The 56,935-nt window shown below is 68.7% G+C and carries 55 protein-coding genes (2 of these 55 only partly in view); 20 read left to right on the top strand and 35 right to left on the bottom strand.

Annotated elements, in window-relative coordinates:
- Both Q9R39_RS01875 and Q9R39_RS01880 read left to right on the top strand, forming a co-directional pair.
- Window positions 1–678 carry the 3' portion of a hypothetical protein gene (locus Q9R39_RS01875; protein WP_396275635.1) on the top strand. 24 nt of this gene lie to the left of the window's left edge, so the window shows 678 of its 702 coding nt (coding positions 25–702); the start codon falls outside the window, past its left edge; the stop codon is at window positions 676–678.
- Window positions 675–1,922, top strand: coding sequence for an alpha/beta-hydrolase family protein (locus Q9R39_RS01880; RefSeq protein ID WP_058252152.1), 1,248 nt, complete (start codon window positions 675–677; stop codon window positions 1,920–1,922). Before Q9R39_RS01875 ends, Q9R39_RS01880 begins: the two co-directional genes overlap by 4 nt.
- A gap of 46 nt (window positions 1,923–1,968) precedes the next feature.
- On the opposite strand, the gene gatA is transcribed toward Q9R39_RS01880, so the two are convergent.
- Both gatA and gatC read right to left on the bottom strand, forming a co-directional pair.
- The gene (gene gatA, locus Q9R39_RS01885) at window positions 1,969–3,489 is read right to left on the bottom strand and encodes an Asp-tRNA(Asn)/Glu-tRNA(Gln) amidotransferase subunit GatA (protein ID WP_058252153.1); all 1,521 of its coding nucleotides are present in this window, start codon (window positions 3,487–3,489) and stop codon (window positions 1,969–1,971) included.
- On the bottom strand, window positions 3,486–3,797 hold the full coding sequence (gene gatC, locus Q9R39_RS01890) for an Asp-tRNA(Asn)/Glu-tRNA(Gln) amidotransferase subunit GatC (protein WP_058252154.1): 312 nt from the start codon (window positions 3,795–3,797) through the stop codon (window positions 3,486–3,488). The genes gatA and gatC overlap by 4 nt, the downstream gene beginning before the upstream one ends.
- A gap of 179 nt (window positions 3,798–3,976) precedes the next feature.
- On the opposite strand from gatC, the gene Q9R39_RS01895 reads away from it, so the two are divergent.
- Complete coding sequence (locus tag Q9R39_RS01895) at window positions 3,977–4,645, top strand: hypothetical protein (RefSeq protein WP_058252155.1); 669 nt, start codon at window positions 3,977–3,979, stop codon at window positions 4,643–4,645.
- A 34-nt stretch (window positions 4,646–4,679) separates the two neighbouring features.
- Window positions 4,680–5,195, top strand: a complete 516-nt coding sequence (locus Q9R39_RS01900; RefSeq protein WP_058252156.1) for an O-acetyl-ADP-ribose deacetylase — start codon at window positions 4,680–4,682, stop codon at window positions 5,193–5,195.
- Between the two features lie 7 nt (window positions 5,196–5,202).
- Here Q9R39_RS01900 and ligA read toward each other — a convergent pair whose 3' ends face one another.
- The 10 genes from ligA to Q9R39_RS01950 form a co-directional block, all read right to left on the bottom strand.
- Window positions 5,203–7,293, bottom strand: coding sequence for an NAD-dependent DNA ligase LigA (gene ligA / locus Q9R39_RS01905; protein WP_058252157.1), 2,091 nt, complete (start codon window positions 7,291–7,293; stop codon window positions 5,203–5,205).
- Between the two features lie 137 nt (window positions 7,294–7,430).
- Window positions 7,431–7,817: an MmcQ/YjbR family DNA-binding protein gene (locus tag Q9R39_RS01910; RefSeq protein WP_058252158.1), complete on the bottom strand. Its 387-nt coding sequence runs from the start codon at window positions 7,815–7,817 to the stop codon at window positions 7,431–7,433.
- Between the two features lie 42 nt (window positions 7,818–7,859).
- Window positions 7,860–8,876, bottom strand: a complete 1,017-nt coding sequence (locus Q9R39_RS01915; RefSeq protein ID WP_058252198.1) for a vitamin-B12 independent methionine synthase — start codon at window positions 8,874–8,876, stop codon at window positions 7,860–7,862.
- A complete protein-coding gene (gene mnmA / locus Q9R39_RS01920; RefSeq protein ID WP_058252159.1) occupies window positions 8,873–9,991 on the bottom strand; it encodes a tRNA 2-thiouridine(34) synthase MnmA in 1,119 nt (372 codons plus the stop codon). Before mnmA ends, Q9R39_RS01915 begins: the two co-directional genes overlap by 4 nt.
- On the bottom strand, window positions 9,991–11,211 hold the full coding sequence (locus tag Q9R39_RS01925) for a cysteine desulfurase family protein (RefSeq protein ID WP_311277016.1): 1,221 nt from the start codon (window positions 11,209–11,211) through the stop codon (window positions 9,991–9,993). Before Q9R39_RS01925 ends, mnmA begins: the two co-directional genes overlap by 1 nt.
- Window positions 11,212–11,280: 69 nt before the next feature.
- On the bottom strand, window positions 11,281–11,760 hold the full coding sequence (locus tag Q9R39_RS01930) for a DUF4334 domain-containing protein (RefSeq protein WP_311277017.1): 480 nt from the start codon (window positions 11,758–11,760) through the stop codon (window positions 11,281–11,283).
- Window positions 11,761–11,823: 63 nt separating this feature from the next.
- Window positions 11,824–12,768, bottom strand: a complete 945-nt coding sequence (locus tag Q9R39_RS01935; protein WP_311277018.1) for a lysophospholipid acyltransferase family protein — start codon at window positions 12,766–12,768, stop codon at window positions 11,824–11,826.
- Window positions 12,765–13,751 (bottom strand): GNAT family N-acetyltransferase, encoded by a 987-nt coding sequence (locus Q9R39_RS01940; RefSeq protein ID WP_159371951.1) that lies wholly within the window; start codon window positions 13,749–13,751, stop codon window positions 12,765–12,767. Before Q9R39_RS01940 ends, Q9R39_RS01935 begins: the two co-directional genes overlap by 4 nt.
- Before the next feature lie 100 nt (window positions 13,752–13,851).
- Window positions 13,852–14,808 carry an electron transfer flavoprotein subunit alpha/FixB family protein gene (locus Q9R39_RS01945; protein ID WP_058252164.1) on the bottom strand — a complete coding sequence of 319 codons (957 nt, stop codon included), beginning with the start codon at window positions 14,806–14,808 and terminating at the stop codon, window positions 13,852–13,854.
- 53 nt (window positions 14,809–14,861) lie between these two features.
- Window positions 14,862–15,647: an electron transfer flavoprotein subunit beta/FixA family protein gene (locus tag Q9R39_RS01950; RefSeq protein ID WP_004019278.1), complete on the bottom strand. Its 786-nt coding sequence runs from the start codon at window positions 15,645–15,647 to the stop codon at window positions 14,862–14,864.
- Window positions 15,648–15,833: 186 nt separating this feature from the next.
- On the opposite strand from Q9R39_RS01950, the gene Q9R39_RS01955 reads away from it, so the two are divergent.
- Genes Q9R39_RS01955 through Q9R39_RS01965 form a run of 3 tightly spaced genes read left to right on the top strand, consistent with a single transcriptional unit; the run spans window position 15,834 to window position 19,467 of the window.
- Window positions 15,834–16,652: a bifunctional 2-polyprenyl-6-hydroxyphenol methylase/3-demethylubiquinol 3-O-methyltransferase UbiG gene (locus Q9R39_RS01955; protein WP_058252165.1), complete on the top strand. Its 819-nt coding sequence runs from the start codon at window positions 15,834–15,836 to the stop codon at window positions 16,650–16,652.
- A 2-nt stretch (window positions 16,653–16,654) separates the two neighbouring features.
- Window positions 16,655–18,217 (top strand): glycoside hydrolase family 57 protein, encoded by a 1,563-nt coding sequence (locus tag Q9R39_RS01960; protein WP_311277019.1) that lies wholly within the window; start codon window positions 16,655–16,657, stop codon window positions 18,215–18,217.
- Window positions 18,214–19,467 carry a glycosyltransferase family 4 protein gene (locus Q9R39_RS01965; RefSeq protein WP_311277020.1) on the top strand — a complete coding sequence of 418 codons (1,254 nt, stop codon included), beginning with the start codon at window positions 18,214–18,216 and terminating at the stop codon, window positions 19,465–19,467. Before Q9R39_RS01960 ends, Q9R39_RS01965 begins: the two co-directional genes overlap by 4 nt.
- 91 nt (window positions 19,468–19,558) lie before the next feature.
- On the opposite strand, the gene Q9R39_RS01970 is transcribed toward Q9R39_RS01965, so the two are convergent.
- The gene (locus Q9R39_RS01970) at window positions 19,559–20,305 is read right to left on the bottom strand and encodes an acyltransferase (protein WP_058252168.1); all 747 of its coding nucleotides are present in this window, start codon (window positions 20,303–20,305) and stop codon (window positions 19,559–19,561) included.
- Between the two features lie 127 nt (window positions 20,306–20,432).
- Here Q9R39_RS01970 and Q9R39_RS01975 point away from each other — a divergent pair, with 127 nt between their 5' ends.
- A complete protein-coding gene (locus tag Q9R39_RS01975; protein ID WP_311277021.1) occupies window positions 20,433–21,770 on the top strand; it encodes a PQQ-binding-like beta-propeller repeat protein in 1,338 nt (445 codons plus the stop codon).
- Between the two features lie 70 nt (window positions 21,771–21,840).
- On the opposite strand, the gene Q9R39_RS01980 is transcribed toward Q9R39_RS01975, so the two are convergent.
- The 3 genes from Q9R39_RS01980 to Q9R39_RS01990 form a co-directional block, all read right to left on the bottom strand.
- A complete protein-coding gene (locus Q9R39_RS01980) occupies window positions 21,841–23,040 on the bottom strand; it encodes a THUMP-like domain-containing protein (protein ID WP_311277022.1) in 1,200 nt (399 codons plus the stop codon).
- Window positions 23,041–23,059: 19 nt separating this feature from the next.
- Window positions 23,060–24,034 (bottom strand): class I SAM-dependent methyltransferase, encoded by a 975-nt coding sequence (locus Q9R39_RS01985; RefSeq protein WP_068970704.1) that lies wholly within the window; start codon window positions 24,032–24,034, stop codon window positions 23,060–23,062.
- 62 nt (window positions 24,035–24,096) lie between these two features.
- Window positions 24,097–24,885, bottom strand: coding sequence for an enoyl-CoA hydratase/isomerase family protein (locus tag Q9R39_RS01990; RefSeq protein WP_058252172.1), 789 nt, complete (start codon window positions 24,883–24,885; stop codon window positions 24,097–24,099).
- 127 nt (window positions 24,886–25,012) lie between these two features.
- Here Q9R39_RS01990 and ligD point away from each other — a divergent pair, with 127 nt between their 5' ends.
- A complete protein-coding gene (gene ligD / locus Q9R39_RS01995; protein WP_311277023.1) occupies window positions 25,013–25,993 on the top strand; it encodes a non-homologous end-joining DNA ligase in 981 nt (326 codons plus the stop codon).
- Here ligD and Q9R39_RS02000 read toward each other — a convergent pair.
- Window positions 25,974–26,378, bottom strand: a complete 405-nt coding sequence (locus Q9R39_RS02000) for a MarR family winged helix-turn-helix transcriptional regulator (protein WP_068970715.1) — start codon at window positions 26,376–26,378, stop codon at window positions 25,974–25,976. The genes ligD and Q9R39_RS02000 overlap by 20 nt on opposite strands.
- 101 nt (window positions 26,379–26,479) lie before the next feature.
- Between Q9R39_RS02000 and Q9R39_RS02005 the strand changes: the two genes are divergently transcribed.
- The gene (locus Q9R39_RS02005) at window positions 26,480–27,079 is read left to right on the top strand and encodes a maleylpyruvate isomerase family mycothiol-dependent enzyme (protein ID WP_068970705.1); all 600 of its coding nucleotides are present in this window, start codon (window positions 26,480–26,482) and stop codon (window positions 27,077–27,079) included.
- Between the two features lie 12 nt (window positions 27,080–27,091).
- On the opposite strand, the gene Q9R39_RS02010 is transcribed toward Q9R39_RS02005, so the two are convergent.
- Both Q9R39_RS02010 and Q9R39_RS02015 read right to left on the bottom strand, forming a co-directional pair.
- Entirely contained in the window at window positions 27,092–27,919 is an 828-nt protein-coding gene (locus Q9R39_RS02010) for an NUDIX domain-containing protein (RefSeq protein ID WP_068970706.1), read from the bottom strand.
- Window positions 27,920–28,756: an ABC transporter ATP-binding protein gene (locus Q9R39_RS02015; protein WP_311277024.1), complete on the bottom strand. Its 837-nt coding sequence runs from the start codon at window positions 28,754–28,756 to the stop codon at window positions 27,920–27,922. It lies immediately after the preceding gene.
- Window positions 28,757–28,855: 99 nt separating this feature from the next.
- On the opposite strand from Q9R39_RS02015, the gene Q9R39_RS02020 reads away from it, so the two are divergent.
- On the top strand, window positions 28,856–29,857 hold the full coding sequence (locus tag Q9R39_RS02020; RefSeq protein WP_311277025.1) for an LLM class flavin-dependent oxidoreductase: 1,002 nt from the start codon (window positions 28,856–28,858) through the stop codon (window positions 29,855–29,857).
- 21 nt (window positions 29,858–29,878) lie between these two features.
- On the opposite strand, the gene Q9R39_RS02025 is transcribed toward Q9R39_RS02020, so the two are convergent.
- From Q9R39_RS02025 to ctaD, 4 genes are read right to left on the bottom strand one after another with little or no spacing between them, the layout of a single operon-like run.
- Window positions 29,879–30,328, bottom strand: a complete 450-nt coding sequence (locus Q9R39_RS02025; protein WP_311277026.1) for a cupin domain-containing protein — start codon at window positions 30,326–30,328, stop codon at window positions 29,879–29,881.
- Window positions 30,325–31,101, bottom strand: coding sequence for a peptidyl-tRNA hydrolase (locus Q9R39_RS02030; protein WP_311277027.1), 777 nt, complete (start codon window positions 31,099–31,101; stop codon window positions 30,325–30,327). The genes Q9R39_RS02025 and Q9R39_RS02030 overlap by 4 nt, the downstream gene beginning before the upstream one ends.
- Window positions 31,102–31,115: 14 nt before the next feature.
- Window positions 31,116–32,357, bottom strand: coding sequence for a phosphoserine phosphatase SerB (gene serB / locus Q9R39_RS02035; RefSeq protein WP_068970709.1), 1,242 nt, complete (start codon window positions 32,355–32,357; stop codon window positions 31,116–31,118).
- A gap of 4 nt (window positions 32,358–32,361) precedes the next feature.
- Entirely contained in the window at window positions 32,362–34,146 is a 1,785-nt protein-coding gene (gene ctaD / locus Q9R39_RS02040) for a cytochrome c oxidase subunit I (RefSeq protein WP_065632663.1), read from the bottom strand.
- A gap of 291 nt (window positions 34,147–34,437) precedes the next feature.
- Between ctaD and Q9R39_RS02045 the strand changes: the two genes are divergently transcribed.
- Entirely contained in the window at window positions 34,438–35,487 is a 1,050-nt protein-coding gene (locus Q9R39_RS02045; protein WP_311277028.1) for an ABC transporter substrate-binding protein, read from the top strand.
- Window positions 35,488–35,641: 154 nt separating this feature from the next.
- Window positions 35,642–36,130, top strand: a complete 489-nt coding sequence (locus Q9R39_RS02050) for a carbonic anhydrase (protein ID WP_058252575.1) — start codon at window positions 35,642–35,644, stop codon at window positions 36,128–36,130.
- Between the two features lie 19 nt (window positions 36,131–36,149).
- On the opposite strand, the gene Q9R39_RS02055 is transcribed toward Q9R39_RS02050, so the two are convergent.
- On the bottom strand, window positions 36,150–36,311 hold the full coding sequence (locus Q9R39_RS02055) for a hypothetical protein (protein WP_165629809.1): 162 nt from the start codon (window positions 36,309–36,311) through the stop codon (window positions 36,150–36,152).
- A gap of 139 nt (window positions 36,312–36,450) precedes the next feature.
- Between Q9R39_RS02055 and Q9R39_RS02060 the strand changes: the two genes are divergently transcribed.
- Together Q9R39_RS02060 and Q9R39_RS02065 are read left to right on the top strand one after the other, a co-directional pair.
- Complete coding sequence (locus tag Q9R39_RS02060) at window positions 36,451–39,453, top strand: SNF2-related protein (RefSeq protein ID WP_311277029.1); 3,003 nt, start codon at window positions 36,451–36,453, stop codon at window positions 39,451–39,453.
- Complete coding sequence (locus Q9R39_RS02065; protein WP_311277030.1) at window positions 39,450–40,259, top strand: hypothetical protein; 810 nt, start codon at window positions 39,450–39,452, stop codon at window positions 40,257–40,259. The genes Q9R39_RS02060 and Q9R39_RS02065 overlap by 4 nt, the downstream gene beginning before the upstream one ends.
- A gap of 49 nt (window positions 40,260–40,308) precedes the next feature.
- Here Q9R39_RS02065 and nrdF read toward each other — a convergent pair whose 3' ends face one another.
- The 6 genes from nrdF to Q9R39_RS02095 form a co-directional block, all read right to left on the bottom strand.
- Complete coding sequence (gene nrdF / locus Q9R39_RS02070; RefSeq protein WP_065632743.1) at window positions 40,309–41,283, bottom strand: class 1b ribonucleoside-diphosphate reductase subunit beta; 975 nt, start codon at window positions 41,281–41,283, stop codon at window positions 40,309–40,311.
- A gap of 17 nt (window positions 41,284–41,300) precedes the next feature.
- Window positions 41,301–42,062, bottom strand: a complete 762-nt coding sequence (locus Q9R39_RS02075) for an NUMOD3 domain-containing DNA-binding protein (RefSeq protein WP_226513681.1) — start codon at window positions 42,060–42,062, stop codon at window positions 41,301–41,303.
- Between the two features lie 30 nt (window positions 42,063–42,092).
- On the bottom strand, window positions 42,093–44,285 hold the full coding sequence (gene nrdE / locus Q9R39_RS02080) for a class 1b ribonucleoside-diphosphate reductase subunit alpha (protein ID WP_226513682.1): 2,193 nt from the start codon (window positions 44,283–44,285) through the stop codon (window positions 42,093–42,095).
- A 100-nt stretch (window positions 44,286–44,385) separates the two neighbouring features.
- Window positions 44,386–44,850: a class Ib ribonucleoside-diphosphate reductase assembly flavoprotein NrdI gene (gene nrdI / locus Q9R39_RS02085; protein ID WP_055475910.1), complete on the bottom strand. Its 465-nt coding sequence runs from the start codon at window positions 44,848–44,850 to the stop codon at window positions 44,386–44,388.
- Window positions 44,851–45,038: 188 nt separating this feature from the next.
- Window positions 45,039–45,272, bottom strand: a complete 234-nt coding sequence (locus Q9R39_RS02090) for a redoxin NrdH (RefSeq protein WP_004019249.1) — start codon at window positions 45,270–45,272, stop codon at window positions 45,039–45,041.
- Between the two features lie 420 nt (window positions 45,273–45,692).
- Window positions 45,693–46,250, bottom strand: a complete 558-nt coding sequence (locus Q9R39_RS02095) for an NAD(P)H-dependent oxidoreductase (RefSeq protein ID WP_055475908.1) — start codon at window positions 46,248–46,250, stop codon at window positions 45,693–45,695.
- Between the two features lie 118 nt (window positions 46,251–46,368).
- On the opposite strand from Q9R39_RS02095, the gene Q9R39_RS02100 reads away from it, so the two are divergent.
- Window positions 46,369–46,995, top strand: a complete 627-nt coding sequence (locus Q9R39_RS02100) for a TetR/AcrR family transcriptional regulator (RefSeq protein WP_065632656.1) — start codon at window positions 46,369–46,371, stop codon at window positions 46,993–46,995.
- 110 nt (window positions 46,996–47,105) lie between these two features.
- Window positions 47,106–48,263, top strand: a complete 1,158-nt coding sequence (hpxO, locus tag Q9R39_RS02105) for an FAD-dependent urate hydroxylase HpxO (protein WP_058252545.1) — start codon at window positions 47,106–47,108, stop codon at window positions 48,261–48,263.
- A gap of 23 nt (window positions 48,264–48,286) precedes the next feature.
- On the opposite strand, the gene eccB is transcribed toward hpxO, so the two are convergent.
- Complete coding sequence (eccB, locus tag Q9R39_RS02110; protein ID WP_058252544.1) at window positions 48,287–49,783, bottom strand: type VII secretion protein EccB; 1,497 nt, start codon at window positions 49,781–49,783, stop codon at window positions 48,287–48,289.
- A 224-nt stretch (window positions 49,784–50,007) separates the two neighbouring features.
- On the opposite strand from eccB, the gene eccE reads away from it, so the two are divergent.
- The gene (gene eccE / locus Q9R39_RS02115) at window positions 50,008–51,723 is read left to right on the top strand and encodes a type VII secretion protein EccE (protein ID WP_265966070.1); all 1,716 of its coding nucleotides are present in this window, start codon (window positions 50,008–50,010) and stop codon (window positions 51,721–51,723) included.
- A gap of 10 nt (window positions 51,724–51,733) precedes the next feature.
- Here eccE and manA read toward each other — a convergent pair whose 3' ends face one another.
- From manA to Q9R39_RS02130, 3 genes are all read right to left on the bottom strand, one after another.
- Window positions 51,734–53,020, bottom strand: a complete 1,287-nt coding sequence (manA, locus tag Q9R39_RS02120) for a mannose-6-phosphate isomerase, class I (protein WP_265966068.1) — start codon at window positions 53,018–53,020, stop codon at window positions 51,734–51,736.
- A complete protein-coding gene (locus tag Q9R39_RS02125; RefSeq protein ID WP_065632653.1) occupies window positions 53,017–54,174 on the bottom strand; it encodes a hypothetical protein in 1,158 nt (385 codons plus the stop codon). Before Q9R39_RS02125 ends, manA begins: the two co-directional genes overlap by 4 nt.
- 98 nt (window positions 54,175–54,272) lie before the next feature.
- A complete protein-coding gene (locus Q9R39_RS02130) occupies window positions 54,273–54,782 on the bottom strand; it encodes a DUF3499 domain-containing protein (RefSeq protein WP_203235865.1) in 510 nt (169 codons plus the stop codon).
- 142 nt (window positions 54,783–54,924) lie between these two features.
- On the opposite strand from Q9R39_RS02130, the gene Q9R39_RS02135 reads away from it, so the two are divergent.
- Entirely contained in the window at window positions 54,925–55,446 is a 522-nt protein-coding gene (locus Q9R39_RS02135) for a metallopeptidase family protein (protein WP_058252540.1), read from the top strand.
- Between the two features lie 64 nt (window positions 55,447–55,510).
- Here Q9R39_RS02135 and Q9R39_RS02140 read toward each other — a convergent pair whose 3' ends face one another.
- On the bottom strand, window positions 55,511–55,768 hold the full coding sequence (locus Q9R39_RS02140) for a WhiB family transcriptional regulator (protein WP_171011557.1): 258 nt from the start codon (window positions 55,766–55,768) through the stop codon (window positions 55,511–55,513).
- Between the two features lie 689 nt (window positions 55,769–56,457).
- Between Q9R39_RS02140 and cofD the strand changes: the two genes are divergently transcribed.
- A protein-coding gene (gene cofD, locus Q9R39_RS02145; RefSeq protein WP_159371176.1) for a 2-phospho-L-lactate transferase crosses the window boundary here: on the top strand, window positions 56,458–56,935 show its 5' end (the start). Its footprint extends 560 nt past the window's final position; only the first 478 of its 1,038 coding nucleotides appear in the window; it begins with the start codon at window positions 56,458–56,460; its stop codon lies beyond the right edge, outside the window.

Genomic DNA, 56,935 nt, shown 5'->3' on the forward strand with positions numbered 1-56,935 from the left:
AAGCCTGGGTCGGACAACGACTTACACCAACACCGCGACCTTCCCGCCCACACTCGCCGGCAACGGTGGCGGTGGTGGGCGGCGATGCTCACCCTGGCCGTGGTCGTCACCGGCCAGTGGATCTCGACCGCACACGCCGTCGCGGGCCCCCTCCTCGCGGCAACGAGCACGACGGTGACGGCACCGGCGGAGGATGCCGGCAATCCCTACGCGGCCGTGGTCGTCGCCCTCGTGGGACCGCACCCGGCCACCGCGCTGGCGTCCCTTCCGCAGGCCTTCGTCGTGGCGCAGGGCTACTCACCGCGGATCGTCGACGGATACCCGGTCGACCCGGATGGGGACTGCTCGTCGCCGGTCCCCTTGCCAGAGCACTTCACCCCGCTGTGCCGCACCCATGATCTCGGCTACGACCTGTTGCGGGCGGCGCAGCGGAACGGCACCCCACTCGGAGCCTGGGCCCGGATCGCGCTGGACCGCATGCTGATCGACCGGATGTACGCCTCCTGCCGGACAGCTGCCTGCACGACTGCCACGCACGGCGCTCGAATCGGGTTGGCGTGGAACACGTGGCGCCAGTACGGCGGCCCCCCGGCCCGGGGCGAGTCGTTGTCGGCCTTGGTCCACACGACCGTCGAGCGTGCCCTGGTCGATCCCGACGAGCGCGAGGTGCGGCGATGACGAAGCACCGAGACGCCCGTTGCCTGCGTGACGGCCCGTTCCGATCGTGGCCGCATCCCGCGATCAGTGTCGCGGTGACCCTCGGTTACCTCATCGCGGTCTATCCGGGCACCCTGCCCCGGGACGCGACGACGACCGCGATCGTGACCGCGGCATTGAGCGCGCTGGGTGCGATCATCGGGATGATCGCCGCCCGGCGCAGTCGGCGACAGCCGGACGACCAGGCACGGCGCGTCGTGTTCGGCTCCTGCCTGGTGATCCTCGGATGCGCGGTCGGCGTGGCGGTCTGGTGGCAGAACCTCATCCGTGCGGCGGTCGACGTCGCACCCCTCGGGCCCGGATGGGTGGCGGCGGCCACGATCCCGCCCGCCGTCCTCGTCCTGGCGATCGTCGCCGTCCCGCGTAGCTGCGCTCTGCTCGCGGCCGGCGCAGTCGCCCTCACGGCGGGACTGCTGGCACCCGCCGACGCCGGCGCCGACGAACAGCCGGTGCCGGCGTCGTCGACGACGGTGGCGACGCATTCGGACGTCCTGGCCCGCGGGGAGCTGAACACCGATGGATTCGACCGCGCCGCTGCACAACTCGTGCGGACGTGGACGCGTTCGGGCGGACTGTCGACACGGGCGGTCGTGGTCGCGGTGCCGACCGGATCGGGATGGATCGACCCGGCAGCTGTCGACGGTTTCGAGAGCCGGTTCGCCGGCGACGTCCGGGTTCTCGCACTCCCCTACGACGACGTGCCGTCGTGGCAGGCCTTCGTGTCCGACCGCTCCCGATCGGCGGACTCGGCGATCGCGGTGGTGTCAGCACTGGCGGCCGTCCTCGACGGTGTTCCCGACCGCGAACGTCCGCGGGTGATCCTCTACGGGCAGAGTCTCGGTGCCGTGGGCGCCGACGCCGCCCGGGTATGGCTGGAGAACGAGCGCCCCGCTCTGCTCGACGAGACCGTGCTGGTCGCGCCGCCGGCGGGCACCGTCGCCCCGGATTCCCGCACCTCGCGAACGGTTCTCGCCAATTCCAGCGACCCCGTCGTGCGCTGGTCACCCGCCGGACTGTGGAGGCCGCACCGCGCGACCGAGGACACCCACATCCGCGGTCCGCGGGTCCCGTCGGCGCCGTGGCTACCCGTGGTCAGTTTCGTACAGACAAGCATCGACCTTCTCGGCGCACTCGACGGTGCGGCCGGGGTCGGCCACCGGTACGGGTCCGAACAGTCCGGACCGCCGCAGCCGATGCGGAATTGACAGCCCCGCGACGGCGTGCACCGAGGACGGCACGCCGCCCCGGTCGTCAGACGATCGGCCCCCGAGCCGCTTCGTACGACGCTCCCACGCGGTACAGCCGGTCGTCGGCCAGGGCGGGCGCCATGATCTGCAGCCCGACGGGCATGCCGTCGTCGACCGACAGCCCCGACGGCACCGACATCGACCCGATGCCGGCGAGGTTCACCGGCAGCGTGCACAGGTCGAACAGGTACATCGCGAGTGGGTCGTCGACCTTCTCCCCGATCGGGAACGCGGTGGTCGGCGTGGTCGGCGAGATGAGCACGTCGACCTTCTCGAAGGCGGTGGCGAAGTCACGCGCGATCAGGGTGCGCACCTTCTGCGCCTGACCGTAGTAGGCGTCGTAGTAGCCCGAGGACAACGCGTAGGTCCCGATCATGATGCGGCGCTTGACCTCTGGACCGAATCCCTGCTCCCGGGACAGAGCCATGACCTCATCGGCCGAATGCGAGCCGTCGTCGCCGACCCGCAGTCCGTAGCGCATCGCGTCGAACCGCGCGAGGTTCGACGACACCTCCGACGGGAGGATGAGGTAGTAGGCGCCCAGCGCGTAGGTGAAGTGCGGACAGCTGACCTCGACCACCTCGGCGCCGCGCTCCTCGAGGAGCTTGACGGCCTGGTGGAAAGAGTCGAGCACGCCGGACTGGTAGCCCTCGCCCTGCAGTTCGGTGACGACACCGATCCGGACGCCGGCGAGATCCCGCTCGGCCCCTTCGCGGGCGGCCGAGACGACGTCGGGCACCGGCACATCGATCGAGGTCGAGTCCCGCGGGTCGTGCCCGGCGATGATCTCGTGCAGCATCGCGGTGTCGAGGACGGTACGGCCACACGGGCCGCCCTGGTCGAGCGACGAGGCGCACGCCACGAGCCCGTAGCGCGAGACCGTGCCGTACGTGGGCTTGACGCCGACCGTCGCGGTGACCGCGGCCGGCTGCCGGATCGAGCCCCCGGTGTCGGTACCGATCGCCAGCGGGGCCTGGTACGAGGCCAGCGCGGCGGCGCTGCCACCCCCCGAACCACCCGGGATCTTGCTGGGATCCCACGGGTTCCGGGTGAGCTGGTAGGCGGAGTTCTCGGTCGAGCTGCCCATCGCGAACTCGTCCATGTTGGTCTTGCCCAGGATCGGGATGCCCGCGGCGCGCAGGCGTGCGGTGACCGTGGCGTCGTAGGGCGGAACCCAACCCTCGAGAATCTTGGAGCCGCACGTGGTGGGTGCGTCGGTGGTGGTGAAGACGTCCTTGAGGGCGATCGGTACACCCGCGAGGGCCGACGGGGCGTCCCCGGCGGCGATCGCGTCGTCGGCGGCCTTCGCGGCGACCAGCGCTTCGGCGCCACTGACGTGGAGGAACGCGCCGAGTTGGTCGTCGATCTCGGCGATGCGGTCGAGGTGGGCCTGGGTGACCTCCACCGAGCTGACCTCGCGGGCACCGATCCGGGTGGCGAGTTCGGCGGCGGACAATCCGGTCAGATCACCGTCGGGACGCGGCGCGGCGACATGGGATCCGGGGGCGCTGGAATCGGGACTCACTGCTCTTCTCCCAGGATCTGCGGAACCGCGAAACGGTCCTGCTCGACGGCCGGTGCACCGGACAGCGCGGCTTCGGTCGTCAGACCCGGGACGACGACATCGGGGCGCAGCACATTCGCCAGTTCGGCCGGGTGGGCCGTGCCGGGCACGTCGTCGGCGGCCACTTCCGACACCGACGCGACGTGGGTCAGGATCGAGTCCAGCTGCTCGGCGTAGACATCGAGTTCGTCCTCGCTCAACGCCAGGCGCGACAGACGCGCCAGATGCGCGACTTCGTTGCGCGATATGGACTTCGGTTCGCCAGCCACCGCAGCGTCCTTCCTTCCATCACTGTTCGTTCGGGTCTCGTCGTCCCCGCCGTGTCGTCGACCGATGTCGTGTCGGCGTCTGGGCGACGTCTCCAGACTATGGGAACCCGCGACGACCGCTTCCCCCAGCCACCGGTTGGCAGCCGTGCACTGCGCGCCGCCCGCGCGTGGGTGCGAGAATGTCGCACGTGTCCTACCTGTTGCGGGTCTATCTCGAAGACCGGCCGGGCAGCCTCGGCGTGCTCGCCGTGCAGCTCGGCTCGGTCGGCGCAGACATCCTGTCCCTCGAGGTCGTCGAGCGCGGCAACGGTTACGCCGTGGACGACCTCGTCGTCGAGGTGGCGCCCGGGGCGCTGCCCGACAGCCTGATCACCGCGGCCGAGAAGGTCAACGGCGTCCGTGTCGACTCGATCCGCCCCTACTCGGGCGTGCTGGACACCCATCGTGAACTCGAGTTGGTCGATCAGGTGGCCACTGCCGGACGTGACCGGTTGCAGATCCTGGTGGACAACGCGCCCCGCGTCCTGCGCGTCTCCTGGGCGATGGTGGTCACACCGGCCAGCGGCGGCGTGCTGCAGCTCTTCGGCTCGTCCGGCGCCCCGGAGACCCCGCTGACCAGGGCGGACTGGCTACCGCTCGAGAGAGCCGTCGAGCTGGACGCCGACGGCGACTGGGTGCCCGGTGCCTGGCAGGACATGGACACCCGTCTCGCGGCGGCTCCCCTGGGATCGGAGTCGAGGGCGATCCTGCTCGGACGCATCGGCGGACCGGACTTCCGGCCGTCGGAGGTCGCCCGACTCGGTTATCTCGCCGGGATCGTCAGTACCGTGCTGCGCGCCGAGAGTTAGCCACAGCCGGTCGATCCGGAGGCATCATGGTCTGATGACGTCCATCACGTTGATACAGGGCGACATCACGACACAGTCGGTCGACGCGATCGTGAATGCCGCGAACTCCACACTGCTGGGCGGCGGCGGTGTCGACGGCGCGATCCACCGGCGGGGCGGCCCGGCGATCCTCGCCGAGTGCAAGGAGCTGCGGGCGGGCACCTACGAACGTGGACTACCTGTCGGCGAGGCCGTGGCCACCACGGCGGGAGACCTCGACGCACGTTGGGTCATCCACACGGTCGGACCGGTGCACTCCTACGACGAGGACCGCTCATCCCTGCTCGTCTCCTGCTACCGCGAGTCACTGCGCGTCGCAACCGAACTCGGTGCCACCACCATCGCCTTCCCGGCGATCTCGACCGGCGTCTACGGCTGGCCGATGGACGACGGCGCCCGCAAGGCGGTCGACACGGTGCGTGCCACGCTGCCGGAGACCTCGATCGAGGAGGTCCGTTTCGTCCTTTTCGACCAGCGTGCCTTCCGCGCGTTCGAGTCCGCTCTGGACTGATCGACGGTCACTCGGGGCTGCCGGTCTCCAGCAACTTCTTGAACGCGTCCTCGTCGAGCACCGGCACGCCGAGCTGTTCGGCCTTGTCGGCCTTGGTGCCCGGCGAATCCCCCACCACCACGTAGTCGGTCTTCTTCGACACCGAACCCGACGCCTTGCCGCCGCGTTGCAGGATCGCCTCCTTGGCCCCGTCACGGGAGAAGTCCACCAGCGAACCCGTCACGACGATCGTCTTGCCCTCGAGGGTCCGCGGGATCGACTCGTCGCGCTCGTCTTCCATGGAAACGCCTGCGGCGCGCCACTTCTCGACGATGTCTCGATGCCAGTCGACGGTGAACCAGTCGTGGATCGACTGGGCGAGGGTCATTCCCAACCCCTCGACGCCGGCGAGCTGGTCGATGTCGGCGGCCTCGATGGCCTCGAGGGAACCGAATTCGGTGGCGAGGGCGCGGGCGGCGGTGGGCCCGACATGGCGGATCGACAGCCCGACCAGCACGCGCCACAGCGCCACGTCCTTGGCTTTGTCGAGGTTCGCCAGCAACCGCTTGCCGTTGGCCGAGAGCGCCCCCGCCTTGGTGGTGAACAGATCCGTGCGGACCAGGTCCTCGGCCGTCAGCGAGAAGAGGTCACCCTCGTTGGTGAGCACCCCCGCCGACAGCAGGGCCGACGCGGCCTCGTAGCCGAGCGCCTCGATGTCGAAAGAACCCCGTCCGGCCAGGTGGAAGAGCCGCTCGCGCAACTGAGCCGGACAACTCTCCTGGTTCGGACAGCGGAGGTCGGCGTCGCTCTCCTTCTCCGGCCGCAGCGGCGTCTCGCAGGCCGGGCACAGTTCGGGCATCTCGAACTCCACCTCGGTGCCGTCGCGGAGATCGACGACCGGCCCGAGGACTTCGGGGATCACGTCCCCCGCCTTGCGGATCGTGACGGTGTCACCGATCAGCACACCCTTGCGCTTGACCTCCGAACCGTTGTGCAGGGTCGCACGCGAGACCGTGGACCCGGCGACGAGCACGGGTTCGAGAACTGCGAAGGGTGTGACCCGGCCCGTGCGTCCGACGTTGACCTGGATGTCGGAGAGCTTGGTGGTGGCCTCCTCGGGCGGGTACTTGTAGGCGATCGCCCACCGCGGCGCCCGCGAGGTGGAACCGAGGCGGCGCTGCACGGTGACGTCGTCGACCTTGACCACGATGCCGTCGATCTCGTGCTCGACGTCGTGACGGTGCTCGCCCCAGTAGGCGATCTTGTCGATGATCTCGTCGGCGCCGGACACCTTGGTGGTGTGGGTCGACACCGGCAGACCCCAGGCCCCGAGCGCCAGGTAGGCGTCGTGCAACGACTCCGGTCGCCAGCCCTCCGTGTGCCCGATCCCGTGACAGATCATCCGCAGCTTGCGACGGGCCGTGACCTGCGGATTCTTCTGCCGCAGCGAGCCGGCGGCCGAGTTGCGCGGATTCGCGAACGGCGGCTTGCCCTCCGCCACGAGCGAGGCGTTGAGCGCCTCGAAGTCCTCCACCCGGAAGAAGACCTCGCCACGCACCTCGAGGACCTCGGGAATCGGGTACTCCGCGGACTCGGTCAGGCGCATCGGGATGTCATCGATGGTGCGCGCGTTCAGTGAGACGTCCTCCCCGGTGCGTCCGTCGCCACGGGTGACACCTCGCTCGAGAACCCCGTTCCGGTAGACCAGCGCCAGGGCCACGCCGTCGATCTTGAGCTCGCAGAGGAAGTCGGCCCGGGCGCCGGCGTCGGCGACCACGCGGTCGACCCAGGCGCGCATCTCGTCGTGGTCGAAGACGTTGTCCAGCGACATCATTCGCTCGAGGTGGTCCACTGCGGAGAACGCCGTGGAGAAGCCGCCCCCGACGAGCTTGGTGGGTGAGTCGGCGGCCGCGAGTTCGGGATGCGCGCCCTCGAGCGCCTGCAGGCGTCGGAGGAGCAGATCGAACTCGCCGTCGGTGATGACCGGCGCGTCCTTCACGTAGTAGCGGAACTGGTGCTCGCGGATCTCCTCGGCGAGAGCGGTCCACTCCTCACGCAGGTCCGCCTCCGGCCCCGACTGCTCGGTGACCGGCTGACCCGACTCCGTTGTATCTGCCACGTTCCGAGGGTATCGGAGTGGTGGGACAGACCCAGCTCGTCAACCGATGCCTCGTTCGCGCGGTACTGCTTCCCTCCCGCTGATCGGATCCGATCAGCGGGACGGAGACGGGGCCGCGGGAGTTTCCGCGTCGACGATCACAACGGACCGAGCTTGGCCACCGACCGCTTCGGTGCGATCTGGCGGTAACTCGTGTCGAGGAGTTCGGCGACCTCGTCCCAGTCGGTCTCGTCGTCGAGGATCAGCCCCACCCAGCCGGCCGGGCCGAGGTAGGCGGGCAGGAAGAACCGCGGATCGTCCAGCAGCGCGGGCCGTTCGGAGTCGTCGGCGAGGACCAGGATCGATTGATCATGGCGCACCTTGCTGCCCTTGACGCCACCGCCGTAGTTGCCGAACATCTTGCCGCAGCGAAAGGTCGGGCGACCGTGCGCGACGACCTCGGTTGCGTCGGGCAGCGCGAGCGCGATCTCCCGTATGCGGCCCAGATAGGGATCCGCGTCGTCGAACATGATCGGGTGCGGCATACCGACGAGAATAGGTCTACGACGTCGGACCCGCAGGGGTTTTCAGAGCGCGGAGGGATCGCTGCCGAGCAGCTGACCGGCCTCCGCGGTGATCGCCAAGGCCGTCTTGGCCCACTTCGCCGACGCGCCGGCCAGACCACAGGTCGGCGTCACGATCACGTTGTCCGACAACACTTTGCGGTCCAGTCCGATGCGGTCGGTCAACGCGGCGAGTTCGGTCGCCACGTGTTCGGCGGCCAGCGGACGATCGGGTGCGGTCGACGGCACACGACCCGCGAGCAGGACGCCGCCGCGGTCGACGAGCATCCCGATCCCGTCGAGATCGGTCGCCGACGGTGTGGTGATGTCGATCGAATACGCAACCCCGGGAAGATGTTCGAGGAGATCCCACCGCGGTGTGCCGCAATCGTGCAAGACCACCGGGACGCCGACGTGGTCGACGAGTTCGGTGAGTGCGCGAGCCACCTCGACCGCCGGTATCGCCCGGATGGGGTCGAAGCGGGTCAGCGGCTTCACCGTGCCGTCGATGACCTGGCCGACCATCGGCTCGTCGAGCTGGACCACCACGCGCGCACCGAGCCGGCGTTCCACCTCGGCGACGTGCTCGCGCACACCCTCCGCCGTCGACTCGACGATGTCGCGGACGGCACCGTGGTCTTTCAGGACTCGTTGCCCGTTCGTCAGCTCGACAGATGCCGAGGTGGTGAACGGACCGGCCACCTGCACCTTGAAGGCGCGGCCGGTACCGATGAAACCCGCTGTCTCCCACAGCTCCTCGACGACGTCGAGGTCCTCGGCAAGCAGGTCCGCGGCGCGTCGGGCCAGACGGGAGTGGCGTTGCGCCAGCCGGTAACCCCATGTCGCGGTGTCCATCGGCAGGTCGACGAGGATCGCCGCCATCCGGCCGATCAGATCCGCACCGATACCTCGCGCGGGCAGTTCGACGAGGTGGGCGAGATCGAGTTCGCCGTTCACCACCGCGGCGGCGGCACGTGCGTCGGTGCCGGGCATCGACCCCACGCCGGTGCCCACTCCGGTGGGCAGTGCCGCTCCGGTCACCGAGACGCGACGACGGTCGGCTGCGACGAGGTGGTGGCGATGCGTCCGCACCCGACGACCTGGTCGCCGCGTCGGGCATCGGGCAGGTACAGCACCGCGGCCTGACCGCGGGCGACGCCGGTGAGCGGCTCCTGCAGCGCGATGTCGATACCGGGTTCACCGTCGATCGTGGTGGCGGTCGCGCGCACCGGCGCGAGCCCGCCGTGGGCTCGGACCTGCACCATCGCGTCGAAGGGCTCGTCCGGAGTGACCCCGGAGGTCCACACCGCACGCGTCGCGGTGATGCCCCAGACCTGCAGATCGGCTGCCGTCCCGACCGTCACCGTTCCCGAATCCGGGTCGATCTCGGTGACATAGCGGGGCTTGCCGTCGGCGGCCGGCGCCTCGACCCCCAGGCCCTTGCGCTGCCCGATGGTGAAGCCGTGGACCCCGTCGTGCTCGGCGAGGCGCTCGCCCGACGTCGCGTCCACGATCGCGCCCGGCCGGACACCGATGCGGGCTCCGAGGAACGCGCGGGTGTCTCCGCTCGGGATGAAGCAGATGTCGTGGGAGTCCGGCTTGTCCGCGACGGCCAGGCCGCGCCGGGCCGCCTCGGCCCGGATCTCGGACTTCGGGGTGTCACCGATCGGGAACATCGCCCGCGACAACTGATCACGCGTCAGCACGGCCAGCACATACGACTGGTCCTTGTCGGCGTCGACCGCTCGTCGTAACTCGCCGTCGGTCAGCTGCGCGTAGTGACCGGTGGCCAGCGCGTCGAAGCCGAGCGCCATCGCCTTGTCGGCGAGGGCCGCGAACTTGATCTTCTCGTTGCATGTAAGGCACGGGTTCGGGGTGCGTCCGGCCGCGTAGGCCTCGACGAACTCGTCGATCACATCGTCCTTGAACCGGTCGGCGAAATCCCAGACGTAGAACGGGATTCCGAGGACATCGGCGGCGCGGCGGGCGTCAGAGGCGTCCTCGCGTGAGCAGCATCCGCGCGAACCGGTGCGCAGCGCACCCGGAGCCGTCGACAACGCCAGATGAACTCCGACCACCTCGTGACCGGCCTCGACCGCCCGGGCCGCGGCGACCGCCGAGTCGACGCCGCCGCTCATCGCTGCCAGTACGCGCATCAGGAGATCCTTCCGCCGGGGACCGAGACCAGGCCGGCCGCCCGCGCCCGGTCGACGACCTCGTCGATGACCGCGGCGACCGCGTCGACGTCGGCCTCGGTGGTGGTGTGGCCGAGGGAGAACCGCAGCGACGACCGGGCGTCGGCCATGTCGAGCCCCATGGCGAGCAGCACATGGCTGGCCTGCGCCACCCCGGCCGTACAAGCTGACCCGGTCGAACACTCGACGCCCTTGGCGTCGAGAAGCATGAGCAGCGAGTCACCCTCACAGCCGGCGAACGACACGTGCACGTTCCCCGGGAGGCGACCATCGCCGTCGGCACCGTTGCGCACCGTTCCGTCGACGCCGAGGAGGATCTCGGTAAGCCGGGTCTGCAGGGCGCGGACGTGCGCGGTGTTCTCGTCGAGGTGCTCGACGCACCACGACAGTGCGGCGGCCATGCCGGCCGCACCGGCGACGTCCTGGGTTCCCGAGCGCACGTCGCGTTCGTGGCCGCCGCCGTGCAGCAGCGGCACACACCCGACATCGCGACCCAGCAGCAGGGCGCCGACACCCTGCGGCCCGCCGAACTTGTGGGCGGTCAGGCTGAGCGCCGAGAGGCCGCTCGCGGCGAAATCGACCGGCAGATGACCGACCGCCTGTATCGCGTCGGAATGCACCGGGACGCCGAATTCGGACCCGACCGCGGCGAGCTCGGCGATCGGCTGGATCGTGCCGACCTCGTTGTTGGCCCACATCAGCGAGATGAGAGCGGTCTCGGCAGCGTGCTCCTCGAGCTCCGCGCGCAGGTCGGCGGGCGAGACGACACCGTCGGCGTCGACCGGGAGCAGTACGAGCTCGGCGCCGGCCTGCTCGGCCAGCCACTGTGCGGGGTCGAGGACGGCGTGATGTTCGATCGCCGAGGTGACGATCCGGCGACGGCGCGGGTCGGCGTTCCGCTGCGACCAGTAGATCCCCTTGACCGCCAGGTTGTCGGCCTCGGTGCCGCCGCCGGTGAAGACGACCTCGGAGGGCCGGGCACCGACCGCCGCGGCGATGGCCTCGCGCGCCTCCTCGAGCCGACGACGGGCGGTGCGACCGGATCCGTGCAGCGACGAGGCGTTACCCGGCTGTGCGAAGACGGCCGTCATCGCCTCGACGGCTTCGGGCAGCATCTGCGTCGAAGCGGCGTGGTCGAGGTAGACAGGCGCCTTCACGGGCGGTCGGCTTGGCACGGGCATCGCTAGCAAGGATAAACGCGCGTAGGTCGCCGACAAATTCCGCGATCGGACGCGGAACGACAGCCCGTCTCAGACCCGCTCGAGGTAGAAGTACAAGTGACGGCCGTCGATGACTCCGCCTTTGCCGTTCATGATCCCCATCACCGTGGTGTCGTCGACGCGCTTGAAGTGGTCGATGACCGGCTGACCGTCGTAGACCATCGACGCGGTGATCTCGCCGCGGAACTCGATCGCCCAGAGGCTGGCCTCGCCCTTGCCGAGTTTGGTGTTGGAGTAGAGGTTGCCGTTCTCGTCGCGGCACACCAGCGGCTGGACGTCGCTGCGTGAGGTGAACGTCTTGCCGAACCAGTTGGCTTTCGCAAGCGCGCCGTTGATGGCGTGGCCGGTGGTGAACTCGCCACCCTTCCATGCGCCGAGCATCTCCTCGGGCCGCAGCGGCGACAGTCCCGCCCACACGGTGTCGAGGTCGGCGTCGTCGACTTGGCCGTCGACGTCCCGGAGTTCGAAGAACTTGGCGCGCGCGGCTTCTCGGGTCTGAGTGGACGTCATCGTCGGCCTCCTGCAAGTACGCGGTTGATCGTCCGCGGAGCTGCGGACGGCTACCGGAGAAACCTATATCAGGGAACGGATGATGTCACTTTCCGCGGCCGGGGACCGCCCCGCCACGACGCGCTCACACCGACGCGCCAACTCGCGGCGATCTACGCCGGGTTCCTCGGGCGGGTGGATGACCATGGTCACGACGAGGCCACGCGCCCGCAGGACCCGCCGCAGCGTGTCGGCCGGGGTGTCGGCGCCGATGAAGCTCGGTGCCGTCGCGGTGGTCCCGTCGCTGCCGACGAAGCGCAATTTCACCGGCACGACCGGCACGTCTGCATCGATCGCGGCCTGGAAGAACGCGGGTCGGAACGCACCGGCCGAGCGGCCGCAGTACGTCGTGCCCTCGGGGAACACGATCACCGACGAGTCGCGGTGCAGCCGCCCGGCCACGTCGCCGACCGTCCCCGGCAGACCGCGGAGGGTGCCGCGGTCGACGGCGATGACGCCGAACCGGCGCGCGAGGGACGACACCACCGGCATCCCGACGACATCGGATTTGGCCACCACGTCGGCAGGGCTGATCAGCGCGAGCGCCAAGACGTCGAGGAACGAGATGTGGTTGGCGACCACGAGTCCGGCGCGGGCCGGGCCACAGCGCCGGTCCTCGACGCGGACGGCGATACCCAGGGCCGCCAGCAGTGCACCCGACGCGGGTCGACGCAGGGGGCGCGGCGGTCGACGACGCAACCGCGCCACTGCGCCGGCGGTCAGCGCCGCCCAGACGATCCACACCACGACCACGACGAGTCGGCACAGACGCCAGGCGACGATCGTCGCGCCGGTGACCGCGTCGAACCGCCCGGCCCGCGGTGCACCGATGCAACCGTCGCCACAGGTGCTGATCGGAAACCACGGGTGCGCGAGCGCACCGGCCGGGCGGGCAGGCGGACACGCGGCGTGTTCCCGTCGGGGACGCTGCGAGCGGGGTGCGACCGGACCGACCAGCAGGATGGTCATCGTGCCGCGCCCCCGGGCTCCGGCGTGGCATCCGCGCGGGCCGAACCCAGCCGTCGGGCACTCGATCGCAGCCGGTCGAGGTATCGCTTGTTGGCCCCTTCGCGGTCGAGCAGGGTCAGGAAATCCGCGACGTCGAAGACGTCGTCGACCGCCGGCTCGCCACAGATGCGGGCGCCGAGGCGGAGGTATCCACGCATCAGTGCCGGCATCGCGACCGTGTCGGACGGCACGATGTCGTCGAGCAGGCGTCCGCCGATGCGCGCCGGCGCCAGCGGGTGAGCGCGGCGCTCGGGGTCCTGGTGGTCGTCGCGCAGACGATCGCGCAGTGCGCGCAGCGACGACCCCGGCAGCCATTCACCCGGCGTGTGCAGGGGCACCGACACACAGCCCATCAGGTATCGCAGGTCGGCGTCGTCCATGTACTGCAGCAGCGCCGCCCACATCAGCGCGGTCACCGACCCGTCGCGGTACTCGGAGTGGACACACGCTCGACCCAATTCGACGGTGGCGGAGACGATGTCGTTCATCTCGCGGAGGTCGAACTCGGTGGCCGAGTACCAGCCGCCGGCGGCGATCGCCCGCGCCGGGGAGAGCAGGCGCGCACACCCGACGACCCCGTCGTCGGCGTGGCGGACGATGAGGTGCTCGCAGAAGGCGTCGAACCGGTCGGCATCCCGTCCGGTGACCGCGTCACCGATGCGGTTGGAGAAGCCGGGTTCGTCGGCGAAGACGCGATACCGCAGTTCCTGGGCGGCGACGATGTCGGCGGGATCGTCGGACACGAGGACCCGGATGGGCCCCGCGGTGAGCAGGGTCGTCGGCACGGCCCGCGAGAACCGAGCGCGCGCGACATGGCTGGTGCGGACTGGCGACTGCATGGCGTTCATGACTCGAATGGAAACGAGACCGGGCATCGGCAGGACCACCGCAGCGTGTCGTGTCGGTGCGGGTTCGATGAACTCGGGCCGCCACCGGATGAACAGGCCTCGCCACGGCCACCTGCGGGTGAACGACCCCCGAACGCACGGTGACCCCCGACGGGGAGTCGGGGGTCACCGGGTTCTGCAGTTGATCAGCTCATGATCACTTGCGCTTCTTGACCTCTTCGGTCAGCTGCGGCGCGACGTTGAACAGATCGCCGACGACGCCGTAGTCGGCGATCTCGAAGATCGGGGCCTCTTCGTCCTTGTTGACGGCCACGATCGTCTTCGAGGTCTGCATGCCGGCGCGGTGCTGGATGGCGCCCGAGATGCCCAGTGCGACGTACAGCTGCGGCGACACGGTCTTACCGGTCTGACCGACCTGGAACTGACCGGGGTAGTAACCGGAGTCGACGGCCGCGCGCGAAGCGCCCACGGCGGCACCGAGCACGTCGGCGAGTTCTTCGACGACGGAGAACTTCTCGGCGCTGCCGACACCGCGACCACCCGAGACGACGATCGACGCCTCGGTCAGTTCGGGACGATCGCCGCCGACGTTCGGCTCGACCTTGGTGATCTTGACCGCGCCCTCGTCCTGAGCCGGGACCTCGACGTCGACACGCTCGCCGGCGCCGGCCTGCGGAGCGGCCTCGACGCCACCGGGGCGGATCGAGAAGACCGGGACCTCACCCTTGGCCTGGGCGTCGACGGTGTAGGCGCCACCGAAGATGGAGTGGATGCCCACGCCGCCTTCCTTGACGTCGACGATGTCGGCGAGGACGCCCGAGCCGAGGCGCACGGCCAAGCGGCCGGCGATCTCCTTGCCGTCGGCGGTGGCCGCGACGAGGATGCCGGCCGGCGAGGCGGTCTCGGCGATCGAGGCCAGCACGTCGACCTGCGGGGTGATGAGGTAGCTACCCGCATCGTCGGACTCGGCGACGTAGATCTTCTCCGCGCCGGCCTCCTTGAGTCCGTCGAGGATGCCGTCGGCCGAGCCGGGCTTGCCGACGACGACCGCCGACGGGGTGCCGAGTGCGCGGGCGGCGGTGATGAGCTCGCTGGTGACCTTCTTCAGGGCGCCTTCGGCGTCCTGTTCCACGAGAACGAGTACTTCTGCCATGGTGGTTTTCTCCTGAATGTCTGGGGGTTCGCCGGTGGTCTGCGTGGAGAAGGTCAGATGATCTTCTGGCCGACCAGGTACTCGGCGACCTTGGTGCCGCCGTCGCCTTCGTCGGTGACGCGCTCGCCCGCGGTCTTCGGCGGCTTCGGGGTGTTCGCCGTCACGACCGAGCCGGCGTTCTCCAGGCCCACATCGCTTGCCTCGACGTCGATCTCGGCGAGGGTCAGGACGGTGACCTCCTTCTTCTTGGCGGCCATGATGCCCTTGAAGGAGGGGAAGCGCGGTTCGTTGATCTTCTCGTTCACGCTGACGATGGCCGGCAGGCTGGCCTCGACGTGGAAGATGCCGTCGTCGGTCTCCCGCTCGCCCTTGAGGGTCTCGCCCTCCAGGGTCAGCTTGCGCAGGTGGGTCAGGTGCGGGAGCTCGAGGTACTCGGCGATCATGGCCGGGATGGCGCCGACGCGACCGTCGGTGGCCTCGTTGCCGGCGATGACCAGCTCGACACCCTCGACCGTGCCGAGCGCCCGGGCCAGCACGTAGGCGGTCTGGACCGCGTCTGAGCCGTGCATGAGGTCGTCCTTGATGTGGATCGCCTTGTCGGCGCCCATGGACAGGGCCTTGCGGATGGCGTCGGTGGCGCGCTCGGGACCCGCCGTCAGGATGGTGACCTCACCGCCGTCGGCCTCCTTGATCTTCAGCGCTTCCTCGACGGCGCGCTCGTTGATCTCGTCCAGGACGGCGTCGGCGGCCTCACGGTCCAGGGTGTAGTCGTCGTCGGACAACTTGCGCTCGGACCATGTGTCGGGAACCTGCTTGATCAGTACGACAATGTTTGTCATGGGTCTACGTCGACCTCCTGCATCGGGTTCGGCAACTTACCGGCGGGTAAGGCCATGGGTCCCCACCACTTTAGCGTCTCCTATGTTTCCACTAAACATCGACTACCTCACACAATGCACGCTACCGTTCGCTCGCTCGGTACGACGGCCCCGGCGGTCCCCGGGGCATGCCCTACTCTCTGTCAGATGACTGACGCAGACCTCGGATCGTCGCGCGGGACGGCAACCACTGGTCTCGAGGCGCTCGACACCGACCAGCAATTGGCGCTGACCGGCGAGCGGACGGTCCCGGGGATTCCCGCCGAGAACTACTGGTTCCGGCGCCACGAGATCGCCTACCGCCACATCGCCGACCGGTGCGCGGGCCACGACGTCCTCGAAGCCGGCTCCGGTGAGGGGTACGGCGCCGCGATGATCGCCGACGCCGGGGCGTCGTCGGTGGTCTGCGTCGACTACGACGCCGCCGCGGTCGAACACACCCGACGCCGCTATCCCCAGCTCGTCGTCCACCAGGGCAACCTCGTCGACCTCCCCCTCGCCGACGCCTCGGTCGACATCGTGGTCAACTTCCAGGTCATCGAACACCTCTGGGATCAGCCGCGATTCGTCGCCGAATGCCACCGCGTGCTGCGTCCGGGCGGGGTCCTGGTCATGTCGACGCCCAACCGCATCACCTTCTCCCCCGGTCGCGACACACCGCTCAACCCGTTCCACACCCGTGAGCTCGACGCGGCCGAACTCACCGAACTGCTTCTCGACGGCGGCTTCGTGATCGACGCGATGTGGGGAGTCGTGCACGGACCGCGACTTCGCGCCCTGGACACCAGATGGGGCGGTTCGCTCATCGACGCCCAGATCGAGCGTGCGCTCGCCGGCGTGCCCTGGCCGGACGAGCTGGCCGCGGATGTCGCCGGCGTGGTCGCCGCAGATTTCGACGTCGTCGATTCCGGCGTGTACGACATCGACGCCTCGCTCGACCTGTTCGCCGTCGCGTTGCGGGGCTGAGGGTGACCACCCGCACCGAACCCGTCGCGGGCCAGTTCACGCTGGTCCTGCACTCGCATCTGCCGTGGCTGGCCAATCACGGACGTTGGCCGGTCGGCGAGGAGTGGCTGTATCAGTCGTGGGCCGCGTCGTACCTGCCGCTGTTCGACATGCTCGAGCGGCTGGCCGCCGACGGTTTCACCGACCAGCTCTCCCTCGGGATCACGCCGGTGCTGGCCGCGCAGCTCGACGATCCGCACTGTGCGTCGTCGATGTACGAGTGGCTCGCCGACTGGCAGCTCCGGGCCACGCAGGCAGCGATGTCCCGCGACGCCGACCGAGCCGCGGCGGGCCGCCGTGACTACCTCGACGCCCAGCGCGCGCTGGACACCTTTGCGTCCCGATGGCGTCACGGCGCGTCGCCACTGATCCGCGGACTGGCCTCGAGCGGCGTCGTCGAGATCCTGGGCGGCCCCCTGGCCCACCCGTTCGCACCGCTGCTCGACCCGCGACTGCGCCGGTTCTCGCTGACCGAGGGGCTCGCGGACGCCCATGCGCGGTGGGGTTTCGATCCGACCGGGATCTGGGCACCCGAGTGCGCCTTCGCGCCGGGGATGGAAATGGAGTACGACCGCGCGGGCGTGCGCCACTTCATGGTCGACGGGCCCGCCTTGCACGGCGACACCGCGCTGGGACGCCCCGTCGGCGACAGCGCCGTCGTCGCCTACGGACGTGACCTGAAGGTGAGCTATCGCGTCTGGTCGCCGAAGTCGGGCTATCCGGGTCATGGCGCCTATCGGGATTTCCACACCTATGACCACGAGACCGGGCTCAAGCGGTTCCGGGTCACCGGCCGGACCGTGTCCGGGCAGGACAAGAAGCCCTACGACCCGGCGCGCGTCGACGCGGTTCTGGGCCGGCACGTCGAGGACTTCGTCGCGCATGTGCGGCAGCGTCTGGTCGACGAGTCCGCGCGGATCGGCCGGCCCGCGCTGGTGGTCGCCGCGTTCGACACCGAATTGTTCGGGCACTGGTGGCATGAGGGCCCGGTCTGGCTGGATCGGGTGCTGCGACGTCTGCCCGAGGTCGGGGTCACCGTCGGGACACTCGCGGGCGCAACGCAGGCCGGGCTCGTCGGCGCGCCCATCGACCTCCCCAGGTCGTCGTGGGGGTCGGGTAAGGACTGGCGGGTGTGGAACGGTCCGGCCGTGCAGCACCTGGTCGACCTGAACGCCGAGGTCACCGAGACGGCGCTCGACGCGGTCGCCAAGCTGCGGCAACACGGGAGTGCACGCAGCCGGGTCGCCGATCAGATCGTGCGCGAGGCGCTGCTGACCGTGTCCTCGGACTGGCCGTTCATGGTGTCGAAGGACACCGCGGCGCAGTACGCTGTGTCGCGAGCTCACACGCATGCGCATGCCACCCGCGAGATCAGCGACGCGGCGATGCGGGGCCGCGACGACGCAGCCGAGACGCTCGCCGCCGCCTGGGCGCGTGCCGACAATCTCTTTCCCGCACTCGATGCGCGCCGGCTGCACACGGCTCTGACCGCCGACCGGGTCGGTGTCGAGGGGGGAATCCGATGAAGGTGTTGTTCGTGTCGTGGGAGTACCCACCGGTGGTGGTGGGCGGACTCGGCCGGCATGTCCATCACCTCGCCACCGAGATGGCCGCCGCCGGGCACGACGTGGTGGTGCTGACCCGGCGTCCGTCGGGGACCGATGCGGTGACTCATCCGACGACGGACACCGTCGTCGAAGGTGTCCGGGTTCTGGCCGTCGCCGAGGACCCGCCGGAGTTCGAGTTCGGGCAGGACATGATGGCCTGGACGCTGGCCATGGGGCATGCCTTCGTGCGGGCGGGACTTCGGATTCTGCACGGCGCCGGGGGGTGGGTGCCGGAGGTCGTGCACGCGCATGATTGGCTGGTCGCCCACCCGGCCATCGCGCTGGCCGAATTCTTCGATGTGCCACTGGTTTCCACGATCCACGCGACGGAGGCGGGGCGGCACAGCGGCTGGGTGAGCGGTCGGACGAACCGGCAGGTGCATTCGGTCGAGTGGTGGCTGGTGTCCGAATCCGACGCTCTCATCACGTGTTCGGCGTCGATGCGCGACGAGGTGAACCGACTGTTCGGCTACGACGCCGCCGACATCACGGTGATCCACAACGGCATCGACATCCGTACGTGGCCGTTCGCCGAACGCGCTCGGACGAGCGGTCCCGCCGAGCTGCTGTTCGCGGGTCGGCTCGAATACGAGAAGGGCGTGCAGGATCTGCTCGCGGCGCTCCCCCGGATCCGCCGCAGCCATCCGGGTACGACGCTGACGATCGCCGGTGACGGCACCCAGCGGGACTGGCTGATCGAGCAGGCGCGCAAGCATCGGGTCGGCAAGGCGGTGCGGTTCGTCGGCCCGGTCGACCACACCGAGCTGGTGACGCTGATGCACCGCTGCGACGCCATCGTGCTACCGAGTCGCTACGAGCCGTTCGGGATCGTGGCGCTGGAGGCGGCGGCGACCGGCGTGCCCTTGATCGTGTCCACGGCCGGGGGTCTGGGTGAGGCGGTTCGCGAGCCGGACACCGGGCTGACGTTCGAGCCCGCGGATGTCGCCGGACTGGCCGCGGCGGTCCGGGCCACGCTGTCCGATCCGGGCGCGGCCGCGCAGCGAGCACTGCGGGCCCGGGCGCGGCTCACCGCGGAGTTCTCCTGGGCCGAGGTCGCCGAGCGCACCGCGAGCGTGCACCTCGCCGCGAAGCGTCGAGTCCGGCACGCGATCGGACGGCCCGACATCCCGGAACGCCCGCTGCCCGAACGGGACCCGGGGCAGGCATAGCCCCTGCTCCCTGAGGAGCCCGGAGCCTGCGGAACGCCTCCACCCCCTGCTCCCTGAGGAGCCCGGAGCCTGCGGAGGGCGTCACGAAGGGTCACTCCCGCTCGGCCGCGGCCTTCTTCCGTTCGATGTCGGCGAGGGCGCGTTCGAGTTCGGCGCGTTCGGCGGCGTTCGAGGCCCAGTCGTCCATCCGGTTCTTGACCACCCGGGCGGGGGCGCCGACCGCGATGGCGTAGTCGGGGATGACGCCCTTGACCACCGCGTGCGAGCCGAGCACGCATCCTCGCCCGACGATGGTGTTGCGCAGCACCGACACCTTGGCCGCGACCCACGTGTCCGGCCCGATGCGCACCGGGCCCTTCACGATGCCCTGGTCTTTGATCGGCAGCGTGATGTCGTCCATCTTGTGGTCGAAGTCGCAGATGTAGCACCAGTCGGCGATGAGGGTGGAACCGCCGATCTCGAGGTCGAGGTAGGAGTTCACCACGTTGTTGCAGCCGAAGACGGTCTTGTCGCCGATGCGGAGGCTGCCCTCGTGGCAGCGGATGGAGTTGCCGTCGCCGATGTGGACCCAGCGACCGATCTCCATGCGCGCGAGTTCCGGCGTCGCGTGGATCTCGACGTTGCGCCCGAGGAACACCATGCCCCGCAGCACGATGTGCGGATTGGCGAGGCGGAACCGCGCCAGGCGGTAGTAGCGCACGAGGTACCACGGTGTGTACGCCCGGTTGCGTCTGATCCAGCGCAGCGAGTCCAGCGTGAGAAAACGCGCCTGGTCGGGGTCGCGGCGTCGGCCCGCGCGCCGGCGGGACCGGTACGACGCATTCCACATGGTGGTCATGACCAGAAACCCTAATCGACGCGATTTTCGCGCACGATAGGCTCACTGCTGGCACGGAGGGTGCCGTTCGATGGCATGCCCGGCGCCTGGACACGACGCAGAACAGGGCACGACGACGAGGAGCAGGATGGCTTTGGCACGACCGCAGGTGTCTCGACGCCGCCGATCCGCGCTGACCCGCCTGCTCGTCGCGCTGACGGCCGTGTGCTCGATGGCGCTCGCCGCCTGCTCGGACGGTCACATCGACGTCCGCTCCGTACCGAGCGTCGGATGGCCCAGCTACGGGGGTGTCCCGGGCAACGCCAACTTCGCGTATGCCGATGTGCCGGAGGACCTCACGCTGAGCTGGACACGGCCGACCGGCGGCCCGGTCACCGCGCCGGTGACGATCTCCGGCAAGGGGAACGTGGGCGTGACGTCGAATGCGGCGCAGGGATGCAACGTGCTCGTGCTCGACAGCCGCTCCGGACGCAAGAACTTCTGCAAGGACATGCGGGCCGGTGTCGAGATCAACGCGATGCTCGTCGATCAGTACGACCAGCCCTATCTCGGCGAGGAGACGACCTTCCTCGCCTTTAATGCCGGCGGCGCCATCCGCTGGCGGGCCGGCGTGATCGGGGTACCGCTGTCGGCGAAGTTCGCGGCCCCGAACGAGGTGCTGGTCGCCACCACACAGGGTCAGATCCTGCTGATCGACACCCAGCGCAACGAACTCCTCGCGCCTGAGGTGAGACTGCGCGACGACGCCGACCCCGCGCAACCGCTCCGCGGCTTCGGCGACTGCGTGAGCAACGGGCCGCAGTGCGCGATCCCCGCCCCCGCTGCCGTCGACACCGAACGAGAACGCTTCTTCCTCAACTTCTTTCCCCAGGGCGCAGCGACGTCGCAGATCCGCGCGATGAAGTACGGCGCCGTTGCCGGGAACCGCGAAGTCCGGACCGCGTGGCAGGCCGACGTCCCCAGCGGCGTCATCGGGACCCCGACGCTCTCGGCCGACGGCGCGACCGTCTATGCGTTTTCGCGCGACGGCAAGATCGTCGCCCTGAACGCCGAGGACGGATCGACGCGGTGGACCTACGACATCGGCGGCCACGGATTCGCGACGATGACCGTCTCCCCGGACGGTCTGATCATCCCGACCGGTTCGCTCGGCGCCCCGCTGACCCTGCTGCGTGATCGGGGCGATGGTGCCGAACAGGTCTGGCAGCGTACCGATCTGGCGACGGTGAGCCTGTCCGCGCTGACCCAGCAGCAGACCGCGTGGACGGTCGCCCGCGATCCCGGCAGGGACTCCCTGTCCCTGGTCGAGGTGTCCACGACCGACGGCGCGACGAAACGGACTCTGCCGCTCCCGAATTCGCGCGGTTTCGCGACCGGCGTCTCGGTGTCCTACTCCGGACAGATCGCGACCGCGACCAATCTCGGCGAGGTGTACTTCTTCGACAGCAAGGCCGATCTCGAGTAGGCGTTCGGAGAGTGCGGGATTCGTACCGGAAACCGATACCGATCCCGCACTCTGCGTGATCGGGTTCGTTTCAGAACCGGACGCCCGGCTCACAGATGAACGCGACACCCTTGCGCCCGATCCGGGTCAGCACCACCGACAACGGCCGGGAGCCCTTGAGCTTGAGCTTCTTCCGCAGCCGGTCGGGGTCGACGTCGAGTCCGCGGACGAGGATCTCGAGGGGGCCGCAGTCGAGTGCCGCGAGCGCCTTCCGGAGCGCCTTCTCGGTCACGCCCGTCTGCTCGATCACCCGGAACCCGCGGGCGCCGTCGGGGACGGAATCGCCCGTGAGATAGGCGATCTGCGGGTCGAGTTGCCAGAGCCCGAACCGGCGGGCGTAGTGCTTGACCAGCCCGGCGCGCACGATCGCCCCGTCCGGGTCGACGATCCACTCCCCCGCCTCACCGGCCGGCACGTCGTCGTCCTCGCGGTCGGTGACCTCGACCCCGGCGAGGGTTCCGTCGGGCCTCGTCCGCAGCACGGTGGCCCGCCGGCCAGGGTTCACACCCGGACCCGTCCACAGGCACGCCTCGCGCACGCCGCCGTCGAGTGAGGTGACCTGGACCTCGCCGTCGAAGCCATAGCGGTTTCGCAGCATCTGATGGTCCAGTCCGGGAGCGCATTTCACGATGAGCGTGCGACCGGGATAGGTCGTCAGCAGCTCGAAGAGCGGTGGGGTCAGCTGATCGAGCCGGAAGATGCGGCCCGCATCCGATCGCCGCGCGGGATCGGCGAGGAGCACGTCTGCGGTCGAGGTCGGGGTGAGCGCGTCCGCGACCAGCAGCGTCGCCTCCGGCACGTTGGAACGCGCCATCGCGAGCCGGACCCGGTCGATGTCGCTGCCGATGACACCCGAGATACCGTTGGCGCGCACCAGCTCCCGTAGCTCCGCCCCGATCGAACAGGTCAGGTCGTGCACCACCGATTCCGGAAACCGCGCCGCGATTTCGGCCGCACGGTGCGCGGCGACCACCGACGCGGTCGCCTGCTGCAGGGCGTCGTCGGTGAGCAGGAGCGCCTCGGCATCGCGCAGCTTCGAGCGGGCGCGCCTACGACACTGCACCGTCTCGATCAGCGCGGCGTCGTGGGGCGCGTATCGGCTGCGTACCTCGGTGATGTCGGCCAGCATCGTCGACGGGGTGAGCTCGAGGCCGGACACCGTGTCGAGCGCCTTCTCGCCGTGCCGCGACCGCAGGAACGCGACGTCGTCGAGATCGAAGGAGTAGCCCATGGCCTGACGGCGGAACCGCCTACTGCGGCTTCGTCCCCGTCACCACGACGTTGTAGAAGAACTTCGGCGGCACGACCTTCCGCAGCACGTTCTCGTCGAGCCAGGTGAGGCGCTTCCATCCGCCGAAGGCAAAGCGGGCCCAGCCCCACCCCAGCTTCTCCGGCGGGACCGCGGCCTCGAAGGTGCGGACCGGCCAGCCGAGCATCGCGGCGGCCAGTTCCTCGGTGGCGGTGGACACCTTCTGCGCGCCGGCAGCGCGGGCGATCCCGGCGAGCTCGTCGGGATCGAAGGTGTGGATGTCGACGACGGCCTCGAGCGCGGCCGCACGCGAGGACTCGTCGAGTTCCTCCTGCGGGCGCCGCCACCCCTGCAGCGGACCGAACTTCGTGACATTGGTCGTGGCGAACCACGTCGCCCGACTCATCCAGCGCGCGTAGAAGTCACCGATCGTCGACGGCTCACCCGCGAAGATGAACCGCCCGCCGGGCTTGAGGACCCGCAGCACCTCGCGCAGCGCCTGCTCGACATCGGGAATGTGGTGCAGCACAGCATGTCCGACGACGAGGTCGAAGGTGTCGTCGTCGTACGGGATCTTCTCCGCGTCGGCGACCCGGCCGTCGACATCGAGACCGAGGTTCTCCGCGTTGCGCAGGGCGACCTTGACCATGCCCGGCGAGAGGTCGGTCACCGACCCCTTCGACGCGACACCCGACTGCATCAGGTTCAGCAGGAAGAAGCCGGTGCCACAACCGAGTTCCATCGCGCGGCCGTACGGCAGGGGCTCGTCGGTGGCCACGGCGTCGAAACGGCCACGCGCGTAGTCGATGCAGCGTTCGTCGAAGCTGATCGACCACTTCTCGTCGTAGGTCTCGGCCTCCCAGTCGTGGTAGAGCACCTGGGCGAGTTTGGTGTCGGTGAGGGCAGCCTTGACCTGTTCCTCGGTGGCGTGCGGATTGGGAGCGGGATCGGTGCCCGGTGTGGCGTCGGTGGTCATGATCGCTTCCTGTGTGCGTGGTGATGGGGTGCTGTGGTCGAGGGGTACGCGGCGACGACGGCTCAGCGGCCGACGAATTCCGCCTTCCCGGGGCCGTTCTCGAGGAACGAAGTCAGACCGATGGCGCGGTCCTCGGTCGCGAACAGCGGGGCGAACAGCTGCTCCTCGATCTTGAGCCCGGTGTCGAGGTCGACGCCGAGGCCCTGGTCGACGGCCTTCTTGATCGCGGCGAGCGCCACCGAGGCGGCGCCGTCGAACTGTCCGGCCCAGGCGAGCGCGGCGTTGTAGACCTCGTCCGGCGCGACGACCTCGTCGACGAGTCCGATCGCCAGCGCCTCCGCGGCGTCGACGAAGCGGCCGGTGAACATCAGGTCCTTGGCCTTCGACGGCCCGATGAGGCGTGCCAGCCGCTGCGTGCCGCCGCCGCCGGGGATGAGACCGAGCAGGACCTCGGGCAGCCCGAGCTTCGCGTTGTCGCCCGCGATCCGTCGGTCGGCACCCAACGCGACTTCGAGGCCACCGCCGAGCGCGTACCCGGTGATGGCCGCGACGGTCGGCTTCGGGATGGCGGCGATCGCGCCGAGATCGCTCTGCAGGCGACCCGCCACCCGGCTCATCTCGGCGTAGCCGACGTCCCGCATCTCCTTGACGTCCGCGCCGGCCGCCAGGATCTTCGGGCCGCCGTACACGACGACGGCCTTGATGTCGGCGCGCACCGTGGCCTCCTCGGCCGCGGCGGCCAGTTCGGCCTGCACCTGCCGGCTCAACGCGTTCATCGGCGGCCGGTGCAGCAGGATGGTGCCGACCCCCGGATGAGCGTCGGAGCACTCGAGGGTCACGAACTCAGGCATGGTCGAAGGCTACCGGTAGGTAAGTCCGGTCGGTGCCCCAGCCCGACGACCCAGGCCGACGACCCGGCACGCACGACGCGGCCGGGAGTCCGCCGCCCACCGGCATCGGAGCCATACAGTGGCGGTCATGGCGAAAACGTCGGGTTCCGCAGGTGATCCCATCGAGCTCGAGGTCGGCGACCGCACCGTCCGGCTGTCGAGTCCCGACCGCGTCTACTTTCCCGAGCGCGGTGAGACCAAGCGCGATCTCGCCGAGTACTACCTGTCCGTCGGCGACGGGATCGTCCGTGCGCTGCGCGACCGTCCGTGCATGCTGCACCGGTTCCCCAAGGGCGTCAGCGGCAACAAGGTCCACCAGAAGCGCGTCCCCGCCGGCGCGCCGGACTGGCTGGAGACCACCGAGATCTACTTCCCGCGGTACGGCCGCACCGCCGACGAACTGTGTGTCACCGAGTTGGCGTCGGTGATCTGGGCGGTGCAGATGTCGACCGTCGAGTTCCACCCCTGGAACTCACGGCGCGACGACCCCGAGTCGCCCGACGAGTGGCGTATCGACCTCGACCCGATGCCCGACTGCACATTCCCCCGGATCCGGCGGGTGGCGCACGTCGTCGAAGAGGTTCTCGACGAACTGGGTATGCGCGGGTTCCCCAAGACCTCGGGCGGTCGCGGGCTGCACATCTACGTCCGCATCGCGCCGGAGTGGGGCTTCCCGCAGGTCCGGCGTGCGGCGCTCGCCTTCGCTCGGGAGGTCGAACGTCGGGCGCCCGACGACGTGACGACGACCTGGTGGCGCAAAGACCGCGACCCGGCGGCGGTCTTAGTCGACTACAACCAGAACACCCGCGACCACACCATGGCGTCGGCCTACTCCGTGCGCGGCAACGAGCGGGCCACCGTGTCGACGCCGATCACCTGGGCCGAGATCGACGACATCGAACCCGACGATTTCACCATCGCCACCGTGCCGGCCCGGTTCGCCGAACTCGGAGACCTGCACGCGGAGATCGACGACGTCGCGCACCGACTCGACACCCTCATCGACTGGGCCGACCGCGACGACATCGGCACCGACGAGGACGCCGAGATCATCGATATGGATCGGTGACGTCGCGTAACGATCGCAATGCCTTTTCCAGGGCGGCGAACTGGGCCTCGCCGAGATGCTCGCGCCATTCCTGCTGCTGCGCCTCGACCTCGCGCGCGGCGACCTCGCACAGGTGAACGCCCCGTTCGCTCAGCGTCACCAGCCGGGCGCGACGGTCGGACGGGTCCGACACCCGGGTCAGGTAGCCCGCCGCCTCGAGCTGGTCGACGATGCCACCCGCGGTCTGCTTGGTGACACCCGCCTGCTCGGCGAGATCGGTCAGCCGCATGGGTTCGGGTGCCAGCCGCTGAAGCACCCGGGACTGCGCCGGAGTGATGTCGTCGGCCCCTTCCTCGGCGATCCGCGCCAACACCCGGCGCTCGGTCGCGCGGTGGGCGATGAACATCAGGACGGCGATCTGCGGGTCGGACACGACGTTGACTTTAGTACGAAAACCTGACTAATATCAGTCAGGGAACCTGACTATCTGTGCGGCGGGAGCGACCGATGGACACCGACCTCATCTGGCAGCGCATCGACGAGCAACGACTCGAACTCGCCGCGCTGATCGAGACCCTCACGCCCGAGCAACTCGCCACCCCGTCGCTGTGCGACGCGTGGACGGTGCGCGACGTCGCGGTCCACCTCACCCACTCCCACACCTCGCCGGCACGAGCGATGATCGCCGCGTGCCGGTACGGATTCCGGTTCAACACGATGATCCGCGAACTCGCGCTGCGCGACGACACCACGGCGGGCGAGGCCGCTTCGAAGTTGCGCGCCATGGTCGGTTCGCGTCGGCATCCGATCGGGACGACTCCCATGGCGCCGCTGCTGGATTCGCTCCTCCACGGGCAGGACATCGCGGTACCGCTCGGACTCGACCGGCCGATGCCGACCGACGCCGCGACGGCGTGCGCCGACTACCTGTGGTCGACGGGTTTCCCGTTCCACGCACGTCGCCGAAACGAGGGACGACGCTACGTGGCCACCGACTGCGACTTCGCGGCCGGGACGGGTGAGGTCGTCGAGGCGCCGATCCGCGACATCGTCATGCTGTTCGGCGGACGGACGAACGCCGCCGGGGCACTGGCGCCCTCAACCTGACAGCGCGTCCGGTCAGAGCGTGATCTCGGGCGGCTGCTGGTCGCCGAGGGTCCGGAAGTACTCGTCGGAGCCGGGGAAACCGAGGCCGGCCAACCCGGCGCCGGGTGTCACGTTCGGCAGGATCGGTTCGATGACACGCTCGGCGTCGAGCAGTTCGTCGATGGTCGAGAACTGCGAGACGTAGTTGAGCTGCGACCATGTGGGCGGCATGAGGAAGTGCTGGCCCGCGGCCCAGGAATCGATCGCGACCCGGGCGTTCACCCACCGGGCGACCTCGGCTTCGGTGGTCTCGGCGTCGGCGTGCTGTCCGTCGGGCATCGCCGCCAGGAAGAACCGGGTGTCGTAGCGCCGCTTCTCGTTCACCGGGGTGATCCAATGCGCGAGCGGACGCAACAGATCGGCACGCAGCGTCAGTCCGCGCGCGGTGAGGAACTGCGCGAACGACAACGACTTCTCGACGAGGCGTTGCCGATCCTCGGCCAGTCCCTCCGGGTCGGCGAATGCGCCGTCGGCATCGGTCGCGAGCAGGACGCCGCACTCTTCGAACGTCTCGCGGACGGCCGCGCACACCAGGGCCTGGGCGATCTCGGCGTCGCTGCCGAATTGCCCGGCCCACCAGGTGGCCTCGGGACCCGTCCACGCCAGGTCGGCTTCGGCGTCCCGCTTGTCGACGCCGCCACCCGGGAACACCGTCATTCCCCCCGCGAAGGCCATCTGCTTGACGCGGCGTTGCAAGAAGACCTCGATGCCGTCCGCGGCGTCGCGGACGAGCACGACGGTTGCCGCATCCCGCAACGGTGCGGACACGATGTCCGGGCCCTGTTCCTGTGTCGACGTCATTCAGTTGCCTCCTGCTGCTCGACGGTGGCCACCCGCGCGGCGCCGGCGCCGCGCGAAGTACCGGCCGTCGACCTTGTCCAGAACGATCTGCTGGCGGAAGGCGGCGGTGAGGTTCTCACTCGTGAGTACCTCCTCGAGCAGCCCCTGGGCCACCACGCCACCCTCGGACAGGATCATCGCATGTGTGAAACCTTCGGGGATCTCCTCGACGTGGTGGGTGATCAGCACGATGGCCGGGGCGTCGGGGTCGGCGGCCAGACGCGCGAGACGATCGACGAGTTCTTCGCGGCCACCCAGGTCGAGCCCGGCGGCCGGTTCGTCGAGCAAGAGCAGTTCGGGGTCGGTCATCAGCGCGCGCGAGATCACGACACGCTTGCGCTCGCCCTCGGACAGCGTGCCGAAGCGACGGTCCGCGAGGTGCTCGGCGCCCATCGATTCCAGCGATTCGACGGCCTGCGCACGGTCCATGGCGTCGTAGCTCTCGCGCCACCGCCCCAGGACCGCATATCCCGCCGAGATGACGACGTCGCTGACGATCTCCTCCGGCGGCACTCGATCGACCAGCGACGGGCTCGAGACCCCGATCCGGGTCGACAGCTCGCGGATCTCGACCCGGCCGAGCTTCTCATTGAGCACGAAGGCGGTGCCCGACGTCGGGTGGATCTCCGCCCCGGCCAGGCGGATCAGCGTCGTCTTGCCCGCGCCGTTGGGTCCGATGATCACCCAGCGTTCGTCCAGTTCCACCTGCCACGACAACGGGCCGACGAGAGTCTTGCCGCCTCGAACGACGGCGACGCCGCGAAAATCGATCAAGAGGTCGGGATCGGATTCGGTCACTCCCCCATCCTGCACCACGAGGGAATGGTCGACCCGTTCGACTCACGGCAGACCGGACGGCGGGAATAGTCCGGGGCGTCGGCCGCATTGAACATCGTCGTGACCCCTTCGAACCTCCCCTTGTCGATCCTGGATCTCGCGCAGATCGGTCGCGACGAGACTGCCGCGCAAAGCCTGTCCGCCAGTGTCGATCTCGCACAAAATGCGGAGAAGTGGGGCTACCGCCGGATCTGGTACGCCGAGCACCACAACATGTCGGCCATCGCGTCGTCGGCGCCGGCGGTGCTCATCGCATACATCGCCGCGCACACCTCGACCATCCGTCTCGGCGCCGGCGGCGTGATGCTGCCGAACCATTCCCCGCTGACCATCGCCGAGCAGTTCGGCACACTCGCCGAACTCCATCCCGGGCGCATAGACCTCGGGCTCGGGCGCGCGCCCGGCAGCGATCAGCAGACCTTCGCGGCCCTGCGCCGCACCCACGCCTCCGCGGAGCGGTTCCCGCACGACGTCCTGGAGCTGCAGGCCTTCCTCGGCGACGAGTCGCGTGTCGAAGGCGTCCGCGCGACCCCGGGGGCGGGCACCCACGTGCCGCTCTACATCCTCGGCTCGTCGCTGTTCGGCGCGCAGCTCGCCGCGGCCCTCGGACTTCCGTACGCCTTCGCCTCCCACTTCGCGCCGCAGGCGCTCACCGAGGCCGTGGCGTTGTACCGCCGCGAGTTCCGGCCGTCGGAGGTCCTCGCCGAGCCCTACGTCATCGCGGGTGTCGGAGCGATCGCCGACGAGGACGCCGACCGTGCGCAGGCGCAGCTGCAGATCGCGAAACGTCAACGCGTGTCGCTGCTCTACGGCCGCGGCCGGACCTTCACCGACGAGGAAGCCGACGCCATCCTCTCGATGCCGCAGGGACGCCAGATCGACGAGATGCTGACGTACTCGGGTGTCGGGACGCCGGACGAGGTGCGCGACTACCTCTCGTGGTTCGCCGGGCACGCCGACGCAGACGAGCTGATCGTCGCGTCGCTGGCGCCCGATCGTGACGTGTGGCTGGGCACCTTCGGCCACCTCGCGCCGGTGAACTCACCGGTCGCCGCCGGCTAGCCGGGATTCGCAGGCCGACCGTCAGGCCAGCCGGAAGTCCTTGAAGTCGAACCCGGGCACGACGATACAGCTGACGAGTGACGGCTCGTCCCCGGCGGGCCGGGCACGCTGCCACACGCCCGGCGGCACGAGCGCCTGGGGTCGGTGACCGGCCTCGATGTCGGGTCCGACGAGAACTGTCGTCGGGTCACCGGGGACATCGGCGTCCCCGCCGAAATCGAGTTCGACCGGCGCTCCTCGATGGTGCAGCCACAGTTCGGCGCCGCGTACCGTGTGCCACGCCGACTCGTCGCCCGGCATGAGGACGAAGTAGATCGCCGTGCCGGCGGCACGGTCGCCGGTATAGCCGTCGGCAAGCGACGCCGACGGCACGACGACGTCGCTCCGCCACGTCTCCCGGAACCAGCCGCCTTCCGGATGGGGTTGCAGATCAAGAGCTTTCACCCATTCCGGCGGTACCGCAGCGCTCACGTGTCCTCCTGGGCCCGGATGACCTCGGCGATGACGGTCACCGAACCGGGCGCGATCTCGGTGAACCCGGCGTCTCGAACGGCCACCGCCCTCCCGGCGGCATCGGCGGAGAGCAGTTCTCGCCACCGCCCGGGCGTGGCCTGACGGACCGCGAGCGGGCAGTCGTCCCGACGCCACTCGATCGCGTCGTCCGCGGCGAGGAGCTTGGCCGCCAGCATCGACGCGTGACCGACCTGCGCGGCCAGTTTGCCGACGGTCATCGGCAGGTCGGGATTGGTCCACAGCACGACGCCCGAGACCGGCGGCTGCTCGGGCAGCTCTCCCTCGACCTCGGTCCCACCGATCTGCAGCTTCGCCACACGCCGGTCGAGGTCACCGACGCGGCCGGGCACGAACGCCCGTGCCGACGCCCCGCCCTCGGTCGCGGTCACACCCCAGACCTCCTGCGCGGCAGCCCATTGCGCGCCACGCGCGCGCCGGGCGATCTTCCGGATCCGTGCGTCGCACCAGGCGTCCATCGCCGCCGCCCACGGACCGTCGCCCGCACTCCGTTCGTCGAGGCACAATAACGCCACCGCTCGCGCCGCCGCGGTCAGCAGTTCGGTGCGGTCGGGCGGATCGTTCTTCTCGATGCGGAGCACCATCGCCATCGCCAGGACGTCGGCGGGGTCAGACGGATCGTCGCCGCCTCCGACGTAGGCGACCAGCCGCCGATGATCGGCCGCGATCGCTTCCGGATCGACCTGCGGAGAGACCGTGCGCTCGGATTCCATGGAGCGGTGCGAGGTCAGCCCAGGGGTACCCGGCGATAGACGCCGTCGGCGGCGTCGGCCGCCTCGATCTCGTCGCGGGAGACGCCCAGGATGAACAGGACCCCGTCGAGAAACGGGTGATTCAGCGTGGCGTCGGCGACCTCGCGCAGTGCCGGCTTCGCGTTGAAGGCGATTCCCAGCCCGGCGACGCTGAGCATGTCGATGTCGTTGGCGCCGTCGCCCACCGCGATCGTCTGCTCCATCGGCACCCCGACCTGATCGGCGAACGACCGCAGCGCGTGCGCCTTGCCCATCCGGTCGACGACCTCGCCGACGACCCGGCCGGTCAGCTTCCCGTCGACGATCTCCAGGGTGTTGGCCCGGACAAAGTCGAGTTCGAGTTCGTGCGCGAGTCCGTCGATGACCTGACGGAAACCGCCGGACACGAGACCGCAGTGGAATCCGAGACGGTGCAGCGTACGGATCGTCGTCCGGGCACCGGGGGTCAGTTCGAGTGACTTGGCGACATCGTCGAGAACACTCGCGTCGAGTCCGGCCAGGGCCTTGACGCGTTCGTGAAGGGACTGCGCGAAATCGAGTTCACCTCGCATCGCCGCCTCGGTCACCGCGGCGACCTCGGCTTCGCGGCCCGCGTGCGCGGCGAGCATCTCGATCACCTCGCCCTGGATGAGGGTCGAGTCGACGTCGAAGACGATCAGGCGCTTGGCGCGCCGAGCGAGTCCGCCGCGCTCCACGGCGATGTCGACCGAATGCTTCGCAGCAACCTCGGCGAGGCCTTTGCGGAGGGCGGCGTCGGCGGCGACACCACCCCGGCCGGCAACGCTGACCATGAGTTCGAGGCCGGTGAGCGGGTAGTCGGCGATTCCGCGGATCGAGTCGATGTTGCCGCCCTGGCTCGCCAGTTTCGCCGCGACGGCGCTGAACGCGGTGGCGGTGACCGGGCTGCCGAGGATCACGACGGCATGCGAGGACGGCGAGCGGCTACCGGGATCGACCCCGATCTCCACCCGGACGTCGAAACCGATGGACGCCATCGCCTGTTCGACGACTTCCTGCAGCGCCTCGGGGTCGCCGGTGGAGGACACCAGCACGCCGAGGGTCAGCTGCCCGCGGATGACCACCTGCTCGACGTCGAGCAGTGCAACGGCCTGACCGGCCAGGGCACCCATGAGAACAGAGGTGACACCTGGCCGGTCGGGACCGGTGACGGTGACCAGGACGGTCGTACCGGAACTGGCTGTCGAGTCCTTGCTCACCGGGTCAGCGCGGGTCGGGATCCGGGGATCCCTCGTGCGTTCCCACGGTGAACGGCTCGCGACGAGCCTCTTCCATCTGACGGTCCTTGCCCGCGGCGTGGCCCGGTCCGACGTGCGCCTCGGCACGCATGCGGTCGATCATGTGCGGGTAGTGCAGCTCGAACGCCGGGCGCTCCGACCGGATGCGGGGCAGCTCGGTGAAGTTGTGGCGCGGCGGCGGGCAGGAGGTGGCCCACTCGAGCGAGTTGCCGAAGCCCCACGGGTCGTCGACGGTCACGACCTCGCCGTAGCGGTAGCTGCGGAAGACGTTCCACAGGAACGGCAGGGTCGACAGGCCGAGGATGAACGCGCCCACGGTCGAGATCATGTTCAGCGTCGTGAAGCCGTCCGACGGGAGGTAGTCGGCGTAGCGACGCGGCATGCCCTCGTTGCCCAGCCAGTGCTGCACCAGGAAGGTCATGTGGAAGCCGATGAACGTCAGCCAGAAGTGGATCTTGCCGAGTCGCTCGTCGAGCATGCGTCCGGTCATCTTCGGGAACCAGAAGTAGATGCCGGCGTAGGTGGCGAACACGATGGTGCCGAAGAGCACATAGTGGAAGTGCGCGACGACGAAGTAGCTGTCGGACAGGTGGAAGTCCAGCGGCGGGCTCGCGAGCAGCACACCGGTCAGACCACCGAAGAGGAACGTCACGATGAAGCCGACCGAGAACAGCATCGGGGATTCGAACGTGATGTGACCGCGCCACATCGTTCCGATCCAGTTGAAGAACTTCACGCCGGTGGGCACCGCGATCAGGAACGTCATGAAGGCGAAGAACGGGAGCAGCACGGCGCCGGTGACGTACATGTGGTGGGCCCACACCGCGGCCGACAGGGCGGCGATGGCGAGCGTGGCGTAGATCAGACCGGAGTAGCCGAAGATCGGCTTCCGCGAGAAGACCGGGAAGACCTCGGACACGATGCCGAAGAACGGCAGGGCGATGACGTACACCTCGGGATGTCCGAAGAACCAGAACAGGTGCTGCCACAGGATGACGCCGCCGTTGGCCGGGTCGTAGATGTGGGCACCGAACTGGCGGTCGACCTCGAGACCCATCAGCGCCGCGGTCAGCAGCGGGAAGATGAGGAGGATCAGCACGCTGGTCACCAGGATGTTCCAGGTGAAGATCGGCATGCGGAACATCGTCATGCCGGGTGCGCGGAGGCAGATGACGGTGGTGACCATGTTGACGCCACCGAGGATGGTGCCGAGACCCGAGACGGCCAGACCCATGATCCACAGGTCGGCGCCGATGCCGGGGCTGTGCACGGCGTCGGTGAGCGGCGTGTACGCGGTCCACCCGAAGTCGGCGGCGCCACCGGGCGTGATGAAGCCGGCGACGGCGATGGTCGAACCGAAGACGAACAGCCAGAAGCCGAGTGCGTTGAGTCGCGGGAAGGCGACGTCGGGCGAACCGATCTGCAGCGGCAACACGAAGTTGGCGAAGCCGATCACGATCGGCGTCGCGTACATCAGCAGCATCACGGTGCCGTGCATCGTGAAGAGCTGGTTGAACTGCTCGGTGGACAGGAACTGCATGCCCGGCATCGCGAGCTCGCCACGCATCAGCAAGGCCATGAGGCCGCCGATGAGGAAGAACGCGAAGCAGGCGGTGATGTACATCATGCCGATCAACTTGTGATCGGTCGTCGTCAGCAGCTTGTAGATGAACGAACCCTTGGGCTGATAGCGCTCCGGGAACGGACGCACTGGAGCCACTTGCGTGGTGGGTTGGTCTACCGCGGTCACAGATCCTCCTCTTGCCCGAACCCGACGCCGAACCCCTTCGGCCGTCGGTCGGCACATGAACAAACCGAGCGCTGGTTACTGATCCTAAACCCTCACCGGTGCCCGGGCCGAGCGGGTCCTACGATCTGTCGTATTCGATGTCGGAGCCACCGGATCGGCAGTGCTCATCGGGGGTTTCTTCGACGACGCGCCAGGCTCTCGGAGCACCCTTCCGATCGCCGGCGTCCGGCGTCCGGGAGTGCGCATCCGAGCCTACGCCGGGCGCCTCGGGACCGGTGCTAGGTTGGGCGGGTGCAACGGAGGGTCACGGTCGCGAACGAGGCCGCCAGAAGTGTCGGCGCCGCCACCGGCGAGACCCGACGCTCACTCGTCCGACGCGTGGGCCTGGCGACCACGATCGGGTTGACAGTGGTCGCGCTGGCCTCCTGTTCGGGCGAGGAACCGCTGACGACTCCGGACGGCTCCCCCATCTCCACCGTGACGACACGGGTGGCGGAGGTGAACATCGTCTCGGCCGACCGTGATTACGCGAAGACCTGCCTCGCACCCACCGCGCCGGATCCGGGTGAGGCCGACGTCGACCGCATCGTCGTGACCGACCCCGCCGTCCTCGACGCGCTGTGCGCCCTCGGGCTCGGCCCCGAGGTCGTCGCGGTGGCTGCCGAACCCGGTTCCGTGCCCGAGTATCTCGGTCCACAACTGACCTCGGTCCCGGCCATCGGACCGACGCCCGACGCCGCGGCGGTCGCCGACGCCGACGCCGGACTCGTCCTCACCACCGCCGACACCGCGGACTCCGCCCGCGCGTTCCCCGGTGTCCGCACCGTCACCGTCCCGGCCGACGGCACCTGGCAAGAGCAGTTCCAGGCCGTCGCCGACGCCGTGAACCGCAGCGGGTCGGGTCGGACGCGTCTCGCCGAGTACACGACCGAGGCGACCAAGACCGGCCGGCGGATGGACGCCTCGCACACCCAGGTGTCGCTGGTGCGCTTCGGCGACGACTCCGAGACCATCGCCGGTATGAACACCTTCGCCGGTCAGGTGCTCGGGGACATCGGCGTCCAGCGGCCCGGCCCGCAGCGCGTGCCCGACTCCTTCGCCCTCACCGACGACGACCTCCGCGACGCCGACGCCGACCTCATCTATGTGAGCTTCGAGGGCGAGGAAGGCCTCGCCCACGGGGAAGAGGTCCTACTCAGCGACGAATGGCTCAGCCTCGGCGCACCCGTGTGGAAACGTGTGCTCGCCGTCGACGACGACGTCTGGTACGAGTCCTCGGGACTCGCCGCCGCCTGGCTGGTCCTCAACGACGTCAAGGGATCACTCGACGGCAACTCCTGACGGTCTCCGATCGGCAGGTGTCGCCGTGCAGATGTCGCATTTCGTGGCGCTCTGCGCAACGACGCACTACATCTGCGGGGTGCCGTTTCGGCCACTTCCGATCACCCACGTCCAAACCCTCGCCGGGGCGACGTCGACACATCAGGATCGGCGCATGAGTGTCACCGACGAATATCTCGCGAACAACGCCGAATACGCCAAGACCTTCACCGGGCCGTTGCCCCTGCCGCCGGCCAAGCACGTCGCGGTGGTGGCCTGTATGGACGCCCGCCTCGACGTCTACCGCATCCTCGGATTGAACGAGGGCGAGGCCCACGTGATCCGCAACGCCGGCGGGGTGGTGACCGACGACGAGATCCGCTCCCTGGCCATCAGTCAGCGACTGCTCGGCACCACCGAGATCATCCTCATCCACCACACCGACTGCGGCATACTGACGTTCACCGACGACGACTTCAAGCGCCAGATCCAGGACGAGATCGGGCAGAAGCCCGCGTGGTCGGCGGAGGCGTTCGCCGATCTCGACGAGGACGTCCGCCAATCGATCACCCGGATCCAGAACAGCCCGTTCGTCACCAAGACCACGTCGTTGCGCGGGTTCGTCTTCGACGTCGCGACCGGACTCCTGCGCGAGGTGTCCTGACCCGGGTAACTCGACCCTCCTACGAGTCGCCGCCCTCGGAGCGCTGAACCGCTTCGGGGGCGTTCTCGCGGGTGGCCATACCACCCTCGCGTCCGTGGTCCTGCGGGCCGGGCGGATCCTTCTCCACTTCCTTCTCGGGAGCGTCTGTCCCGGACGTCTTGTGGTTGTCGGACTGTCCCATCGATACCTCCGTGCTCGTGCCGGCTGCGACGATCGTCGATACCCGGGGAGTCGGGCGGACAAACCACCTCGCTGCCCGGCCGGCCGCGCGACGCCCGGGCGGTGTCGGAGGCCACGGCTAAACTGGCCGACGATCCTCGATGCCACATGATTCGCCGTCCAGCGGTCAGACTCCCCCGGACTCTGCCCCGAAGCCTCATCTCGCCGAGCCCCTGCACGCCCTCTGGCGGCCGGGCGTCGGCATGGCGGTGTGGATCGACGGCGATGTGTCCGATCTCCCGCCACCCCTACGCGACCTCCTCGACGGTCGACGATTCCGCAGCGAGATCCCCGTCGTCGACGCCGGCGATCGACGGCAGTTCGTGCGCGCCGCGACTCTCGGTCTGACGTCGGCGGTCACTTTGCTCGACGCATCGCGGTCGGTCCCGGTGGCGGGTGACGTCCGGTGGTACCGGTACCTGCTCGACGGCGTGCGGTCGTTCGTGCGGTCCGGCACCGTGGCGCCGTCGGTTCTGCAGGTGGCCGGCGAGTGGATGGTGCGCTGGGTCGTCGTCGCGACGCCGACGTGGCGCAGCTGGCATGCCGTCGTCGTGGGAAGCGCGCCGGATGCGCTGCTGCACAACGGGTCCGCACCCGCCCTGGACGACTTCCTCGCCGAACTCGTCGACCACGAATGCCGTTCTGCCATCGCTCGTTCCGCCGTCCGCCTCGGTGAACCACGGCCCGCGTCACCCGTCGTGCGGGCACTGCTCCCCGACGCCGATCCCCGCCCGCCCAGCTCACCGGAACGTCTCGCCGCCGCCGCGGGTGGCTGGTCGCGGTGGAACGCCGGCGCTCCGCGCGACGATCGTTCGCTCATCTTCCGGCTGCACGAACCCGAGTACGACGACCTCGCCGACGCTCAGTGGGCCGACGCATGGGACGACGACCCGGTCGACCCGCCGAGCCGCGCCGAGGTGGCCGAGACCTCGCGGTGGCGACTGCAGGTCTGTCGTCGGAGCATCGACGGACAGGTCGAACCCGTCGCGCCGCACCGCCTCGACGCCCACGAACTCGACGAACTGACGACCGAGTTGGCCACGGCAGTCCGTGAATTTCCCGAACTGGGCCGCGCCGACCCCGATCGGGGCTCCCTCGACTTCCTGCTGCCGACCGCGATCACGGAAGAACTATTCGCCACGGGCGCGGCGGCGCTCGGCGCCGTCGGCATCCCGGTTCTGCTGCCGAGGACGATTGCCGAGGTCCGTCCGAGTCTGACCCTGCGCGCGCTCGCGCCGCCCGGCGGCGGGGCACCGGCGGCGATGGTCGGCCTTCGGGAGATCCGGGAGTTCGAGTGGCGTCTCGCCCTCGGCGACACCCCAGACGCGATCACGCTCACCGATGCCGACCTCGACGAATTGTCCGGCCAGAAAGGCGATCTGGTCCGCGTGCGCGGAGTGTGGATGCGCGCCGAGGGCGCCGCGCTGACCCGGGCAGCCACGTTCGTCGCCACCCAGCGCGCACTGGCCGCGGTCGAACCGCCGAGCGACTTCGGCGAGCTGTTCAACCTCGTCACCGGCGAGTCGGACCGTCTACCTGTACCTGTGTCACGCGTCGAAGGCCTCTCCTGGCTCGACGACGTCGCCGACACCGGCGTCCTTCGACCTGAATCCGTCGCGCCACCGACGGGGTTGACCGCCACCCTGCGTCCCTACCAGCAGCGCGGCCTGGACTGGCTCGCCCATCTGTCGACCCTCGGCGTGGGCGGCGTGCTGGCCGACGACATGGGCCTGGGCAAGACCCTGCAGGTCATCGCACTCGAATGCCACGAGCGTAGCGGTCCGTCCGCGTCGCCTGCCGATGATCCTCGAAAGCCGACGCTCGTCGTCTGCCCGATGTCCCTGGTGGGCAACTGGGCGCGGGAATTCGCCCGGTTCGCGCCCGCGCTCCGCGTGGCGATCCACCACGGGCCCTCTCGCGAGTCCGGGGCGGCGTTCGCGGGCATCCGCGACTCCGTCGACATCGTGGTCACCACCTTCGCGATCGCGGCGCGCGACCACGAGTTGCTGTCCTCGCAACCCTGGCATCGGATCGTGGTCGACGAGGCCCAGCACCTCAAGAACGTGAACACCATTGCGGCCAAGGCGGTTCGGACGGTCCCCGCCGGCCATCGCCTCGCTCTCACCGGCACCCCGGTCGAGAACCGCCTGGAGGATCTCCGCGCCGTCATCGACCTGGTCAACCCTGGACTACTCGGCTCCGCGTCGGTCTTCCGTGCACGCTACGCCGAACCGATCGAACGGGATCGTGACCCGGCCGCCCTCCGACGGTTGTCCGCGATCACCCGGCCGTTCATCCTGCGCCGCGAGAAGACCGATCCGGCGATCGCCGCCGACCTCCCGGAGAAGGCGGACTTCGCCGTCCGGGCCAACCTCACCGTCGAGCAGGCGGCGCTGTACCGCGCGGTGATCGACGAACTGATGACGGCACTGCGCGACAAGCAGCAGCGCACACTACGACGCCGCAACGTACTGGCCGCACTGACCCGCCTCAAGCAGGTGTGCAATCACCCCGCGCACTATCTCGCCGACGGCACCGACCTCGTCCGCGACGGCGAACACCGCTCCGGCAAGGTCGAACTGCTGGCCGACATCGTCTCCACCGTCGCCGAGGAGGGCGACCGCGCATTGGTCTTCACCCAGTTCGCCGCCTTCGGTGACATGCTGTCGTCGTGGTTGTCCGCGGAGTTCGGCAGCGAGATCCCGCTCCTGCACGGCGGTCTGGGTCGCACCGAGCGCGACCGCCTGGTCGCCGACTTCCAGTCCGACGACGGGCCGCCGGTCCTGCTGGCGACGCTGAAAGCCGGCGGCACCGGGCTCAACCTGACCGCGGCCAACAACGTCATCCATGTCGATCGGTGGTGGAACCCGGCTGTCGAGGACCAGGCCACCGACCGCGCCTACCGGATCGGCCAGGACCAGAAGGTGTCGGTGCATCGGTTCGTCTGTGTCGGCACCATCGAGGAGCGCATTGACGACATGATCGCCAAGAAACGTGAGCTGTCCCGGCTGACGGTCGCGGCCGGCGAGAACTGGGTGTCCGACCTCGCCGACGACGAACTCTTCGAACTCATCCGGCTGCGCGACGAGGCGGTCAGCGAATGACGGTGCGCAAGAAGGGCACGCAACGACGCGGTGAGCGCGGCACGATCGCGGTCCGCGGCTATGGCCTCACCTCATGGTCACGCGCCTTCGTCGATGTCGTCGAGGGACGCGGCGCCGACGGCGAATCGGTCGCCGATAGCCGTCGTATCACCAAGGCGCGCAGGTATTTCCGCGATCGGCATCTGCGCGGCCTGCGGATCGACGCCGGCCGGGTGACCGCCTCGGTGGAGGGCACCCAGCTCGAGCCGTTCGACGTCATCCTGACCACCCGCACGGTCGACACACCGACACTTGCGAACCTTCTCCGCGAGTGCAACGCTGTCGATGAACTCATGCTGCTCACCCGCGGCGAACAGCCGCCGGCGCTGGGTGAGCTGCTGGTGCCCACGGAGTCCGCCGACGTCGAGACCGACTGCACGTGCCCCGACGAGGCGCCGCGGTGCATCCATGCTCTCGTCACCTGTTACGAGGTGGCAGCCGAGATCGACCGCACCCCGTTGACCCTGCTGACCGTGATGGGCACCGACCTGCGAGCGCTGCTGGCCGAGATCGACTCTCGCCCACCGGATTCACGGACCTCCGACGACGGCGGGTCAGCAACCTCACTGCAGGTCGACGACTACTACGGCACCGCCTCGACGTTGCCTCCGCTGCCGTCGCCGTCGCGGATGAACCCGCTGACCGCGCTCGACGGCGGCGAACTACGGGCGGCGTTGCGCGCCACCGGCGTCGCGCCCGCCGACATCGCCGAGGCGATCGACGAGCTCGGCGACCTCTACGACCGTCTCACCGCCGGCGGTTCGTAGCGCCAATGCGCATATAGCACGCATTGACGCTACGAAATCCTCGGTGGGACTAGAAGTCCCAGTCCTCGTCCTCGGTGTTGACGGCCTTGCCGATGACGTAGGAACTGCCCGACCCGGAGAAGAAGTCGTGGTTCTCGTCGGCGTTGGGCGACAGTGCCGACAGGATCGCCGGGTTCACGTCGGTCTCGTCGCGCGGGAACATCGCCTCGTAGCCCAGATTCATCAGGGCCTTGTTCGCGTTGTAGCGCAGGAACTTCTTGACGTCCTCGCTCAGCCCGACCTCGTCGTACAGAGCCTCGGTGTAGTCACTCTCGTTGTCGTAGAGCTCGAACAGCAACTCGAAGGTGTAGTCCTTGAGCTCCTGACGACGCTCCGGGGTCTCGACCTCGAGTCCGCGCTGATACTTGTAGCCGATGTAGTACCCGTGCACCGCTTCGTCGCGGATGATTAGGCGGATCAGGTCGGCGGTGTTGGTGAGCTTCGCGCGGCTCGACCAGTACATCGGCAGGTAGAAGCCGGAGTAGAACAGGAACGACTCGAGCAGCGTCGAGGCGACCTTGCGCTTCAGCGGGTCGTCGCCACGGTAGTAGTCCATGACGATCTGCGCCTTGCGCTGCAGCTGCTCGTTCTCCTCCGACCAGCGGAACGCCTCGTCGATCTCCTTGGTGGAGCACAGTGTCGAGAAGATCGAGCTGTAGCTCTTGGCGTGCACCGACTCCATGAAGGCGATGTTGGTGAGCACCGCCTCCTCGTGCGGAGTGGTGGCGTCCGGGATCAGCGACACCGCGCCGACCGTGCCCTGGATGGTGTCGAGCAGGGTGAGACCGGTGAACACCCGCATGGTGAGCTGCTTCTCGTATTCGGTGAGCGTGCCCCACGACGGGATGTCGTTGGACACCGGCACCTTCTCGGGCAACCAGAAGTTGCCGGTGAGGCGATCCCACACCTCGGCATCCTTCTCGTCGGGCACGCGGTTCCAGTTGATCGCCGAGACCCGGCTGACCAGCTTGAGCTTCTCAGACATGGCAGATGTCGCTTTCTTCACTCATCGGGTTTGGCTACATCGTCGATGCAGTACTGACACGTGCTCTTGAACACGCCTTTGTTCGTGTGGTGCCTGGTGTGGGCATTCCGTTTGCTCGAGGGCTTTGGACGCCCCCTCTGAGCGTCGGACATCTTGCGGCGTGTCTCCTCGCTCGCGCGCCGCCCGAAGTTCGGATTTCCCTCGCCTTTTCGTTGCTCCGACAGTCGAGCGCGAGCTTCCTCCGACATGACGCGCCCGTAGCTGGGGTGAGCAGGTCCGAACTTCCCGAAGTTCGGATTTGCTTCTCCGGTGATAGAGCCTCTGCGCTGGACCGACCACTTCTCACGCTGTTCGTCGGAGTGCTTGAGACCATAGAACGGATTGTCATCCGCAAACCGGCTCAGCCCCTTCCGTCCAGTGGAACGAACCCGAGCCGCTTCTCGCATCTCCCCGGTCCAAACCACCCCGGTAGGACCCAATCCGCCCTCTGCCAGGTTCAGCAGCGGTTGGCCGTCGCGCTTGAGGTAGGCGATCCAAGCGATCTCGGCCTCCCCCAACTCGTTGAGTCCTTCGACGAACTGCAACTCGTCCGCCAAAACGTTGTCGCGATCTTGCAATCGGAGCCAGTCATAGAACGGTGTCTTTCTTCCGGCCGCCGCGACTTTGAAGTGTTGCCGCAGCCGCTGCTGCCCAGTTTTTGTGGTGAGCCCGATGTAGCGATAGTCATACGCGGCCCGCAACCGAACCCCGTAGATCACGCCGCCTGTGGCCGGAACCATGTTCGTACGCAACGGTTCACACTCAACAGGTCACAACATGCAGCTGACGCAATTTTCCACCTCGGTCCCCTCGAGCGCGATCTGGCGCAGGCGGATGTAGTAGAGCGTCTTGATGCCCTTGCGCCATGCGTAGATCTGCGCCTTGTTGACGTCGCGCGTGGTGGCGGTGTCCTTGAAGAAGAGCGTCAGGCTGAGGCCCTGGTCGACATGCTGCGTGGCCGCGGCGTAGGTGTCGATGATCTTCTCGTACCCGATCTCGTACGCGTCCTGGTAGTACTCCAGGTTGTCGTTCGTCATGTACGGCGCCGGGTAGTAGACGCGGCCGATCTTGCCTTCCTTGCGGATCTCGATCTTGGCGGCGACCGGGTGGATCGAACTGGTCGAGTGATTGATGTAGCTGATCGAACCGGTCGGCGGGACGGCCTGCAGGTTCTGGTTGTAGATGCCGTCACGCTGGACGGCGGCCTTCAGCTCACGCCAGTCGTCCTGGGTCGGGATGGCGATCCCGGCCTGCCCGAACAGGTCTCGCACCTTCTGGGTCGCCGGTTCCCACACCTTCTCGGTGTACTTGTCGAAGAACTCACCGCTCGCGTACTTCGACTTCTCGAAGCCGGTGAACGCCCGGCCGCGCTCGGCGGCGATCCGGTTCGACGCGCGCAGCGCGTGATAGAGCACCGTGTAGAAGTAGATGTTCGTGAAGTCGATGCCTTCTTCGCTGCCGTAGAAGACCCGCTCACGCGCCAGGTATCCGTGCAGGTTCATCTGCCCCAGGCCGATGGCGTGAGACTGGTTGTTGCCGTGCTCGATCGAGGGCACCGACGTGATCGTGGTCTGGTCGCTCACCGCGGTGAGGCCGCGGATCGCGGTCTCGATGGTCTGGCCGATGTCGGGCGAATCCATCGTCTTGGCGATGTTCAGCGAACCCAGGTTGCACGAGATGTCCTTGCCCACTTCGGCATACGACAGGTCGTCGTTGAAGGTCGACGGCGTCGACACCTGCAGGATCTCCGAGCACAGGTTGGAATGCGTGATCTTGCCGTCGATCGGGTTGGCCCGGTTCACCGTGTCCTCGAACATGATGTACGGGTATCCCGACTCGAACTGCAGCTCGGCGAGGGTCTGGAAGAACTCGCGCGCCTTGATCTTGGTCTTGCGGATGCGACGGTCCTCGACCATCTCGTGGTACTTGTCCGTCACGTTGACGTCGGCGAACGGTACGCCGTAGACACGTTCGACGTCGTACGGACTGAACAGGTACATGTCGTCGTTGGCCTTGGCCAGCTCGAACGTGATGTCCGGGATGACCACACCAAGCGACAGGGTCTTGATACGGATCTTCTCGTCCGCGTTCTCGCGCTTGGTGTCGAGGAAGCGATAGATGTCGGGGTGGTGTGCGTGCAGGTACACCGCGCCCGCGCCCTGCCGGGCACCGAGCTGGTTGGCGTAGGAGAAGGAGTCCTCCAGCAGCTTCATGATCGGGATGACACCCGAACTCTGGTTCTCGATCTTCTTGATCGGCGCACCGTGCTCACGGATGTTGCTGAGCAGCAAGGCAACTCCGCCGCCGCGCTTGGAGAGCTGCAAGGCCGAGTTGATCGACCGGCCGATCGACTCCATGTTGTCCTCGATACGCAGCAGGAAGCACGAGACGGGTTCGCCGCGCTGCTTCTTGCCGGAGTTGAGGAAGGTCGGCGTCGCCGGCTGGAACCGGCCGTCGATGATCTCGTCGGTGAGGTTGCGCGCGAGGGCCGTGTCGCCGTCGGCCAGGGTCAGCGCCACCATGCACACGCGATCCTCGAAACGCTCCAGGTACCGCTTGCCGTCGAACGTCTTGAGCGTGTAGCTCGTGTAGTACTTGAACGCCCCGAGGAAGGTCGGGAAACGGAACTTCTTGCTGTAGGCGTGCCCGAAGAGGCTCTTGACGAACTCGCGGTCGTACTTCGCAAGGACCTCGGGCTCGTAGTAGTTCTCCTCGACGAGGTAGTCGAGCTTCTCGTCGAGATCGTGGAAGAAGACCGTGTTCTGGTTGACGTGCTGCAGGAAGTACTGGTTCGCGGCTTCGCGATCCTTGTCGAACTGGATCTTGCCCTCGGCGTCGTACAGGTTGAGCATCGCATTGAGGGCGTGGTAGTCGAGCTCGCCCGGGTCGTGTCCCGAGGGCCCGGGGTGCACACCCGACTTGCTGGCTGAAGTGGTGTCCGAGACGGCGGCGGTGGGCGACACGACAGATGACTCCTGCGGGTAGTGGTGGCTGTTACCGAGGGCCGGTGCGGCCAGAGTATGGGAGGGGTACGACAAAGCCTGATCGAGCGGAATCCGCAGGTCAGGCGGGCGAGGCGCTGAGCGACACGCTCGCCGCGAACGCCGGACTCTGGGCGAATTCGGCGAGTCCCGCGCGGACGCGGTCGACATCGTCGGAGGTGCCCATCAATTCGAACCGGTAGAGGTAGGGGACGTGGCACTTCCGTGCGATGACATCGCCGGCGTAACAGAACTCCTCGCCGAAGTTCGTGTTACCCGCCGCGATCACCCCCCTGATCGATGACCGATTGTGTTCGTCGTTGAGGAAGCGGATGACCTGCTTGGGAACGTAGCCGCCGGGTTGCCCCGTCGCCTTGCCCCCGCCGTAGGTCGGGCAGACCAGGACATACGGCTCGTCGACACGGAAAACACCGGTCCGATCGAGGACCGGGATGCGCACGGCGCGCATGTCCAGTTTCTCGACGAACCGGTGGGTGTTCTCCGAGACGGAGGAGAAATACACGATCAACGGCGATTCTGCCGCCATGTCTCCTCCAGCCGGTAGTTCTCGTGATCTCGCCGGCCGTGTCCGGCCCGGCACTGTCGGTGTCAACGCCGTGAGCGGCGTGACCATTTCCTCGATGACCTCGCGATGCGATGTGATCCGGCTTCCCCGTCGGATCGCCTCTGCACCGCCGGTCGGGCGGGCGATGTCACCGTGATGGTGACGGCAGATCAGGCAGCGGCGGTGGCGAGTGCCTTGATGCGGTCGGGACGGAAGCCCGACCAGTGCGCGTCACCGGCAACCACGACGGGTGCCTGCAGGTAGCCGAGCGCCATCACGTAGTCACGCGCCTCGGCATCTTCGCTGATGTCGACGATCTCATAGGACAGACCCTGCTTGTCGAGGGCCTTGTAGGTGGCATTGCACTGGACGCAGGCCGGCTTCGTGTAGACGGTGATAGACATTCGGAGGTACTCCTCGGGTCGTAGGAATCGCCAGTGACGTGCGGTTTCCCAGCGTGAAGATGGTGACCTGGATCACCATCGTGGTGGCTTTCTCCGAGGAGTCGAACTGCTTCTCGTCGTCTGCCTGACTGGTAGCTCAAACACTACACCTAGTGGCTGACATTTCTGGTCACCACAAGGGCTTGTGAATAACATTGATGGAAGACATGCAGGTCGGAGCGGTGCACGATCACAAATCCCCCGCGTGTCCTCCGCGTGTCCGGCGTGTCGTTCACAGGCTGTCCCGAGGCGGTCCACAACATGTCCACCGACCATCCACATCCGCCCCCGGTCGCACTCGCGGCCCGACGCCGGCACCCCCGGACACGACGACGCCGCGCCGGGCAAGGGCCGGGCGCGGCGTCGGGACGTTGGTGCGGGTCAGGCGCTGACAGCGACCTCGTCGACGAGCCGGGTGACGGACGCGACGACCTTCTCGACGACCTCCGGAGAATCCAGGCCGGCCTCGGGCAGTGCCGCGAGCTGCAGACCGAGGTCGGCTTCCGCGATCGCGCGACCGCCGGCGATGCCGACCGACTTACGGGTGTCCTCACGGGTCCACGCGCCGCCGTACTGGCCGAGGGCCGCGCTCAGCACCGCGACGGGCTTGCCCGTGAGCGCGCCGGTGCCGTAGGGCCGCGACAACCAGTCGATGGCGTTCTTGAGTGCGGCGGGGATGGTGCCGTTGTACTCGGGGGTCGCGATCAGCACGCCGTCGGCGGCGCCGACGATCTGGCGCAGGTTCGCCACGGCTGGGTCGAGCTGCTCCTCGATGTCGATGTCCTCGCTGTAGAACGGCAGCGAGCCGAGATTGTCGACGACCGTGATGGAGACTCCCGACGGCGCATTGTCCGCGGCCAGGTGGGCGAGCTGGCGGTTGACCGAGGCCGTACGCAGGCTTCCGACCAGCGCGACCAGTTCGACGACTCGTTCCGACATGTGATTCCTCTCGATGGCACAGGAGTCCGTGGAAGTCCACGCGACCTTGTCTACGACATGCTCTAACCGGACCAGGGTCCGATTCATTCCGCATCTGGTCAAGAGTTACGCTCATCACGTGCCAAACGGGCCCGACCACTCCCCACTCCACATCTCGCTCAATTCTTCGGGGACCGAACGTGCCGACGCCGCACGTAACCGGCGTCTGCTGCTGGCTGCCGCCAAGAACCTCATCGATCACCACGGTGCGGCCGCGGTGACGATGGAGGCGGTTGCCCGCGAAGCGGGTGTGGGCAAGGGCACAGTGTTCCGTCGCTTCGGCAGCCGGACCGGGCTCATGCTCGCTCTCCTCGACCACAGCGAGTCCGAGATCCAGCAGGCGTATCTGTCCGGTCCGGAGCCGCTGGGTCCCGGCGCTCCCCCGCTCGACCGACTCCTCGCCTACGGTCGCGCTCGCCTCAAGCTCACCGCCGACCACCTCGACATCCTGCTGGAGGCCGGCGCCGGCGCCGAGGACTTCATGAGTCACCCGGTGGCCCGAACGTCCACCCAGCATGTGCAGATCCTGTTGCGCCAGTTGGGTTTCGACGGCGCGCTGGATTTCCTGGCCCTCACTGTCCAGGCGCCGCTCTCGGCGAGTTCGGTCCGCTACCTGTTGGTGGACGTCGGGCTCGACCTCGAGACGATCACCCATCAGTGGCAGGACATGGTCACCGCGCTCGTCACCGGACACGACCGGTCCTGACCCGTCGGGTCCATCCCGGTCACGACGTCCTCGCGGCGGCGGGTCAGGCGGCGAGGTGTCCGGCGTACTCGCCGCGCGCCGCGGCTCGCGGACACCTAGCCTGGGTTCCTGTGAAAGCTGTGATCATCGGCGCCGGTATGGGCGGGACCTCGGCGGGCATCGCGTTGCGACAGCTCGGGCACGAGGTCGAGATATACGAGCAGGTCACCGAGAACCGCCCCGTCGGCGCGGCGATCTCGGTGTGGTCCAACGGGGTCAAGTGCCTGAACCACCTCGGCCTCGAAGCCGAGACCGCCGCGCTGGGCGGCATCGTCGATTCGATGAGCTACATCGACGCATTCACCGGAGAGACGATGTGCCGCTTCAGCATGGCACCGCTCATCGACGAGGTCGGGCAACGTCCTTACCCGATCGCACGCGCCGAACTCCAGCTCATGCTCATGAACGCCTTCGGCCACGACGAGATCCGGTTCGGCAAGAAGATGGTCGCCGTCCACGACGGTCCGGACGGCGCCACTGTCGAATTCGCCGACGGCACCACTGCCCAGGGTGATGTCGTCATCGCCGCCGACGGTGCGAGATCGCTTGCCCGCGACCATGTGCTCGGTCACGCGGTCGAGCGTCGTTACGCGGGGTACGTGAACTTCAACGGACTCGTCCCGATCGACGAGGAGATCGGACCGGCCACCGAATGGACCACCTACGTGGGCGATTCGCGTCGGGTATCGGTGATGCCGGTGGCGGGCAACCGGTTCTACTTCTTCTTCGACGTGACCATGCCTGAAGGGGTTCCGTTCGAACGTGGAACCGCACGCGAGGTGCTCGCCGAGGAGTTCGCCGGATGGGCGCCCGGCGTCCAGAAGCTCATCGAGACACTGGATCCCGCGACCACCAACCGCGTCGAGATCCTCGACATCGATCCGTTCCACACCTGGGTCCGGGGACATGTAGCACTACTCGGCGACGCCGCACACAACACCACCCCCGACATCGGGCAGGGTGGTTGTTCGGCGATGGAAGATGCGATCGCCCTGCAGTTCGCCTTCCGTGATCACCCCGACGACCTGCACGCGGCCCTCACGACCTATGAGGCGTCACGCACCGAACGGGCCGCCGACCTCGTGCTCCGCGCACGCAAGCGCTGCGACGTCACGCACGGCAAGGACCCGGAGGCGACCGCGGCCTGGTACGAGGAACTGCGATCCGAGGACGGCACCAACGTCATCCGCGGGATCGTCGGCAACATCGTCGGCGGCCCGCTCACGTAGGGCCGCGGCGGGAGCGCCGTCGATCATCCGCCGGTCGAGGGTCGTTCGGTGTGCTCCGCGCCGGCGTCGAGTCGTGCGGTCTCCAGGCCGTCGTGCGCGACGAGGGCGTTCTCGCGCGAGAGGGTCGGCCCGGGCGCCAGCAGCGACACCACCGACCACGGCGCGCGGGACGGTGAATCCCCGAGCCCGAGGATGCCGCCGGCCTCGAAGTCCGGCACGCCGAACCGCACACCCGAATCGTTGACGTAGAACAGCGATTCGGTGCGCGAGCTGTCCGCCTCGTTGCCGGTCACCTGCAGATACTCACCCGAGCCGGGCGGCATGTAGACCGCGTCGAGGTTCGGTCCGGCACCATCGGACGACGTCAGCCGGACCGGCACCGCGTCCGACGCGAGCGGCAGTTCACGCCCCGCGAGCAACGTCGTCTGTGCGCGCGGCTCCCCCGTCCCGCGGGTCCAGGTGCGGCACAGCGTCGGATCGCCGCCCACGTCCAGCAGCGTCGGCGCGACTTCGGGAAAGTCCGAGACGGGTTCCGACTCCACGGTTCTCAGCGCAGCGAGCTGCCCCGGGGCGACGGTCGTCACCGGAGCTGCGTCGGAGTCGGCCAGCCGCATGAGTTCGGCGGTCGGGGCGCTGATCTCCTGCACCCCGTCGCGCAGCACCAGGTGATAGGACGTCGTGTCGTCGACACCGACCGACTTGACGACACTGCCGACACTCGCGCCGTCGACTGCCCCGGGCTGGCCGGCACCCGAGATCTCCGGCACGGCAAGCGGATCGACCAGTGGGAAGGTGTTGAGCAGGCCGGTGGACATCTGCCGGGGCGTGGCCCCCTCGAGACCGAGAGCCCGCATGACGGGCGCGCTCTCGGTGTCGACGGCGGCACGGACCGGACTCCAGACACCGTCCCGGAACAGCTGATACACCAGGAAGGTCTGGTCCCCGCCGTCGACGAGCACGGCGTCGGCGGGGTTCGCCGTCCCGATCGCGTCACCCAGACGCGGCGTCTCGGCGATGACGGTCTGCTCGATCGACTCGACCGGCGCCTCCGACACGGTCGACGAATCGCAGACCGTCCAGGTGGAGGAGTCCGGGTGCGACGACTTCGGCAGTGCCGCCGGCGCACCCGGGATGCCCAACAGGGGTCCGCGCGGGTACGGCTTGAGCTTGTTGTCCCCGACCGAGGTCGGCGACTCCGAGCTACCCGTCACCAGCCGCGCCGAGGCCAGATTGAGGACGGGATGCAGGGTGTCCTCGATCAGGACGTAGGTGCTGCCGCTGTTCTTGCTGACGATGATCGTGGCGTCGCCGACGGACCCCTGCGGCCGGATCAGGCCCCAGATTCCACACCCGCCGAGGACCAGCAAGCCGAGGACGGTCCCGACCACGAGCGCCTGCAACTGTGAACGCATGGGATCGTGCAACATCCGGACGTCGCGTCGTACCAGCGCGTGCTCGAGCCTCTTGATCAGGAAACGGTAGCCGTTGACCTGGGCTTTGGTCGTCAGCTGACGTGCCACGGCTCCCCCTGTCCGCACCCGGGCCGCGGCGTCGGACCTTCTCCGGCGGCGAGCGGGTTGTGATCTACTGCGGCATACCCCCTGCCGCGCGGTAGTAGCCTAGCCGACAAACATGCCCCTGACGTGTGGGGCTCCACCGCTTGTGCACACTCTCGGTGGACGGCACGCGGCAGTCGGCAGCGGTGATCGAGGGGGTCGCAACCGTGGAGCGGAACAGGCGTGGGATGGCACTGCCCACACTCGTCGTGATCGAGGCGGTGCTGGCGCTCGGACTCGTCGTCTGGGTGGTGTCCGGCAGCGTCTGGGGTGCAACCGCACTCGGCGTGGCCGCGGTCGTCTCCGCAGGTCTGGTGCGGGTCGGCGGCCGGCCGTCGGTGTTCGGTCGAATCGTGGCGAATCTGTCGTTCTCCTGGTCGCGGATGCGCCGCGACCACGGCGATCTCGCCCCGGCCCCGTTCGACATACCGCTGCCCGCCCCCAGCACCCACGCCACCGCACGGCGGACATCGGCTCCGACGACCATCGGCGCGAGGTGGGTCGGCGACACCCTGGTCACCGTCGTCCGGGTGGACCCGGGCAGCCCGGCCGTCACCTACCTGACCCCGGGCCACAGCGAACTCGGCGACGAATCGGGCCAGGTGGTGCCCCTCGGCGTCCTGGCCGAGTGCATCAGTCCCTACGACATCCGGCTCAGCTCCATCGAGGTCATCAGTCACGGTGTGCGCGTGTGGGGTTCGGGCATCGCGCCGGACACCTACGACCGCACCCTGGGCCCGCTGTCGGCGACGGCCCAACGGTCGGTGCTGGTCGTCCTCCGGCTCAATCCCCTCGACTGCGCCGACGCCGTCGCCCGCCGCGGGGGCGGCGCGACCGGTGCACTGCGCACCGCGACGGTGACCACCCGCCGCGTCGCCAAGAGGCTCGCCGAACACGGCTTGTCGACGACCATCCTGTCGGCGGCACAGATCACCGCCATCACGGCGCAGCTCATCGAGGGCGCGAGCCTCGACTCGCTCGCCGAGGAACGCGACTCGGTCGGCGTCGCCGGTCTGCGGATGCGCAGCGCCGCCGTCGAACCGGCCGCCCTGACCGACGTGCTGCGCGGCATCTGGGTCAACTCCGCGGTCTCGACGACCGTCACCGTGAAGTTGTGCCCACGAGTCACCGAGGGCAGGCGTCGCGGCGATCGCACGACGGTCGAGGTGTCCGGGATCGTCCGCGTCAACGAGTTCCCCGCCGCGAGGCGCGCACTCGGTGGATGGCCCGCGGGCCTGATCCCCCTCGACGGCCGCCAGTTCGACGCTCTCGCAGCGAGTCTCCCCATCTCGACGCCGACCCGGCTCGACCGGGCCATACCCGCACTCACGGGTTCGGAGGCGGAGGCGTTCCTCGCCTCGGCGCGTATCCCGGCAGGCGGTTGCGGCCAGCTCATCGGCGCCGATCACGCCGGCCGCGCGGTCGCCACCCGGCTCGTCGGACCCGGTATCTCCACGGTCTCGGTCGCCGCGGGCATTCACGTCGTGGTCCAGATCGCTCTCCGCGCAGTCGCGGTCGGTGCCGCGGTGCGCGTGCACACCGACCGCCCGCACCGGTGGACCCCGGTGGTCACCGCCGTGGGCGATCCGAGCGCGCTGTCACTCTCGGGCGACCGCACCCCGGCGCGCCCCGGCCCCGGCCTGGTCATCGTCGACGGTGTGGCGCCACCTTCCCCGCAACCCGACACCACGCGGATGATCGTCGTCGCACCGGGCCTCGGCGAACCCGCCGACGGCGCCACCGTCGCGCTGCGTCAGAATCCGCGTACGCCACAGGACATCGCACTCGACACCGGCGGGCGGCCGATCCTGGTCACCATGGTCGCGACCCCCGACGAATGGAACCTGATCGGCGGCTACCCCGAACCCGCGGGCACCGCTGCGGCTACTCCGGTTCGGCGCTGACGGACTGACATCATTCGGACGCGGACGCCACCGATGAGGTCAGGTCGGGTTGCGCCGAGACCGCGGCCGGCACCAGCGCGCGGTAGAAGACCGCACGAGCCGACGCCGCGCGGACGATGACGTCCGGGTCGTCGTCGGTGATCCACACCGCCCGTCCGGCCGTCACGGTGAGCGGGTTCCCACCCGCCGGTCGGACCTCCACCGCGCCGCTGAGCACGGCGAGGATCTGCGGGCCCGGCATGTCGAAGCAGATCGACGAGGCGTGGTGGAGGCCCGTCCCGTCGAGTTCGACACGCGACAGCCGGAATTCGGGAGCGGGGGTGAGGTACACGCGCTCGGCGCCGACGGTCCGGATCTGCGGGGTCAGGTCCGAGACATCGACCGGGGTGAAGTCGAGGACGCGCAACAACTCGGGAACGTCGATGTGTTTGGGCGTCAGTCCGCCCCGCAGCACATTGTCGGAGTTCGCCATGATCTCCACACCCGTACCGCGGAGGTAGGCGTGCAGGTTACCCGCGGACAGATAGAGACCCTGCCCGGGTTCGAGGTGAATGTTGTTGAGCAGCAACGATGCCAGGACACCGGGATCGTTCGGGTAGGCCTCCCCGAGTTCACACACCGTCCGCAGTTCGGCGACGAACTCCGTCTCACCCGTGCTCAGCACGGTGACCGCGCCGGCGAGTACCGCCGGGACCAGCTGACGGAGCAGCGACTCGGGCAGCGTCAGCCACGTCGTGAAGAGCGCCCGCAGCCCCTCCGAGTCCGGCTGCCCCGCGAGCATCCCCAGATAGGGGTCGAGCTCACTGACCTGCAGTGCGCGGAGCAACCGGATGGTGTCCTCCGGTCGACGGAAGCCGGCCAGTGCGTCGAACGGTGTCGTCGCGACGATCAGTTCGGGCTTGTGCCATGGATCGCGGTAGTTGCGGTCGCGGGCTTCGATCGCGACACCGCGGGCGTTCTCGCGTTCGAATCCTGCCCGGGCCTGTTCGGCGGACGGATGTGCCTGCAGGGACAGCGGTTCCTCGGCGGCGAGCACCTTCAGGAGGAACGGCAGACGCTCGCCGAAGGCCGCCGTGCTCGCCGCGCCGAGCGTGCCGATCGGATCCGCGTCGATCACATCGACGAGATCCTGCTCGATCCCGGCGACATCGACGCACCGAGCCGAACCCGCGGGATGGGACCCGAACCACAGCTCCGCCTCCGGGTGCGCCGATGGCACGGACCTACCCTGCATGGACGCGATCGCGGTCCGCGACCCCCAGGCGTATGGCCGCACCACTCCGTCGATGATCCTCATTGCAACGCGTTCCCAACCAGGCGGAGGTACACCGCCGCCATCTCGACCCGTAGTGCCACGATCAGGAAATCCAGTACATCCCCCGGGCCGTCGGCCACCGGATCCTCACCCGGCGCCGGACGCCGGTCCTCCCACTCGCGGCCGTCCGCGCCCCCGGCGGCCGAAGTCTCTTGCGCACGATCGATTCCGACGAGGAGATCGACCTCTCCGAGACCGGTGATCCGCTGACGCGTGAACCATTCCCGCCGCCCGGTCGAGACGACCTGGACGCGCGGCGCGGGAGCTGCCGGCGGTCCGTCGAAGTCGGGATCGTAGAAGATCGAGTCCGCACTCGGCGCGACATCCGAACGCGACCCGAGCAACTGCACCATTCGCGAGACGTCCGTGAGTTCGGCTGCGGCGCTGACGATCCCGGAGAGTCCGACGAGCCCGGCGACCGCATGCCGGGCGATGGCCGCGCCGGCCGGGCTGTCCGCCGTCCAGACGGTGGGGCGGCCCTGGACGCGCAGCGCCAGCGATTTGGCGCGATTGTGGAAGGCGTCGCGGGCCGGGTGTCCGGTCGAGGCCTCGTCGTCGAGTGCGTCGGCGAGGTCGTCGAGTGCGGGCACGCTCCCGGTGAACCGGACCTGGGTCAGCGCACCGAACACCGCGAGCAGCGCGGCGGCGAACCCCACGAAGCGGAAGCGGGGTTCGATGTCGAACCGCGGCGCGAGGTTGATCCCGTTGCCGCCCAGCGCATCTCGCAGAGGCCCGGCCACGGGTGCGACCACCACGACCTCGGCCCGCCGGCGTAACGCCCGCGCGGCGGCGTCGGCGAGCGCCATGTCCCCGGCATCGTCGCCGGCGACGATCACGACGTCGAGCGGGCCGATCCACCCGGGCAACACCGGACCACTGACCACCGGGACGTCCACCCGGGCCCCGAGCGTGGCCACCGCGAAGTCGGTCGCCCGATGGGAGACGCCGCTGGAACCGTGGACCACGATGACGCTACGGGGACGCAGGTCCGCGAGCGGGGCGAGCACGCCTTCGCGTACCGCTTCGGCGACGGCGCGCACCTGTGCGCCGGCGAGCGCGACCGCTCTCAGCAAACCGTCGACATCGGCCGAGATCAGCTCCTCGGCGTCGTCGAGGTCGGGGGAACCGGTTCGCATGTCACCAGGGTAGCCAGGTCGCGGAGTCGGCGCGCACGTACTCGGCACAGTTGCGGCGATGCCTTCGGGGTCCACGCCCCCCGCGCGGTGGTGACCGGTCAGTCGACCGGGTCCGGCAGTACCCGCAGGTGTCCGCGGCGCCCCGGGCGCGGCCGGGTTTGGTGACGCGGCGTCCCGGCGGTCGGGGCGGGCGCATCGACCGGGCCGGCGCGGTGCCGACCCGTCCGACGGTCGTCCACGGCATCGCGATGGGCCTCGACGAACGCGGTGTCCTCGAAGGCGTCGAGGGCGTCGATCGGACTGCGGTCGACGTACCGCGGGCGTCCACCGCCGGCGACGGCTCCGGCTTCCCGAACCGCCTCGGCGAGCGCGGTCAGCTCTTGATCCTCGGCCGGCGGCGCGGAGAATCCCCGCTCGCTGCGCAGCATCTCCCAACCGCGCGGGACGGTGATCCGGCGGGCGTGATCGTCGCACAGGTCCCACGAGTGCGGCTCCTGCGACGTCGCGAGCGGACCGATCACCGCGGTCGACTCGGCATAGACGAAGGTCAGGGTAGCCACCGCGGATCGGGCGCAGCCGGGTCGGCAGCACAGTCGGGGAAGCTTCACGTGACGAGATTAGCCCTCGTCGCTCGCAACCGCGTCGGCGACACGCTCACCGGGCGGGCGGCCGGCGAAGACCCGGACCGCCGGAGCAGACACGCAGTGACCGGAGGAGACACGGACTCGTCCGACCTCCTACACTCTCGCCATGCGTATCGACCCGAAGCCGACTCCACGTGGCTCCTCCGGCCTGCCGGAGGCGCGCCGCGGTCGTCGGCGGACGGGTCGTCACCGCGATCGTCGCGGACGGGGACTGCGCTCGCCGTTGCTGCCACAGGGCGTGCCCGCCCACAACAGCCGGTCCGATGAATTCGACGCGGTCGCCCTGGAGGCGTTCGCCGAGATCGACGCGCAGTGGCATGACCAGATCGCCGGACTCGACATCGCCGTCGACGAGATCCCCCGGCTCCTGCCCCGTGACCCCGAGACGGTCGAGTGGCCCGACGAGGTGACCGCCGACGGTGCGGTGCCGCTCGCACGGCTGATCCCGGCCGGGATGGATGTGAACGGCGCACCGACGCGGGCGCAGATCATCCTGTTCCGCCGGCCACTGGAGTCCCGGGCCAAGAAGGGCACCGAGTTGCTGGATCTGATCCACGAGGTACTCGTGCAACAGGTGGCGACGCATCTGGGCGTCGACGAAGACACGATCGACCGCGGACCAGAGTGATCCGCGGTCGATGATCGGTGGGGACGACTCCGTCGCGAGCCGTCCGCTCAGATGGTGACGCCGGTCAGATGATGCCGCGCTTGAGACGCCGGCGCTCACGCTCCGACAGGCCGCCCCAGATACCGAAGCGTTCGTCGTTGTGCAGTGCGTACTCGAGGCATTCGGACTTGACCTCGCAGCCCTGGCAGATCCGCTTGGCCTCACGTGTCGACCCACCCTTTTCCGGGAAGAACGCCTCGGGGTCGGTCTGCGCACACAGGGCACGGTCCTGCCACTGCTCTTCGACGGCGTCGAAGAGATCGTCGAAGTCGTTGGGCACCAACGAAAGATGACGACGACCCGGGTCGGCATCGTCGGCGACGGGCCCGTGCGGCGACCCGAAATCGGTCCCGATGCCGATGGCCGACGCGGCGGCAGTGCCGCCGATCATCGAATCATCAACGGGGCCAAGGGTGTTGAATTCGGCGGTGAATTGCGGGCGGTTCTGTGGTTCAAGCGGATTGCCGATCGGGTTTTCCAAAGCCATCGTCGGCGCCTCCTAGCTCGGGATGTTGGTAGTTTCTGCGTCCTCTGCGAACACGGCCTGTGTGCCGCACCCACCACTGTTGCCACACCACTTGTACTACGGATGTGGAAACACCCACATCAGACGTACACAGCGCCCGAGCGACGGCCCGCGAAGTGCCGGAACCGACCCTCTCCCGAGTTCGAACATACGATCGAATCCGTTGAAGTCCAGCGGTTTTCGATCCGAAGGTTCTCGATCTCAAACTCGGAATGACACTGATGTGATTACACACGCCCAAGGCGGTCCCGGTCAAGTTGAAGTCAAAGATTCTCTGTTTACCACCAGGATCCGACAACCCTGTGACTCGACACGACATTGACCTCAACCCGACGTGAATGTCACACCGAACCCGGCACGGGTCGAAACCATCCGCACCGCACCGACAGCGCCTGACCGCCGACTCGCACCGCGCACTACAGTGGCGGTGTGAAGGAGTACCTGCTGTGAAGGTGACCGTACTCGTCGGGGGCGTCGGAGGGGCACGATTCCTCCTCGGTCTGCGCGAATTGTTCGGCCCGACGGCGTTCCCGGCCCCCCAGGACGACGCGTCCGGCGCCCCGGCGACCGAGCACGAGATCACCGCCATCGTGAACGTGGGCGACGACGCCTGGATGCACGGCGTCCGCATCTGCCCCGACCTCGACACCTGTATGTACACCCTCGGGGGCGGGATCGATCCCGAACGCGGGTGGGGTCGGCGCGACGAATCCTGGCGCGCGAAAGAGGAACTCGCCGCCTACGGGGCCGACCCGGATTGGTTCGGACTCGGCGATCGCGATCTCGCGACCCACCTCATCCGGACCCAGATGCTCGACGCCGGGTACCGGCTGTCCGACGTCACGGCCGCCCTGTGCCGGCGCTGGGTCCCCGGGGTGCGGCTCCTGCCCGTCACCGACGATCGTCACGAAACCCACGTCGTGG

It is taken from the genome of Gordonia sp. AC31, assembly GCF_031844505.1.
Lineage (GTDB): Bacteria > Actinomycetota > Actinomycetes > Mycobacteriales > Mycobacteriaceae > Gordonia > Gordonia hongkongensis.

Excerpts from the sequence above, each read along its gene's own strand:
- Q9R39_RS01880 (WP_058252152.1), top strand. The coding sequence starts at position 675 with ATGACGAAGCACCGAGACGCCCGTTGCCTGCGTGACGGCCCGTTCCGA.
- Q9R39_RS01935 (WP_311277018.1), bottom strand. The coding sequence starts at position 12,768 with ATGACCATCCTGCTGGTCGGTCCGGTCGCACCCCGCTCGCAGCGTCCC.
- Q9R39_RS02090 (WP_004019249.1), bottom strand. The coding sequence starts at position 45,272 with ATGTCTATCACCGTCTACACGAAGCCGGCCTGCGTCCAGTGCAATGCC.
- Q9R39_RS01975 (WP_311277021.1), top strand. The coding sequence starts at position 20,433 with ATGGCTTTGGCACGACCGCAGGTGTCTCGACGCCGCCGATCCGCGCTG.
- Q9R39_RS02095 (WP_055475908.1), bottom strand. The coding sequence starts at position 46,250 with ATGTCGGAACGAGTCGTCGAACTGGTCGCGCTGGTCGGAAGCCTGCGT.
- Q9R39_RS02075 (WP_226513681.1), bottom strand. The coding sequence starts at position 42,062 with ATGGTTCCGGCCACAGGCGGCGTGATCTACGGGGTTCGGTTGCGGGCC.
- eccE (WP_265966070.1), top strand. The coding sequence starts at position 50,008 with ATGGCACTGCCCACACTCGTCGTGATCGAGGCGGTGCTGGCGCTCGGA.
- Q9R39_RS02060 (WP_311277029.1), top strand. The coding sequence starts at position 36,451 with ATGCCACATGATTCGCCGTCCAGCGGTCAGACTCCCCCGGACTCTGCC.
- Q9R39_RS01925 (WP_311277016.1), bottom strand. The coding sequence starts at position 11,211 with ATGCCCGTGCCAAGCCGACCGCCCGTGAAGGCGCCTGTCTACCTCGAC.
- Q9R39_RS02125 (WP_065632653.1), bottom strand. The coding sequence starts at position 54,174 with ATGCGAACCGGTTCCCCCGACCTCGACGACGCCGAGGAGCTGATCTCG.
- nrdI (WP_055475910.1), bottom strand. The coding sequence starts at position 44,850 with ATGGCGGCAGAATCGCCGTTGATCGTGTATTTCTCCTCCGTCTCGGAG.
- Q9R39_RS01900 (WP_058252156.1), top strand. The coding sequence starts at position 4,680 with ATGACGTCCATCACGTTGATACAGGGCGACATCACGACACAGTCGGTC.
- Q9R39_RS02050 (WP_058252575.1), top strand. The coding sequence starts at position 35,642 with ATGAGTGTCACCGACGAATATCTCGCGAACAACGCCGAATACGCCAAG.
- Q9R39_RS01945 (WP_058252164.1), bottom strand. The coding sequence starts at position 14,808 with ATGGCAGAAGTACTCGTTCTCGTGGAACAGGACGCCGAAGGCGCCCTG.
- Q9R39_RS01895 (WP_058252155.1), top strand. The coding sequence starts at position 3,977 with ATGTCGCACGTGTCCTACCTGTTGCGGGTCTATCTCGAAGACCGGCCG.
- Q9R39_RS01910 (WP_058252158.1), bottom strand. The coding sequence starts at position 7,817 with ATGCCGCACCCGATCATGTTCGACGACGCGGATCCCTATCTGGGCCGC.
- Q9R39_RS01980 (WP_311277022.1), bottom strand. The coding sequence starts at position 23,040 with ATGGGCTACTCCTTCGATCTCGACGACGTCGCGTTCCTGCGGTCGCGG.
- Q9R39_RS01985 (WP_068970704.1), bottom strand. The coding sequence starts at position 24,034 with ATGACCACCGACGCCACACCGGGCACCGATCCCGCTCCCAATCCGCAC.
- manA (WP_265966068.1), bottom strand. The coding sequence starts at position 53,020 with ATGAGGATCATCGACGGAGTGGTGCGGCCATACGCCTGGGGGTCGCGG.
- Q9R39_RS01990 (WP_058252172.1), bottom strand. The coding sequence starts at position 24,885 with ATGCCTGAGTTCGTGACCCTCGAGTGCTCCGACGCTCATCCGGGGGTC.
- mnmA (WP_058252159.1), bottom strand. The coding sequence starts at position 9,991 with ATGCGCGTACTGGCAGCGATGAGCGGCGGCGTCGACTCGGCGGTCGCC.
- Q9R39_RS02000 (WP_068970715.1), bottom strand. The coding sequence starts at position 26,378 with ATGTTCATCGCCCACCGCGCGACCGAGCGCCGGGTGTTGGCGCGGATC.
- Q9R39_RS02135 (WP_058252540.1), top strand. The coding sequence starts at position 54,925 with ATGCGTATCGACCCGAAGCCGACTCCACGTGGCTCCTCCGGCCTGCCG.
- Q9R39_RS02065 (WP_311277030.1), top strand. The coding sequence starts at position 39,450 with ATGACGGTGCGCAAGAAGGGCACGCAACGACGCGGTGAGCGCGGCACG.
- ligD (WP_311277023.1), top strand. The coding sequence starts at position 25,013 with ATGGCGAAAACGTCGGGTTCCGCAGGTGATCCCATCGAGCTCGAGGTC.
- Q9R39_RS02030 (WP_311277027.1), bottom strand. The coding sequence starts at position 31,101 with ATGGAATCCGAGCGCACGGTCTCTCCGCAGGTCGATCCGGAAGCGATC.
- Q9R39_RS02055 (WP_165629809.1), bottom strand. The coding sequence starts at position 36,311 with ATGGGACAGTCCGACAACCACAAGACGTCCGGGACAGACGCTCCCGAG.
- Q9R39_RS02005 (WP_068970705.1), top strand. The coding sequence starts at position 26,480 with ATGGACACCGACCTCATCTGGCAGCGCATCGACGAGCAACGACTCGAA.
- Q9R39_RS01970 (WP_058252168.1), bottom strand. The coding sequence starts at position 20,305 with ATGACCACCATGTGGAATGCGTCGTACCGGTCCCGCCGGCGCGCGGGC.
- Q9R39_RS01955 (WP_058252165.1), top strand. The coding sequence starts at position 15,834 with ATGACTGACGCAGACCTCGGATCGTCGCGCGGGACGGCAACCACTGGT.
- Q9R39_RS02010 (WP_068970706.1), bottom strand. The coding sequence starts at position 27,919 with ATGACGTCGACACAGGAACAGGGCCCGGACATCGTGTCCGCACCGTTG.
- Q9R39_RS01930 (WP_311277017.1), bottom strand. The coding sequence starts at position 11,760 with ATGACGTCCACTCAGACCCGAGAAGCCGCGCGCGCCAAGTTCTTCGAA.
- nrdF (WP_065632743.1), bottom strand. The coding sequence starts at position 41,283 with ATGTCTGAGAAGCTCAAGCTGGTCAGCCGGGTCTCGGCGATCAACTGG.
- Q9R39_RS01950 (WP_004019278.1), bottom strand. The coding sequence starts at position 15,647 with ATGACAAACATTGTCGTACTGATCAAGCAGGTTCCCGACACATGGTCC.
- Q9R39_RS01965 (WP_311277020.1), top strand. The coding sequence starts at position 18,214 with ATGAAGGTGTTGTTCGTGTCGTGGGAGTACCCACCGGTGGTGGTGGGC.